Origin of the sequence: Bifidobacterium callimiconis, from assembly GCF_003952005.1 — a bacterium.
Lineage (GTDB): Bacteria > Actinomycetota > Actinomycetes > Actinomycetales > Bifidobacteriaceae > Galliscardovia > Galliscardovia callimiconis.
In genome coordinates this window covers 57,672-115,342 of record NZ_QXGJ01000004.1, presented here as the reverse complement: position 1 = coordinate 115,342, position 57,671 = coordinate 57,672, and the positions used below count along the sequence as shown (strand labels likewise).

The 57,671-nt window shown below is 59.3% G+C and carries 46 protein-coding genes and 1 pseudogene (1 of these 47 only partly in view); 39 read left to right on the top strand and 8 right to left on the bottom strand.

Translation table 11 applies throughout. The features are described 5' to 3' along the window. From D2E23_RS05155 to D2E23_RS05145, 3 genes are all read left to right on the top strand, one after another. Positions 1–241, top strand: partial view of a TM2 domain-containing protein gene (locus tag D2E23_RS05155; protein WP_126029918.1) — the 3' end only. It extends 407 nt beyond the left edge of the window; 241 of the gene's 648 nt are visible here — the last part of the coding sequence; the start codon falls outside the window, past its left edge; the stop codon is at positions 239–241. A 46-nt stretch (positions 242–287) separates the two neighbouring features. Beyond that, positions 288–1,778 (top strand): lipoate--protein ligase family protein, encoded by a 1,491-nt coding sequence (locus D2E23_RS05150; protein ID WP_164520691.1) that lies wholly within the window; start codon positions 288–290, stop codon positions 1,776–1,778. 134 nt (positions 1,779–1,912) lie between these two features. Further along, entirely contained in the window at positions 1,913–3,064 is a 1,152-nt protein-coding gene (locus tag D2E23_RS05145; RefSeq protein ID WP_126029916.1) for a quinone-dependent dihydroorotate dehydrogenase, read from the top strand. A gap of 189 nt (positions 3,065–3,253) precedes the next feature. Here D2E23_RS05145 and D2E23_RS05140 read toward each other — a convergent pair whose 3' ends face one another. The 3 genes from D2E23_RS05140 to D2E23_RS05130 all read right to left on the bottom strand — a co-directional run bounded on the left by D2E23_RS05140 (position 3,254) and on the right by D2E23_RS05130 (position 7,678). Continuing rightward, positions 3,254–4,381, bottom strand: coding sequence for an NADH:flavin oxidoreductase/NADH oxidase (locus D2E23_RS05140; RefSeq protein ID WP_164520690.1), 1,128 nt, complete (start codon positions 4,379–4,381; stop codon positions 3,254–3,256). A gap of 174 nt (positions 4,382–4,555) precedes the next feature. Beyond that, positions 4,556–6,781 carry a transglycosylase domain-containing protein gene (locus D2E23_RS05135; RefSeq protein ID WP_126029914.1) on the bottom strand — a complete coding sequence of 742 codons (2,226 nt, stop codon included), beginning with the start codon at positions 6,779–6,781 and terminating at the stop codon, positions 4,556–4,558. A gap of 177 nt (positions 6,782–6,958) precedes the next feature. Then, positions 6,959–7,678, bottom strand: a complete 720-nt coding sequence (locus tag D2E23_RS05130; RefSeq protein ID WP_126029913.1) for a Crp/Fnr family transcriptional regulator — start codon at positions 7,676–7,678, stop codon at positions 6,959–6,961. 306 nt (positions 7,679–7,984) lie between these two features. On the opposite strand from D2E23_RS05130, the gene D2E23_RS05125 reads away from it, so the two are divergent. The 5 genes from D2E23_RS05125 to D2E23_RS05105 all read left to right on the top strand — a co-directional run bounded on the left by D2E23_RS05125 (position 7,985) and on the right by D2E23_RS05105 (position 14,213). Continuing rightward, positions 7,985–8,920 (top strand): polyprenol monophosphomannose synthase, encoded by a 936-nt coding sequence (locus D2E23_RS05125; protein WP_241227222.1) that lies wholly within the window; start codon positions 7,985–7,987, stop codon positions 8,918–8,920. 37 nt (positions 8,921–8,957) lie between these two features. Beyond that, positions 8,958–9,761 carry a DeoR/GlpR family DNA-binding transcription regulator gene (locus D2E23_RS05120; RefSeq protein ID WP_093960716.1) on the top strand — a complete coding sequence of 268 codons (804 nt, stop codon included), beginning with the start codon at positions 8,958–8,960 and terminating at the stop codon, positions 9,759–9,761. A gap of 2 nt (positions 9,762–9,763) precedes the next feature. Continuing rightward, a complete protein-coding gene (gene galT, locus D2E23_RS05115) occupies positions 9,764–11,014 on the top strand; it encodes a galactose-1-phosphate uridylyltransferase (protein WP_126030015.1) in 1,251 nt (416 codons plus the stop codon). 227 nt (positions 11,015–11,241) lie between these two features. Continuing rightward, a complete protein-coding gene (gene galK / locus D2E23_RS05110) occupies positions 11,242–12,489 on the top strand; it encodes a galactokinase (protein ID WP_126029912.1) in 1,248 nt (415 codons plus the stop codon). Between the two features lie 383 nt (positions 12,490–12,872). After that, positions 12,873–14,213, top strand: coding sequence for an MATE family efflux transporter (locus D2E23_RS05105; protein WP_126029911.1), 1,341 nt, complete (start codon positions 12,873–12,875; stop codon positions 14,211–14,213). Between the two features lie 171 nt (positions 14,214–14,384). Here D2E23_RS05105 and D2E23_RS05100 read toward each other — a convergent pair whose 3' ends face one another. Continuing rightward, positions 14,385–15,749 (bottom strand): PFL family protein, encoded by a 1,365-nt coding sequence (locus tag D2E23_RS05100; RefSeq protein WP_126029910.1) that lies wholly within the window; start codon positions 15,747–15,749, stop codon positions 14,385–14,387. 55 nt (positions 15,750–15,804) lie between these two features. Continuing rightward, the gene (locus D2E23_RS05095; RefSeq protein ID WP_093960720.1) at positions 15,805–16,077 is read right to left on the bottom strand and encodes an ACT domain-containing protein; all 273 of its coding nucleotides are present in this window, start codon (positions 16,075–16,077) and stop codon (positions 15,805–15,807) included. A 381-nt stretch (positions 16,078–16,458) separates the two neighbouring features. Between D2E23_RS05095 and D2E23_RS05090 the strand changes: the two genes are divergently transcribed. From D2E23_RS05090 to D2E23_RS05020, 15 genes are all read left to right on the top strand, one after another. Beyond that, positions 16,459–17,871: a polysaccharide biosynthesis tyrosine autokinase gene (locus D2E23_RS05090; RefSeq protein WP_126029909.1), complete on the top strand. Its 1,413-nt coding sequence runs from the start codon at positions 16,459–16,461 to the stop codon at positions 17,869–17,871. Between the two features lie 93 nt (positions 17,872–17,964). Continuing rightward, positions 17,965–19,119, top strand: coding sequence for a glycosyltransferase (locus D2E23_RS05085; protein ID WP_241227221.1), 1,155 nt, complete (start codon positions 17,965–17,967; stop codon positions 19,117–19,119). Between the two features lie 52 nt (positions 19,120–19,171). Further along, positions 19,172–19,660: an acyltransferase gene (locus D2E23_RS05080; RefSeq protein WP_126029908.1), complete on the top strand. Its 489-nt coding sequence runs from the start codon at positions 19,172–19,174 to the stop codon at positions 19,658–19,660. Beyond that, positions 19,657–20,874, top strand: a complete 1,218-nt coding sequence (locus D2E23_RS05075; RefSeq protein WP_126029907.1) for a glycosyltransferase family 1 protein — start codon at positions 19,657–19,659, stop codon at positions 20,872–20,874. Before D2E23_RS05080 ends, D2E23_RS05075 begins: the two co-directional genes overlap by 4 nt. Before the next feature lie 153 nt (positions 20,875–21,027). Next, positions 21,028–22,107, top strand: a complete 1,080-nt coding sequence (locus tag D2E23_RS05070; protein WP_241227231.1) for a hypothetical protein — start codon at positions 21,028–21,030, stop codon at positions 22,105–22,107. Positions 22,108–22,121: 14 nt separating this feature from the next. Beyond that, positions 22,122–23,219, top strand: coding sequence for a glycosyltransferase family 4 protein (locus D2E23_RS05065; RefSeq protein WP_126029906.1), 1,098 nt, complete (start codon positions 22,122–22,124; stop codon positions 23,217–23,219). 70 nt (positions 23,220–23,289) lie between these two features. After that, positions 23,290–24,330, top strand: coding sequence for a glycosyltransferase family 2 protein (locus tag D2E23_RS05060; protein WP_126029905.1), 1,041 nt, complete (start codon positions 23,290–23,292; stop codon positions 24,328–24,330). A 7-nt stretch (positions 24,331–24,337) separates the two neighbouring features. After that, complete coding sequence (locus tag D2E23_RS05055; RefSeq protein WP_126029904.1) at positions 24,338–25,342, top strand: glycosyltransferase family 2 protein; 1,005 nt, start codon at positions 24,338–24,340, stop codon at positions 25,340–25,342. 11 nt (positions 25,343–25,353) lie between these two features. Further along, on the top strand, positions 25,354–26,472 hold the full coding sequence (locus D2E23_RS05050; protein WP_126029903.1) for an acyltransferase family protein: 1,119 nt from the start codon (positions 25,354–25,356) through the stop codon (positions 26,470–26,472). Positions 26,473–26,493: 21 nt separating this feature from the next. Beyond that, complete coding sequence (locus D2E23_RS05045) at positions 26,494–27,486, top strand: DUF6625 family protein (protein ID WP_126029902.1); 993 nt, start codon at positions 26,494–26,496, stop codon at positions 27,484–27,486. A gap of 84 nt (positions 27,487–27,570) precedes the next feature. Continuing rightward, on the top strand, positions 27,571–28,755 hold the full coding sequence (locus D2E23_RS05040) for a glycosyltransferase (RefSeq protein ID WP_126029901.1): 1,185 nt from the start codon (positions 27,571–27,573) through the stop codon (positions 28,753–28,755). Continuing rightward, the gene (locus D2E23_RS05035; RefSeq protein WP_126029900.1) at positions 28,752–29,756 is read left to right on the top strand and encodes a glycosyltransferase family 2 protein; all 1,005 of its coding nucleotides are present in this window, start codon (positions 28,752–28,754) and stop codon (positions 29,754–29,756) included. Before D2E23_RS05040 ends, D2E23_RS05035 begins: the two co-directional genes overlap by 4 nt. 26 nt (positions 29,757–29,782) lie before the next feature. Further along, positions 29,783–30,808: a glycosyltransferase family 2 protein gene (locus tag D2E23_RS05030; RefSeq protein ID WP_164520689.1), complete on the top strand. Its 1,026-nt coding sequence runs from the start codon at positions 29,783–29,785 to the stop codon at positions 30,806–30,808. After that, on the top strand, positions 30,801–31,799 hold the full coding sequence (locus D2E23_RS05025; protein WP_126029898.1) for a glycosyltransferase family 2 protein: 999 nt from the start codon (positions 30,801–30,803) through the stop codon (positions 31,797–31,799). Before D2E23_RS05030 ends, D2E23_RS05025 begins: the two co-directional genes overlap by 8 nt. Positions 31,800–32,066: 267 nt before the next feature. Then, the gene (locus D2E23_RS05020) at positions 32,067–33,080 is read left to right on the top strand and encodes an Abi family protein (RefSeq protein WP_126029897.1); all 1,014 of its coding nucleotides are present in this window, start codon (positions 32,067–32,069) and stop codon (positions 33,078–33,080) included. Positions 33,081–33,155: 75 nt separating this feature from the next. On the opposite strand, the gene D2E23_RS05015 is transcribed toward D2E23_RS05020, so the two are convergent. Beyond that, positions 33,156–34,124, bottom strand: a complete 969-nt coding sequence (locus D2E23_RS05015) for a glycosyltransferase family 2 protein (protein WP_164520688.1) — start codon at positions 34,122–34,124, stop codon at positions 33,156–33,158. 449 nt (positions 34,125–34,573) lie between these two features. Here D2E23_RS05015 and D2E23_RS05010 point away from each other — a divergent pair, with 449 nt between their 5' ends. The 12 genes and pseudogenes from D2E23_RS05010 (at position 34,574) to D2E23_RS04955 (ending at position 51,268) form a co-directional block, all read left to right on the top strand. Further along, on the top strand, positions 34,574–36,139 hold the full coding sequence (locus D2E23_RS05010; protein ID WP_126029895.1) for an MATE family efflux transporter: 1,566 nt from the start codon (positions 34,574–34,576) through the stop codon (positions 36,137–36,139). 79 nt (positions 36,140–36,218) lie between these two features. Next, a complete protein-coding gene (locus D2E23_RS05005; protein WP_126029894.1) occupies positions 36,219–37,400 on the top strand; it encodes a glycosyltransferase family 4 protein in 1,182 nt (393 codons plus the stop codon). An 80-nt stretch (positions 37,401–37,480) separates the two neighbouring features. Continuing rightward, positions 37,481–38,512 carry a polysaccharide pyruvyl transferase family protein gene (locus tag D2E23_RS05000; protein ID WP_126029893.1) on the top strand — a complete coding sequence of 344 codons (1,032 nt, stop codon included), beginning with the start codon at positions 37,481–37,483 and terminating at the stop codon, positions 38,510–38,512. Between the two features lie 225 nt (positions 38,513–38,737). Continuing rightward, positions 38,738–39,304 carry a hypothetical protein gene (locus D2E23_RS04995; RefSeq protein WP_126029892.1) on the top strand — a complete coding sequence of 189 codons (567 nt, stop codon included), beginning with the start codon at positions 38,738–38,740 and terminating at the stop codon, positions 39,302–39,304. 353 nt (positions 39,305–39,657) lie between these two features. Continuing rightward, positions 39,658–40,638: a glycosyltransferase family 2 protein gene (locus D2E23_RS04990; protein ID WP_126029891.1), complete on the top strand. Its 981-nt coding sequence runs from the start codon at positions 39,658–39,660 to the stop codon at positions 40,636–40,638. 90 nt (positions 40,639–40,728) lie between these two features. Continuing rightward, complete coding sequence (locus D2E23_RS04985; protein ID WP_126029890.1) at positions 40,729–42,258, top strand: hypothetical protein; 1,530 nt, start codon at positions 40,729–40,731, stop codon at positions 42,256–42,258. Between the two features lie 76 nt (positions 42,259–42,334). Beyond that, entirely contained in the window at positions 42,335–43,363 is a 1,029-nt protein-coding gene (locus D2E23_RS04980) for an acyltransferase family protein (protein ID WP_126029889.1), read from the top strand. Between the two features lie 107 nt (positions 43,364–43,470). Then, the gene (locus tag D2E23_RS04975) at positions 43,471–45,402 is read left to right on the top strand and encodes a DUF4012 domain-containing protein (RefSeq protein ID WP_126030013.1); all 1,932 of its coding nucleotides are present in this window, start codon (positions 43,471–43,473) and stop codon (positions 45,400–45,402) included. Positions 45,403–45,504: 102 nt separating this feature from the next. Next, on the top strand, positions 45,505–46,887 hold the full coding sequence (locus D2E23_RS04970) for a hypothetical protein (protein ID WP_241227229.1): 1,383 nt from the start codon (positions 45,505–45,507) through the stop codon (positions 46,885–46,887). 261 nt (positions 46,888–47,148) lie between these two features. Then, a complete protein-coding gene (locus tag D2E23_RS04965; RefSeq protein ID WP_126029888.1) occupies positions 47,149–47,982 on the top strand; it encodes a hypothetical protein in 834 nt (277 codons plus the stop codon). A 110-nt stretch (positions 47,983–48,092) separates the two neighbouring features. Next, positions 48,093–48,638, top strand: a pseudogene (locus D2E23_RS04960) (arsenate reductase/protein-tyrosine-phosphatase family protein); the annotation flags it as partial. A 938-nt stretch (positions 48,639–49,576) separates the two neighbouring features. Then, on the top strand, positions 49,577–51,268 hold the full coding sequence (locus tag D2E23_RS04955; protein ID WP_164520687.1) for an FIVAR domain-containing protein: 1,692 nt from the start codon (positions 49,577–49,579) through the stop codon (positions 51,266–51,268). A gap of 330 nt (positions 51,269–51,598) precedes the next feature. Here the strand turns inward: D2E23_RS04955 and D2E23_RS04950 are convergent, their stop codons facing one another. Continuing rightward, on the bottom strand, positions 51,599–52,198 hold the full coding sequence (locus tag D2E23_RS04950) for a tRNA (cytidine(34)-2'-O)-methyltransferase (RefSeq protein WP_094664371.1): 600 nt from the start codon (positions 52,196–52,198) through the stop codon (positions 51,599–51,601). Between the two features lie 510 nt (positions 52,199–52,708). Between D2E23_RS04950 and D2E23_RS04945 the strand changes: the two genes are divergently transcribed. Continuing rightward, positions 52,709–53,626 (top strand): HhH-GPD family protein, encoded by a 918-nt coding sequence (locus D2E23_RS04945; protein WP_241227220.1) that lies wholly within the window; start codon positions 52,709–52,711, stop codon positions 53,624–53,626. Positions 53,627–53,929: 303 nt separating this feature from the next. Continuing rightward, positions 53,930–54,721 carry a hypothetical protein gene (locus D2E23_RS04940; RefSeq protein WP_126029885.1) on the top strand — a complete coding sequence of 264 codons (792 nt, stop codon included), beginning with the start codon at positions 53,930–53,932 and terminating at the stop codon, positions 54,719–54,721. Positions 54,722–54,939: 218 nt separating this feature from the next. On the opposite strand, the gene D2E23_RS04935 is transcribed toward D2E23_RS04940, so the two are convergent. Beyond that, the gene (locus D2E23_RS04935) at positions 54,940–56,565 is read right to left on the bottom strand and encodes a DNA repair protein RadA (protein WP_126030011.1); all 1,626 of its coding nucleotides are present in this window, start codon (positions 56,563–56,565) and stop codon (positions 54,940–54,942) included. Between the two features lie 169 nt (positions 56,566–56,734). On the opposite strand from D2E23_RS04935, the gene D2E23_RS04930 reads away from it, so the two are divergent. Beyond that, the gene (locus D2E23_RS04930) at positions 56,735–57,343 is read left to right on the top strand and encodes a hypothetical protein (RefSeq protein ID WP_126029884.1); all 609 of its coding nucleotides are present in this window, start codon (positions 56,735–56,737) and stop codon (positions 57,341–57,343) included. A gap of 140 nt (positions 57,344–57,483) precedes the next feature. Beyond that, positions 57,484–57,573: a 30S ribosomal protein bS22 gene (locus tag D2E23_RS04925; RefSeq protein ID WP_004268639.1), complete on the top strand. Its 90-nt coding sequence runs from the start codon at positions 57,484–57,486 to the stop codon at positions 57,571–57,573. Positions 57,574–57,671 lie beyond the last annotated feature (98 nt).

Here is a 57,671-nt window from a genome sequence, read left to right as displayed (position 1 = left end):
ATCCAAGATCGCCGCCGGGCTCCTCGGACTGTTCCTCGGCTCGTTCGGCGTCCACAACTTCTACCTCGGCAACACCGGCAAGGCCGTGGCTCAGCTGCTGCTGACGCTCGTCGGCTGGATCATCGTCATCGGCCCGTTCGTCGCCTGCGTGTGGGGACTCATCGAGGGCATCATGATCCTGTGCTCGCAGTACGGTTCCCCGTGGCATCGCGACGCCAACGGCTACGAGCTGCGCGATTAGCGTAGGGACGATCATGCCACATGAATGATTTGCAAGGATGACACGAATGCGCGATACCGATCCGATCTCCGCCACGACCGGCACCGACAATATCCGAGCCGGTCGTACGTTCGCCGGTCGCGGTGAATGCAAGACGCCGAACGGCAAGCTTGTGGCGGTGTCCGTCCGTCTTGCCGGCAATGCCATCGGCAATACTGACGGCAATGCCATCGCCGACGTCCGTTCTGGCGACGGCATCATTGCCTTGGCCCGTCTTGACGGCGATTTCCTGATCGACGATATCGCCGGGATCGACGACGCCGCCGGGGGCGACGACATGACGTTGATCGCCGATGTGGAACGAGTGATCATGCGGCAGCGCGCGCCGATCGATGTCACCCGGTTCAACAACGACGTCAGTCATGCCATCAAGGCGCATCCGCGCTCCGAACTGATCGGCACCACTGCGGACGCCATCGTTACCGCCGCCGCTCGCGCGATCGCCGACGCGCTGATCGCCATGCACAGCGAAAACGGCAACGGTGACGGTGGCGTCAATGGTGACGGTGGCGATACCGGCGAAGGGTGGTCCTCCGATCGGGGCGCAACGCCTTGGAATGCAAGAAAATCCAAGGTGTCCGAGGATGCTGAGGCATCGGAGGAATCCTCGCGCTCGGTTTCCCCTGATATCGTCTCCTCTTCCGACGAAAAGGCCGCAAACGTACCCGTGTCCGGCACCAACGTCCCGCTCTCCGGCCGTTGGCGCGATCTCTCCGATCTTGCCCCGAGCGTCATCCTCGACCCTGAACCCTACACGCCGGCCATGCAGATGGCGCTCGACCAGACCATCGCCCAAGCCGTGGCGGCTGGCGAACAGCCCCCGATTCTGCGCTTCTGGAACTGGGGAGGCCCTGCCGTGGTCATCGGTGCCTACCAGTCCGTTGAAGGCGAGGTGGACGAAGCCGAAGCTGAGCGTGAAGGATTCACCGTGGTCCGGCGCATCACCGGCGGCGGCGCCATGTTCGTTCGCCCCGACGACACCATCACCTACTCGCTTTACGTGCCCGAATCGTTCACCCACGGGCTCGACCCGGTGGAATCCTACCGGCTCTGTGACGAATGGGCGTTCGCCGCACTGCACGCCATGGGCATTCCCGCCGTGCACCAGCCGATCAACGACATCGCCACGCCGTCCGGCGGCAAGATCGGCGGCGCGGCGCAACGCCGATTCCCCGGCAGCCATGCACGTCCCGGCTGCATCCTGCACCACGTGACCATGGCCTACCGCATCGATACTGCGGCCATGAGCCGCATCCTGCGTATATCCAAGGAAAAGCTCAAATTCAAGGCCGTCGCCTCGGCAAGCAAACGCGTGCAGCCACTCGCCACGCAGACCGACATGACCCGCGAGCAGATCGTCGACGGCATGCTCAGGTACGCGCTCGCCGCCATCCCCGGCGCACATCCTGACACCCTTCCCAAATCACTACTGACACAGGCCCACTCCCTAGCCGAAACCAAATTCACCACCCCCACCTGGACCCACCGCATCCCCTGACCCCCTCGTGCTCCCTCCGGGGGAGGGAGCTGTCACGCACAGCGTGACTGAGGGAGGGATCAAACCCCACCCAACACGACAATCCCCAACACAGGGAATGGCATCGCCGCCCGCAAGCGTGTAAAAAGGACGGTATGAGTTACGTGTCGCAGTCGCCAATCCACAACATCGTCAACAAGGCCAGCACCAATCTGTTCGCCTTCGCCTACAAAAACGTCGCCAAAAAGGCGTTCTTCGCCATGCCGCCGGATCAGGCGCACGACGCCATGATCTCCGGCTGCTCGCTGGCCGGCAAGGTGCCGCCGCTCATGTGGATGCTGCGCGGAATGCTCGACTACACGGATCCCGCGCTCGAAACCGAAGTGATGGGCGTGAGGTTCCACAATCCGTTCGGCCTGTCCGCCGGACTCGACAAGGACTGCAAGCTGCCCGCCGTGCTCGACGCCGCCGGTTTCGGCTTTGAGACGTTCGGCTCCACCACGGCCCGCCCGTGCGCCGGCAACCCCCGCCCGTGGTTCCACCGTCTGCCCGAATACGGGTCGATGATGGTGCACGCGGGACTCGCCAACGAGGGTTCCGCCAAGGTGATCGCCCGCGCCGAGAAGGCGTTCACGAACGTGAGCACGCTGCGCATGTCCGCATCAATCGCCCGTACGAACGACAAACTGGTGGGTGACCTCGACGAGGGCATCGCCGACTACCGCACGTCGCTGGAGCGTGCCGTCGGCCGTACCGACATGATCGAGGTCAACGTCTCCTGCCCGAACACCATGGCCGGCGAGCCGTTCACCAGCGACCCGAAGAACCTCGACCGACTGTTCACGTCCCTCGACGAGGTGAGCCGCCCGCAGCCCACGCTGGTCAAGCTGCCGCTCAACAAGTCCTGGGATGAGATGAAGGCGCTGCTCGACGTGCTTGCCGAGCATAACGTGCAGGGCGTGTCGCTGGCGAACCTGCAGAATGACCGCACCGGCATGGACGACATCCCCAAGGACTGGAAGGGCGGCCTGTCCGGCATGCCGTGCGGCAAGGCCAGTACCGAGCTGATGGCCCGTGTATACCGCGACTACGGTGATCGTTTCGCCATTGCCGGCGTTGGCGGCGTGTTCACGCCCCAGCAGGCGTACGCGAAGATCCGTGCCGGCGCAAGCCTGATCATGTTCATCTCGTCGCTGATGTATGTGGGACCGCAGAACATCAGCACGCTCAAGCGAGGTCTGGTGGAGCTGCTGCACGCTGACGGCTTCGACAACGTGCAGCAGGCCGTCGGCATCGACGTCCGCTGACGCAGCGTATTCGCGATCAGCGCATTCAACCCTCCCTCAGTCCGACTTCGTCGGCCAGCTCCCTCCCCTGGAGGGAGCACGAAAAGGGTTTCAGCCTAAGCGGATAGCACACACAACCTCGTGCTCCCTCCAGGGGAGGGAGCTGTCACGCACAGCGTGACTGAGGGAGGGCTCCAACCCTGCGAACGTTCAGTACGCGCCGCGCACGTACTGATCCGGGTATCCCGCCGCCTCGGTGCTCAGTCCAAGCTTGTACGCGGCGCGCAGCGGCCAGTACGGATTACGCAGCGCGGCGCGTCCGATCTCCACGGCATCCGCGTCCCCACGGTTCACGATCTTGTCGGCCTGCTTGGCCTTGGTGATCAGGCCCACCGCGGTGGTGCGAATGTCCGCGTGTTTGCGCACCTCCGACGCGAACGGCACCTGATACCCCGGTTCCGCCGGAATCGTCACGCCGGCGATGATGCCGCCCGTCGACACGTCGATCAGATCAACGCCATGACTGCGCAGCGCACGCGCGACGGCGATGGTCTGATCCAGATCCCATCCGCCCGCCGCCCAGTCGGTCGCGGAAACACGCACGAGCAGCGGCGCATTATCGGGCATCACGCTGCGTACGGCGTCGGCCACTTCGATCAGCAGGCGCATACGGCCGTTGAGATCGCCGCCATACTCGTCGGTGCGCTCATTGGTGAGCGGATCCAGAAACTCGCTGAGCAGATATCCGTGCGCGGCATGAATCTCAATAGCCTGGAACCCGGCACGAACGGCACGAGACGCGGCGGCGTGGAACTGCTCCACAATGCCGTGAATCTCCTCCACGCTCAGCTCACGCGGCATCGCATAATCGCCGAATGCAATGGGGGAGGGGGCCACGGTCTGCCATCCGCCGGCGTCCATCGGCACGCTCTGCCCCTCATATCCCACGGTGAAACTACCCGTGGAACCTTTACGACCGGAATGGTTGAGCTGCACGGCGGGCACCGCGCCGGCGTCACGAATGCCATCGACGATCCAACGCCAGGCCTCCACCTGATCGTCGTTCCACAGGCCCACGTCATTGGGAGAGATACGTCCTTCGGGACTCACCGCCGTCGCTTCGGCGATCACCATGCCGAATCCGCCGAGTGCGCGCGACACATAGTGCTGGTAGTGGAACGGCGTGGGCTTGCCGTCCTGTGCGAACGCCGAATAGGTGTCCATCGGCGGCAGCCATACGCGGTTGCGGATTTCCAACCCACGTAGGGTGAGCGGATCGAACAGATGCGGTCGTGTGTTCTTCTTGGAGCGTTTGTCGGTTCGTTTATCAGCTGCCATGATAATGCCTTCGTTCGTTGTGGCCATTGCCAGTGTTGTGTGACTACGGCCGGTGTCCGCCCGTCCCCTTCCCATGCCGACGTCAGCATAACAAAACAGGCGCAGGGGTTGATGCCCCTACGCCTGTTTTACCACATGAGCTCTAGACGAAGTCCGTGGAACTCGCTGTGGAACTCACTGCCCTTCGGTGGTGGTTCCGGAAGTGGTGCCCGAGGTGGTGCCGGAGTTCGTGCTGGTGCTGCCGCTCGTACTGCGCGACTTCGTTGAAGAACTCGACTTCTTCTTGGTGGTGGACGACGACGTGGAACCGGTCGTGCGGATCATGTTCTGATCCGGATTACCGTAGTCGTTGTCCTGCGGAATGTTCGCGGAGCTCAGATAGTTCTCCATGAACTCCTTCCACGTCGGCAGTGCGATATCGGCACCATACCAGGACGAGCGGTACACGCCGTTGATCGTGCCCTTGAGCGAGACGCCCGAGTTCTCGGCGTTGGTGATCAGCGCGAACGCGGCTACCTGCGGCACGAAGCCGGACGTGGCGAGCTGCGTCTGCTCGCTCGTACCGGTCTTGGCGAAGGTCTTGCGTCCGTTGGACAGCTGCGCGTCCTTCGCCACGCCCTGCGTCACGTTGAGGTTCATGGCGTAGGCGGTGGTCTGCGCCACTTCGGAGGAGATGGCCTGATGGCAGTTGGCGCTGGGCACCTTGTAGCTCTTGCCGGAGCTGTCGACCACCTTGTTCAGGGCGATCGGCGTGCATTCCACGCCGTTGCCGGCGATGGTCGCGTACACGTTGGCCATGGTCAGCGGCGACGACGGTTCGGTACCGATCACCATCGACGGGTTGTACTTGGTGATGTCGGTGCCGTCGGCACGGTGATAGCCCATGGTCTTGGCCATGTCGGCGATGGACTTCAGGCCGATGCGCTGCGCCATGGACACCTGGGTGGTGTTGTGCGACTGGTTGAGCGCCTGCAGCGGGGTCTCCGGATTCACCGTGCCGCCACCGGAGTTCTGCACGTCGAACACGCCGGCGCCGTCGGCATCGGGGATGGTCTTGTACGAGTAGTGCATGCTGGTGGCCAGCGGCTCGTTGGCGGAGTTGCCGGCGTTGATCCATGCGGCGAAGTTGATGGGCTTCCACGTGGAACCGACCTGGAAGCCGGAGCCGCCGCCGTCCGCGTAATCCACGGCGTAGTTCACGGAGGTACGCGTGGTGCCCGCTCCACCGTTCACGTCGTACGTACGGTTCTGCGCCAGGGCGAGCACTTCGCCGGTGCCCGGTCGGATCGCGGCGAGGATGTTCTCGTAGCCGCTCGGATCGTCTTCGGGCAGGTTGTCGCGCACGGCGGTCCATGCGGAGTTCTGCGCGTTCACGTCGAGCGTGGTGTAGATGTTGAGGCCGCCCTGCTTGATGAGCTGTCGGCGCTCCTTGAGCGTCTTGCCGAACGCCTCGGACTTCTCGATCTGGCGGATCGCGTAGTCGCAGAAGTATGCGGCGTTGCCCGCGGCCTGGCATCCCACGGCCACGTTCTGCACGTGCAGGGTGTCGGCGAGCGGGATCTTCTTGGCGGCGTCGGTCTCGGACTTGTCGACGAAGCCCCATTCGCTCATCAGATCAAGGGTGATGTTGCGCTGCTTTTCGGCCTCCTCCGGGTTCACGGTGGGGTCGAAGTTGGCGGGGTTCTTGGTGATGGCCGCGATCGTGGCGGATTCCACCAGATTCAGGTCGGACGCGCTCTTGGAGAAGTAGTGCTGCGCGGCGGTCTCCACGCCGTACACGTTCTTGCCGAACTGCGCGATGTTGAGGTAGCCCTGCAGAATCTCCTGCTTGGAGTACTTCTTCTCCAGCTCCACGGAGATGAGCATCTCGCGCAGTTTACGCGCGATGGTCTCCTCCTGTGCGTGGTATGCCTCGATCGGATCATCGTCTTCGAGCGCCTGATCGATCAGAATGTTCTTCACGTACTGCTGGGTGAGGGTCGAACCGCCCTGGGTGTCGCCCTTCTTCACGTATGTCTGCACGAATGCTCGTGCGATGCCCTGCGGGTCGATGCCGCTGTGATCCCAGAAGCGGTGGTCCTCACGCGCCACCACGGCCTTCTGCATGTAGTCCGAAATGCTCTTCAGCGGTACGATGATGCGGTTCTGCTCATAGAACGTGGCCAGTACGGTGGTGCCGTCGGATGCATACATGCGCGACTGCTGCGGCAGATCGGCCAGATCGAAGTTGATGTCGTCGGCCTTCAGCGAGGAGGTCAGGCTCTTGGTCATGGCGTTCGCGCCCATGACGGCCGGCAGCAGGAAGCCGGAGGCCACCACGCCGCCTGCGACGCAGAACATGATATAGGCAAGAATCAGCGTGAACACACGACGAGTTGTCTTAGGTTTCTTTTCGGGCATGGTGCCCATTGTAAAGTGGTGACCCTACCTTTCGATCATCCGTTTCCAATCTTCACCGCACTGTCATTCCCGTAAAATCCGCTGGGAATTTACTGATGTGCCCTTTTCCGTGTGCTCCCTCCGAGGGAGGGAGCTGGCCGACGTAGTCGGTCTGAGGGAGGGGTACGTGGCGGAAGCCTACTGATGTGCTCTGCGGATCAGCTTGCCCGGCTGGTAGATGATGATCGTGCGACCCCTGCGTGAGATCCACCCGCGCTGCGTGAACTCCATCAGCGCCTTGTTCACCGTCTCGCGGGAGGCTCCCACAAGCTGTGCCATCTCCTCCTGCGTCAGATCGTGCGGCACCACCAGACCGTCCTCGCTCGGCTCGCCGAATCGCTGGGCGAGATCGATGAGCGTCTTCGCGAGCCTGCCTGGCACGTCCATGAACACCAGATCGGCGATGCGCTCGTTGTTGAGTCGTGCGCGATTGCCCATCACCTGCAGCATATCGATGGCCACGCGCGGATGCTCGTCGAGCCATGCGAACAGTGCGGCGCGTTCCAGCGAGGCGACGATCGTGCCGTTGGTCATCACGATGGCGGAGGCGGTACGCGGGCCGCCGGTCGGGTCGAACACGGGGATCTCGCCGAGCAGTTCGCCGCGTCCGGTGATCGACAACAGGTGGATGCGATGATCCGTCGATTCTCGGGTGAGTTTGATGCGTCCGGTTTCCACCAGATACATGCGGTGGTCCGTATCCCCCTCGTGGAATACCGCATCGCCTTTGGAGTAGTAGCGTCGCTGGAGGTGCGGCAGCAGCTGGTCGGCCTCCTCGGGGCGCACCTGCTTGAACAGTGCGGTGTGCAGAAGGGCGTCGCGTTGGCTTTCCAAGTCGTCGGTAGCGCGAATCACCAAGCGTCAACCTCCATCGTTGAGTCCCTTATGATTTTTCTCAGTCTATTAGTCTAGCGCGCACGGTGGTGGCCGAATATCCTGTTGAATGGATTTGTCGACAATTGGCAGTCAGTGGCCATCCGGGTAACGGTGGCCGATAGAGACGAACATATATATAAGGAATCGGATATGGCGGTTTTGGCGAGCGGGGGAGCGGAGTCACGACGTTCGGCGGAGCGTTCGGGGAATCATGTGAGCGTTTCGCATGGTGGAAGTCCAACGATTGGCAAACGGGCTGATGATTCGTCGCGTGCGCCGGGGCAGGGTATGTCTGCACGGGCCGTATCCGGGCAGGAGGTCTCTGCACAGTCGGTCGTGGTGGTGATGCCCACGTATAACGAAAAGGACAATCTTCCCGTCACGGTTCCCGCGATCCTGCGGTACTGTCCGAACGTGCACATCCTGATCGTGGACGACAATTCCCCTGATGGCACCGGTGATCTCGCCGATGCGATGGCCGATCGTGACCCGCGCATCCATGTGCTGCATCGGGCGGGCAAGGGCGGTCTCGGTCCCGCGTATCTGGCCGGATTCCGTTGGGCGTTGGACCGCGACTACGACGTGATCTGCGAGATGGACATGGACGGATCGCATCGGCCGCAGGATCTGCCGCGTCTGCTCGCGCCGCTGATGGGGGAGTCCAAGTCGGGTGTGCGAGGTGCCGGGTCGGAGAGTGCGATGGGATCGGCGTCCGGGAGATCGTCGTTGTGTGCGACGGGGACGGCCGATGCCGGGGCCGAGGACGGTCACCGTAACGGACGTGGTGTCGAACGTCATGCCGAGCGGGTCGATCTGGTGATCGGTTCGCGTCGTGTGCGTGGTGGGCGTTCGGAGGGCTGGCCGTGGTACCGCAATCTGATCTCGTCGTGCGGATCGTGGTATGCGCGCATGATGCTCGGCTCCCATGTGCACGACATGACCGCCGGGTTCCGTGCGTATCGTGCATCGATGTTGCGTTCTGTTCGTTTGGACTCTGTGGAGGCCGGCGGCTACGTGTTCCAGATCGACATGACCCGTCGTGTGCTGGCCGCCGGTGGCGTGATTCGCGAGGTGCCGATCGTGTTCCCGCAGCGCGCGCTCGGCGTCTCCAAGATGAGCTCCGCCATCGTGATCGAAGCCATGTGGCGCGTCACCATCTGGGGCCTGCAGCGGCTGCTGCACGATATTCGGCGTACAACACGTCACAAAAAAATGTTCGGTTGATTTTACTTTTTGATAGGTTGTGTGCGATAATGTTCATATGATTTCCTCCCATAGACAACATGTGATTCTGAGCAGGCTCCGCACTCGCGGTGCCGTTCGCATCACCGCGCTCAGCAAGGAACTCGGCGTCTCATCAATGACGATCCGCCGAGACATCGCCGAGCTTGCGGACAAGGGACTGCTCAAGCGCGTGCACGGCGGCGCCGTGACCACCAGCACGCTGCTCGCCGAACCGCTGTTCTCCGTCAAGTCGCAGATGGACATCGGTCTCAAGGACGCCATCGCGCGCGCCGCCATCGAATACGTGTCGCCCGGCGATGTGATCGCCATCGGCGGCGGCACCACCGCATACGTGTTCGCCCAGCATCTGCTGGAAAGCGAGAACTCGTCGGGCATCACCATCCTGACGAACTCGATCCCGGTGGCCGAGCTCGTGCAGGCCATGGAGAACAAGGACGCCGAGGTGATCGTCACCGGCGGCGTGCTCACCCGCTCCAACTCGCTCGTCGGTCCGATCGCCGACAAGGTGATCTCCTCGCTGCGCGTCAACACGCTGTTCCTCGGCACGCATTCGGTGTCCATGCCCCGCGGCTTCCTCACCCCGAACTCGCTGGAATCCGCCACCGACGCCGCGCTGATCAACATCGCCGACCGCAGGGTGGTGCTGGCCGACCATACCAAGTGGGACAACACGTCGTTGTCCATGTTCGCAAGCTTTGAGTCCATCGACGTGCTAATCACCGACGATGGACTGGATCCCAAGTACGCCGAGCAGGCCAAGGATCTGGTAAAAGACCTCGTTCTGGCTTCCCAGGACGAAACCGACAAGGAAAGAGAGTAATGATGACCGAATTCGCGCAGTATGTTCCTGGCGAATATGCAAAGAAGCACATCCGCATCACTCCGACCACGCTGGCCGACGGACGTGACTTCTTCTATCTCGACGACGATCCGGAGTACGTCTCCGGCGCCAAGACGCGTGAGCTGAAGGATCCGCGTGATCTGCCGTACCGCTTCAGCAACCAGCTCAACGCCGCCGGCGAAGAAGTGCCGTACGCCGCGCCCGAGATGCGTCGCGATCCGCTGACCGGCGACTGGATCCCGATGGCCACCGCCCGCATGAACCGACCGATCACCGCCGGCCCCGGCGCCACCGCCAAGGGCAACCCGCTGGCCGCCCGCAAGCCCGGCGATCCGTACCAGGACGGCGAGGTGCCGGACACCGACTACAACGTGGTCGTGTTCGAGAACCGCTTCCCGTCGATGGTGCGCGTGCCCGGCCGCAGCGAGGACGTCACGTTCGTTGACGGCAACCCGCTGTGGGAGAAGAAGATGGCCGCCGGCCGCTGCGAGGTCATCTGCTTCGATCCGAACGAGCATGGTCTGCCCGCCGACCTGCCGGTGTCCCGTCTGCGCACGGTCGTCGAGGCGTGGGCGTTCCGCACTGCCGAGATCTCCGCCATGGACGGCATCGAGCAGATCTTCCCGTTCGAGAACCACGGCGCCGAGATCGGCGTCTCGCTGGCCCACCCGCACGGTCAGGTGTACTGCTACCCGTTCATCGCTCCGAAGATGGAGAAGGAGCTCAAGCAGACCGAGGCCTACCACGAGAAGACCGGCGGCAACCTGCTGCGCGATCTCATGAACGCCGAGCTCGAGGCCGAGGAGCGCGTGATTATGCGCAACCACAGCTGGGTCGCCTACGTGCCGGCCGCCGCCCGTTGGCCTCTCGAGGTGCATGTGGCCCCCGTACGCGACGTGCTCACCATCGACGAGCTCAACGATCAGGAGCGCTGGGATCTGGCGCAGATGTACTCCACGCTGCTCAAGCGCGGCAACGCGTTCTTCGACAAGGGCGACGGCAAGGGCATGGACCTGCCGTACATCGCCGCCTGGCACCAGGCCCCAATCCACGACCCGCGCCGTGCGAATTACCGCCTGAACCTGCAGTTCTTCAGCTTCCGTCGCGCTGCCAACAAGATCAAGTACCTTGCCGGCTCCGAGTCGGGCATGGCCGCATGGATCTCCGACACCACGCCAGAGCTCATCGCTAAGCGCTTCCACGAACTCGGCCCCATCGACATCGAAGACTGATGCCTATTTCCGGCTCCCCTCTCCGAGGGGAGCTGTCTGCGAAGCAGACTGAGGGGAGCGCGCGCCCGAACCCCCACCCGCAACACACATTGTCGAATGTTCGACCCTGCCCCTATAATCTCCCATAACCGAACAAAACTTAACAATAATCAACATCGCATGCGACGACAAAGCCGTTCGAATTCGCATGCGATCACATACCCATCCAAGGAAGGAACACCACAACCATGGCGAAAGTCGAATTCATCGCCCCGCTCGAATCCGAGGACGGCGTCGCCCGCGCGACCGAACTGTTCAAGGCCGCCTACGGCGAAGCGCCCGAAGGCGTCTGGAGCTCGCCTGGCCGCGTCAACCTGATCGGCGAACACACCGACTACAACGCCGGCCTGTGCCTGCCCATCGCCCTGCCGCACCGCACGTACATCGCCCTCAAGCCGCGCACCGACACCACCGTGCGCGTCGTCTCCGACATCAAGCCCGACGACATCGCCACCGCCGACCTCGACGGACTCGAAGCCCGCGGCGTCGACGGCTGGGCCGCCTATCCGGTCGGCGTGGCCTGGGCTCTGCGCGAAAAGGGCTTCAACGTGCGCGGATTCGACGCCGCATTCGTCTCCTGCGTGCCGCTCGGCAGCGGCCTGAGCTCGTCGGCCGCCATGACCTGCTCCACCGCGCTCGCCCTCGACGACGTGTACGGCCTCGGTTACGGACAGTCCGACTCCGGCCGCGTCACCCTGATCAACGCCGCCATCAAGTCCGAGAACGAAATGGCCGGCGCCTCCACCGGCGGCCTCGACCAGAACGCATCCATGCGTTGCACCGAAGGCCACGCCCTGCTGCTCGACTGCCGCCCCGAGCTCACCCCGCTCGAGAACGTCTCCCAGCAGCCGTTCGACCTCAAGGCCAACAAGCTTGAACTGCTCGCCCTCGACACTCAGGCCCCGCACCAGCTCAACGACGGCCAGTACGCCGAACGCCGCTCCACCTGCGAGAAGGCCGCCGAAATCCTCGGCGTGGCCAACCTTCGCGTGACCGCCGACGCCATCCGCGAGGCCGACGATCCGGCCAAGGCGCTGCAGGACACGCTCGACGCCCTGCCCGACGAGAACATGAAGAAGCGCGTGCGCCACGTCGTCACCGAGATCGAACGCGTGCGTGAATTCGTCAAGGCCTTCGCCGAGAACGACATCGAAGAGGCCGGCCGCCTGTTCAACGCCTCCCACGACTCCCTCGCCGTCGACTACGAGGTCACCGTGCCCGAGCTCGACGTGGCCGTGGACGTGGCCCGCCGCAACGGCGCCTACGGTGCCCGCATGACCGGCGGCGGCTTCGGAGGCTCCATCATCGCGCTCGTCGACGCCGGCCGCTCCGAAGAGGTCGCGCAGAAGATCGCCGACGAGTTCGAGGCCCGCGGCTTCCACGCCCCGCGCGCGCTCGCCGCCTACGCCGCCCCCAGCTCCTCCCGCGACGCCTGATCCGCTGATTCTCCGTCGTGCCTAGGGACGTAAGCCTCTCACGAAACCGAACTTTCGCCGGCCTGGACTGCACGCAAAGCCCCAGGCCGGCGAAACTGTTTTCGCAGCACCAATCACCCGAAATTAGCAATTCACAGCGCGAAACACCCCTGGTGACCATGCCGGGACGGGTGTTTGACGCTGCGAATCGCCGATTTCGGGTATTTCGCGCTGTGAATTGCCGGTGGTGACCGTTTCTCGCGCATGTGTACGCGCGCCACCAGCGGCAATCCCGGGCAACGAAGACACCACCGGCACCCGCCGGGCCTACACTGTCGCACGGCAAAACAACAGCGCGAGTCAGAAACGACGCGAGCCATCGAGAGCGAATCGAGGCAGAGGCAATGGCGACGGTTGACATGACAACGGGCAGACCAACCCCGCATCTGGTGAACTATGCGGTACCACTCGTGCTCACCAACGTGTTCCAACTGTCATACAACGCGCTCGACGCCATCATCGTCGGCCGATTCATCGGCAAGGAGGCGCTCGCCGCCACCGGCATGGCCAGCCCGATCATGAACCTGCTCATCCTCGGCATCTCCGGACTCACCATGGGCGCCGGAGTGCTCATGAGCGAATTCTTCGGCGCACGGGACCTCGCACGATTTCGTCGGGAGATGTCCACCACGATCATCGCAGGACTGATCTTCTCGATCGCGGTCGCCGCACTCGGATTCGCACTCACCACACCGTTGCTGCACGTGCTCAACGTTCCCACGGCCGCATTCGCCCAGACCCGCACCTACCTGCGTATCACCTTCCTCGGCGTGCCGTTCACCTACTGCTACAACGCGCTCGCGGCCGCGCTCAAAAGCGCCGGCGACTCCCGCACGCCGCTCGTGTTCCTCAGCATCGCACTGGTAGTCAACGGTCTGCTTGATTTCATCTGCATCGGATTCCTCGGATTCGGCATCGACTGGGCCGCATTCACCGACGTATTGGCCCAGGGTCTCGCCATGATTATGACCGCGGCGTTCATGATCGTGCGCATGCCCGACTTTCGTATTCGCCGCAGCGAATTCGGCATCGATGCCTCGCTGCTGCGCACAACGTGGAAGTACGGTTCGGTCACCGCGCTGCAGCAGTCGGTGCAGCCGATCGCCAAGCTGATCATCCAGGGCGCGGTGAATTCGCTGGGCGTGGACGTGATCGCCGCGTTCAACGCCGTTACACGCATCGACGACTTCGCCTTCACGCCGCAGCAGAGCATCTCGCATGGCATCACCACGTATGTTGCACAGAATCGCGGAGCCGGCAAGCCGGAGCATATTCGGCCCGGATTCCGCGCCGGACTGCGTCTGGAATTCGTGTATTGGATGATCATCGGCCTGATCGTGCTGCTGTTCAACCGCCCGATCATGCACATGTTCGTCACGTCGGATCAGACGCGCGTGATCGATCTGGGCAGCCAGTATCTGACCACGATGGCGCTGTTCTATCTGTTCCCGTCGTTCACGAACGGCATCCAGGGATTCTTCCGCGGCATGGGCAACATGTCGGTCACGCTGATCTCCACGTTCATTCAGGCGTCGTTGCGTGCGGTGTGTACGTGGCTGATGATCGGATCGCTGGGCATGTACGGCATCAGTTTCGCATGTGCGATCGGTTGGAGCGCCATGCTGCTGTTCGAGGTGTCGTATTATTTCGTGTATATGCGCCGGCGGGGGATGCTTGGCAAGTGATGGCGTGATGGGGGGTGCGGGTCAACTCCCCTCAGTCCGCTGTTCAGCGGACAGCTCCCCTCAATCTTGAGGGGAGCCACCGGATGTACACCCTGGCTCCCCTCTCCGAGGGGAGCTGGCTGCCGAAGGCAGACTGAGAGGAGCACACCCCAGCCAGCTTCACCCCCGAAACTAGTTCTTGAAGCTGTGGATCGGGGCGGGGATACGGCCGCCGCGGGTCACGAACGCCTCGCAGCTGGTCTGGTTCACCGGCATGATCGGCGCGTAGCCCATCAGACCGCCGAAGTTTGCCATCTCGCCCACGCCCTTGCCGACCACGGGGATCACGCGCACGGCGGTGGTCTTCTGATTCACCATGCCGATGGCCGCCTCGTCGGCGATCATGCCGGAGATGGTGGCCGCGGACGTGTCGCCGGGGATGGCGATCATGTCGAGACCGACCGAGCACACGCAGGTCATGGCTTCGAGCTTCTCGATCGTCAGGCATCCGCTGCCGGCCGCGTCGATCATGTTCTTGTCCTCGGAGACCGGAATGAACGCGCCCGAGAGGCCGCCGACGTAGGAGGACGCCATAATGCCGCCCTTCTTCACCTGATCGTTGAGCATGGCCAGCGCGGCGGTGGTGCCGGGCGCACCCACCTGCTCCAAGCCGATCTTCTCAAGCACCTCGCCCACCGAATCGCCCACGGCCGGGGTCGGTGCCAGCGACAGGTCGATGATGCCGAACGGAATGCCGAGTCGGCGCGACGCCTCCTGCGCCACCAGCTGGCCCACACGCGTGATTTTGAACGCGGTGCGCTTGATCGTCTCGCACAGGAACTCGAAGTCGCGTCCCACCGCGGCATCCAGAGCGCGGGAGACCACGCCCGGTCCGGACACACCCACGTTGATCACCGCGTCGCCCTCGGTCACGCCATGGAAGCCGCCGGCCATGAACGGGTTGTCGTCCGGCACGTTGCAGAACGCCACGAACTTCACACAGCCATAGGAGTCGTTGTCCTTCGTCAGCTCGGCGGTGTCCTTGATGATGTGACCGAGCAGTTCCACGGCGTTCATGTCGATGCCGGTCTTGGTGGAGCCCACGTTCACGGACGAGCACACCAGATCGGTTTCGGACAGCGCCTTGGGCAGCGACTTGATAAGCAGTTCCTCGGCCGGGGTCATGGCTTTGGACACGAGCGCGGAGTAGCCGCCGATCAGATCGACGCCGACCTCCTTGGCCGCGCGGTCGAGCGCGTGCGCGATCTTCACGAAGTCGTCGCTGGTCTTGCAGGAGCTGGCGCCCACGAGCGAGATCGGCGTGACGGTGATGCGCTTGTTGACGATCGGGATGCCGTAGTCGCGGCTGATCTCCTCGCCGGTCTTCACCAGATCCTTGGCGTAGGAGGTGATCTTGTTGTAGATGTTGTCGCAGACGGTGTCCACGTCGGCGGCCGCGCAGTCGAGCAGGCTGATGCCCATCGTGATCGTGCGCACGTCGAGCTTCTCCTGCTCGATCATCTGATTGGTCTCGTGGACCTCCATGATGTTCAGCATGGTGTGTGCAAATCCTTTCGGTTCGTGCGGATGCTGTGTCGCTGTGATCGCGCGATCAGACGCGGTGCATCTTGGTGAAGATCTCCTCGCGCTGGCAGCGGATGCGCACGCCGATGTCGTCGCCGAGGTCCTCGAGGTTGCCGACCATGGCGCTGAAGTCCTTGTCGGACTGGGAGTAGTCGACGATCATCATCATGTTGAAGAAGCCGTCGATGATGGTCTGGGAGATGTCGAGCACGTTCACGTGGTGCTTCGACAGGTAGGTGCAGACGCGGGCGATGATGCCGACCGTATCCTGTCCGACGACGGTGATGATTGCCTTGTTCATGAAGTTCCCCTTAAGGCCCTAGGACATAGAAAATACAGACTTCTCCAGTCTACCGTCCCCGTTCGTAACGCAGCGTCCTCGTCTCATTTGAATCGGGCTGCAGCGCCTCCCTTGGAGATCCGTGCTCTTAGGCTCCCCTCTATGAGGGGAGCTGTCCGCAAAGCGGACTGAGGGGAGCCATGCTTCCCCTCGAGGGGAAGCTGTCAGTCGAAGACCGACTGATGAGGTGGTCATGGAAATACCCTCGTATGTAAAGAGTTCACGTACACCCCCATATTTGGTAACTGCTAAGAGTATCCTGTGGAAAGGTGCAATCGACGGATGCGGTTGCGGACTAATGAACTGAACTGTTTGCTTTCCTTAAGTAGGTGAAGAGAGAACATGACTGTATCGGACCTGCTCCGTGCGTTGAAGCGGCATTGGCTGCTGGAGATCATCCTTTTCGTCGTCGTGGTTGGGGGTATGGCCGGCTATACGTTCACGGTCACGCCGATGTACACCACCCAAGCGCAGCTGATGGCCAAGAATTCCGATGGTGCGATGACCACGGGTGCTGCGAGTGGTACCGCGTCCCCGCTGACCGGCTATGCTCAGCTGGTGCAGTCGGATGCCGTGCTCGAACCGGTGGTCGACAATCTTGGTCTTCACACTACGGTCACGAACCTGCGTAACAACGTTTCGGCATATGTCTCCGATGGTTCGGCATTCGTCAATATGACCGTGACCTACACCGATCCGAACGATTCCGTGGCGATCCTGAACGAGCTGGTCAAGCAGCTCAATAAGCAGATCACCAGTGATGGTTCGAGTGGCATCCAGCTGTCCATCATTCAGAAGCCGGTGGTGCCGTCGGCTCCATCGTCTCCGAATGTCAAGGGCAATATGGTTATCGGAGTGGTCGCTGCATTGATCGTGGCGGCTGCCGGTGCGGTTATCCGCGAAATGTCCGATAACAGTGTGCGGACAAAGGCCGACATTCAAGCCATCATCACCGCTCCGATCCTGTCTTCCGTTCCGAAGAGCCCGACTCTTGCCGGTCGTACCCCGGCGGTGATCGTCAAGCCGCGTGGTCATGCCGCCGAGGAATTCCGCCGACTGGCCACCAACTTGTCGTTTGTGCGTGACAATAGGGGAACACGTAGCAACGTTCTCGTCGTGACGTCTGCCATGCCGGGAGAGGGCAAGACCACGATTTCCGTGAATCTTGCCGCTGCCTTTGCGGAGAAGGGCGAAAGCGTACTGCTGATTGATGCCGATGTTCGTCACCCGTCCGTGGCCAAGGGACTCGGCGTCAGCAATGGTGTAGGTCTGATCCAGATGCTCACCAATCAGGTGGATGCCCAGACCGCCGTACAGAAGTACTGGAAGCCGGAACTTCAGGTGCTGCCGGTCGAGGATAACGAGGCCGCCGCCAGCGTGATCCTGAGTTCCTCCGTTATGGAGAACATGATTGATCAGGCCGCAAAGCATTATGATCACGTGATTATCGATACCGCCCCTATTCAGGTGTCGAACGACGCATCGTTGTTCGCCCGCAATGGCGCAACGCTGTTGCTGGTGGTGTCCCAGACCGTGGGAAGCAAGAAGGTGCTTCGCGACGTTGCCCGTGAGCTCAAGGTGTCCCGTGCCAAGATCTCCGGTGTCGCATTCAACCGTGTGGCCCATGAGCACAGCCGCAAGGGCAATTACTACTACTACGAGGAATCCGAAAAGCAAGCAAAGTCCGGAACGAAGGATGTCAAGGCCAAGTCCGATGGCAAACGTTCGGCCCGAACCACGTCTAGCAACAAGTAAATCAGGTCTTCAATTAGACCACTGATAGCGAAAGCATGGGGAGGAAGGTGTCTAGGTGGTGATGAAGGACGCCTTCCTCCCATGCAGGGTGGAATGATGAAGCAAAAGCTGATGTTTATCGTCGAGACGGTTGGTGGCGGCGTACGTACCCATGTGCTGCAGCTGATCAACGGTCTCGATCCGGAACAGTATGACATCACGCTGGTGTATGGAGAGCGTTACGATCACGTATTTGAACAGCAGAAGGATGAGCTGGCCAGGAAAGCTCGACTGATTCTGGTTCCGAGTATGCAGCGGTCCATCGGGTTGAAGACCACCACCGCGGCAATCAGGGAGCTTCGCGCGATCATCCACAATGTTCAGCCCGATATTGTGCATTGTCATAGCTCGATCGCTGGATTCGTTGGTCGTATCGCAGCGCATCAGGAGCGCGTCCCAAAGGTCTTCTATACGCCGCACGCCTACGCGTTCGATGCCCCGGAGTTCTCCACGCTCAAGCGTGACGCGTTCATTCTGATGGAACGTTGGGCCAGCCGTCACGCCACTACGCGCACATTCAACGTGAGTCGCGGCGAGTATCGCAACGCGTTGAAACATCACATCGATCGTCCCGACAAGTTCCGTGTGATCTACAACGGTCTGCCGGACATCGACATGCCGTCACGTCTTGAGGCGCGTGAACGACTGGGACTGCGTGGCGTGGTTCCGGACGACGCCCCCGTCGTGGGCTGCTGCGCGTGGCTGAACGAGCGTAAGGATCCGATGACGTTCATGCGGATCGCCAAGCGAACGATCGCCGCCAATCCGAACGTGCATTTCGCGTACATCGGAGAAGGCGAGCCGGACTTCGTGGACAAGGTGAAGCGGTACATCGCCGAGAACGGTTTGGAGAAGAACATCCATCTGTTCGGCTACCGCAGCGACGCCGACATACTGGTGCCGGCGTTCGACGTGTATCTGCTGTCGTCGCTGTACGAGGGCATGCCGTATTCACTGGTCGAGGCTCTGCGGGCTGGCGTGCCGATCGTCGCCACGCGTACGACCGGCAACGACGAGGTGGTGATTCCCCACGTGAACGGCGAACTGTTCGGTGTTCGGAAGCCGGACGAGGGCGCCAAGATGCTGAAGAAGGTGCTGGATCTGCGTCCTGAAACCGGCGCACTCACCCAGCATGTGAAACAGACCTATTACGACCGATTTACCGAACAGCAGATGCTGGACAGCATCACCAAGGAATACCGCGCCTGACGGAGATGGCGGCGTGAGATAACCAGATGAGAACGAGACGAGAGGAACGGCAGTGATCCTGATCAAAGCCTGGTACCGGTTCACCGGACTGATACTGAAGTGGTTCTACCGCGTGGTGTTCGGCGGCGGATTCCGCTACGGCAAGCGGTTCCACATGCGTCGCGCGTTCCAGCTGACTGTCGAGAACGGCGCCAAGGTGACGCTCGGAGACGACGTGTTCTTCAACGATTTCTGCGCGCTGCACGCCCGCAAGGCGATCAGCATCGGCGATGGCACGATCTTTGGCGAGAACGTGCGCATCTACGACCACAACCATCGTTTCGCCGACCCGACCCTGCCGATTAAGGATCAGGGATACACGGAGGCTCCGGTGACGATCGGCGAACACTGCTGGATCGGCTCCAACGTGACGATCCTCAAGGGCGTAACCATCGGCGACAACGTGGTGATCGGCGCCGGCTGCGTGGTGGCACAGGACGTGCCGAGCAACGTGATCGTGCGACAGGACGCGAAGCTGAGCATGGAGGAGATCAGGCGATGAGCGCTACGGAAACCAACAAGCCCGTGAAGGTGCTGGTCCTCGACACCGTGATGGATCGAGGTGGCGCCGAGACCATGACCATGAACTATCTGCGTCACATGGACCGCAGCAAGGTGCAGTACGACTTCCTTGTCAACCGCGACTACCATGCCGCCTACGAGGACGAGATCGCCAGGCTCGGCGGCAAGGTGTACCGCATGTGTCCGCTGTATCCGCAGGACTTCGCCAAGTACAAGCGTCAGTTCCGTGCGTTTCTCAAGAAGCATCCGGAATACCGGATCATCCACTCGAACCTTGAGGAGCGCAGCTACTTCGCGCTGCGCATCGCCAAGGAGATGGGCATTCCGGTGCGCATCGCCCACGCGCACAACCGCCCGGTCGGCTTCGACCTCAAGTCCATCGTGCGCGAATACTTCCGCTTCCGTCTGCCCCCGTACGTGACGCACATGTTCGCGTGCGGCCAGGAGGCCGGCGACTGGCTGTTCGGTGTGAAGAACCGCAAGCGCGTGATCCAGCAGCGCAACGCCGTGGACACCGCCCAGTACCGTTACGATCCAAAGACTGCCGCCGAAGTGCGTGCCGAGTTCAACGTGCCCGAGGACTGTTTCGTGCTCGGCCACGTGGGTCGTTTCTTCCCGCAGAAGAACCACATGCAGCTTGTTGACATCTTTGCCGCTGTGCACCGCCAGCGCCCGAACAGTCAGCTGTGGCTGGTCGGTGGCGGCGAGCTCGACGACAGCCTCAAGAACCAGGTGAAGGCCAAGGTCCATGAGCTCGGTCTCGACGACAGCGTGGTGTTCACCGGTGTGCGTACCGACGTGAACCGCCTGATGCAGGGCATGGACTCGTTCATCCTGCCGTCCCTGTACGAGGGTTTCCCGATGACCATGATCGAGGCCCAGTCCGCCGGACTGCCGTGCACTATTTCCGACAAGGTGCCCAGCCAGTGCGACGTGACCGGCAACGTGCAGATCGTGGCGCTCGACGCCAGCCCCGATGACTGGGCGAATAGCGTGCTCGCACAGTACGACAAGGCCGTGGAGTCCGGAACGACCGGCGAGGCCCGTACCAAGGGTGCCGATGCGGTTACCGAGGCCGGCTACGACATCGTGGCCAATGCGCAGTGGTTGCAGGAGTTCTACCTCAACGCGCTCGCCAAGGGCGAGGCGATCGAACGCGCCCGCGCGGCGAAGAAGTCCAAGGGAGGTCGCTGAATGGCGAGGAGGGGCGCACACAGTCATTCCGCCCAGACGGATGAGACTCAGGGAATCCAACTGAGCGACAAAGAGCGTGCGGACGCTGAAGATCAGCTTGCCCAGATGGACTTCCATAACAAGAACGTACTGCTGGGCATGATCTTCCCCGTGATGATCGTGGCCAAGCTCATGGTCGTGTTCTTGCTGCCGGATAAGTACTTCTTCGATAACAATCGAATTCTGAACATGATGAACGGCACGGCTGGCGATACGGCCTGGGCGGGTTCGTATCAGGTCGCCGCCGATCTGTTTGCCAAAATCAACGTTCTGGAATTCCGCACCATGATCCAATGGACGATCTTCATGGGATTGATCTTCTCCATTCTGGTCTTTGCCATGGTGATTCGGGCCGGTGCCCCGGACCTCTTGCAGACGTTGTTCATTCTGGCAACAGTCGGCCTTTTGAACATTTACGTGTTCAACATCGGCAAGGACATCATTCAGTTCGCGTTCTTTTTCGCGGTATATGTGATCCTTACATTGCCGGTCAAGAATTCGGTGGTGAAGGTTCTCGGCAGTGCGGCCGTGCTGTATTACGAGAGCACGTTCTTCCGCGAATACTATATTCTGATCGCCGCACTTATCCTAGTCGTGTATGCGATTCTTCTGTTCTTCCGCTCTCGGGAACAGCTGGGCATTGGATCGGTCGGCTGGATCATTCTGCTGTTGTTCGCTTCGATCTATGCGATGATGATCGTATCTCGTGCGATCATGCCTGACGAATACACACAGATCATTCAGCTTCGTGCCGGTTATGATGACGCCTTCGGCGAGAACAACGGCGGCAATATGAACACCGCCATCCATAATTGGATCCCGGGCGAAAGCCTGCCAATCTTCATGATCAACTACGTGCTCAATCTGCTGCGTATGCTGCTGCCATTTGAGCTAGTGATCCGAGGAGCCTCCTACCTGCCGTTCTTCGTATTCCAGATCATGGTGACTGCGTACATGCTGAATCTGATCCGCAAGATCAATCAGGTGCACGATGCCTCACTGTTCATCGCCATCTGCGTGTTTATCGGATATGTTCTGGCATCGGCATTGTTCGAGCCGGATTTCGGTTCCTGGACCCGTCATGAATCGGCTACATTCCCGGTGCTGCTGCTGCTTATTCTGAATCCTTTGCAACGTATCCCCCTGACCAAGGAGGAACGCATGATCAAGGGCATGTTGGAAGGCCAAGCGTGAACGAAACAACGACAATGCACAACATCGCATTCTTCTCCGGTGATATCACCCGCTCCGGCGGTACGGAGAACGTGTCCGTGATGATCGCAAACGAGCTGGTGAAGGACCCCGATTACAGGGTCTCGTTCATCAGTCTGTTCGAGGCGGCCGACAAGCCGTTCTTCGACATCGACGAGCGCATCGACCGCCACACCGTGTACCCGACCGTCACGCACGGCATCCAGCACTACTTCGATACGTGCAGGCGACTGCGCAGCATCGTCACCGAACAGCATGTCGGCATCCTTATCGACATCGACGGCATACTCGACATGTATTCGCTGCCGCTCAAAAAGCGCACCGGTGTGAAGGTCATCTCCTGGGAACACTTCAACTATCTGCAGAACCCGGGTGTGCCATACCGCAAGCTCACCCGTCGCTGGGCCGCGCGCAAGGCAGACGCCATCGTCACGCTCACCGAAGCCGACAAGCACCTCTATGAGGAGAACGTCGACCCGGACTGCCCGGTCATCGCCATCGCCAACCCGATGCGGAACCCCGAGCCCGAGCCGGTCTATGATCAGACCTCCACGACCATCATCAGCTCCGGCCGACTGACCTACCAGAAAGGCTTCGACCTGCTCGTGCAGGCCGCCGCCGATGTGCTGCCCAAGCACCCCGAATGGACGTGGCTGATCCTCGGCGAAGGTGAGGACCGGCCCAAGCTCGAGGAACAAATCAAAGCCGCCGAACTACAGGACCAGCTGATCCTCAAAGGCCGCGTGGAGAACATGGACGAGTACTACCGCAAGGCCGCCATGTTCGTGCTGAGCTCTCGATTCGAGGGGCTGCCCATGGTGCTGCTGGAGGCCAAGGCCTACCATCTTCCCATCGTCAGCTTCGATTGCCTGACCGGTCCCGCCGAGATCGTCAACGATTCCATGAACGGCTATCTGGTGCCCGACGGGGACATCCCCGCGCTCGCCGAACGCGTGAACGAGCTCGTCGACAACGCCGACCTGCGCCGCGATATGAGCGAGAACACCGTGCTGTACACCGGCAAGTTCAATCTTGCGAACATCGTGGACATGTGGAAGCAGCTGCTGACATCGCTCTACCGGGAAGCGGAGTGAACCCCACCGAGTCCCATCCGCAAGCCCAATCGTCGTGACGTGCACACCGGAGAAGGAGAATGATTCATCCATGTCGTTGAACAGTGAACCCAAGGTGTCCATAATCGTTCCCGTATATAACGTGAGCGATTATCTGAACCCGTGCGTGGGGAGCATCGTCGGGCAGACGTACGACAATCTGCAGATTCTCCTCGTCGACGACGGCTCCACGGATGGGTCCGCCTCCATCTGCGACGAATGGGCAGCGAAAGACTCCCGCATCGAGGTCATCCATCAGAGCAACGCCGGGGTATCCGCCGCACGAAATGCAGGGCTCAAGAAAGTGGCCGGCGAGTACGTGCTGTTCGTCGACGGCGACGACACGCTGGACGCCAACGCAGTGAGCACCGTCGTCTCCTGCGCTCGCACGGGAGATTACCAGATCGTGTTCTTTTCCAATACGGTCGATCAGTTGGAGCACGGAAAACTCACATCGCAGCGACGCAATCACATGACGCCGTTCGGCGTGACGTCCAACGAGGAGTTCCGACGGAAGTACGCGGAACTCAGCCGGAACGAATACGTGTGTCCGCCATGGAACAAACTGTTCTCGGCTGACCTGATTCGTCAGATCGGTGCCACATTCCCTGAAGATGTGCGGTATGGCGAGGATCTGGTGTTCAACATGCCGCTGTATGCGGCCTCCGACCGTGTGGCGTTGGTGGATGTGCCGCTCTACCACTACATCGCCCGTGACGGCAGCGCACAGTCCACGTTCAATCCGAAGTGGTTCGCCAGCCGCAGGCGCGCCTACGAACTGCTGCGTCCCGTGGCCCAGCGGTGGGACGAATCCGTGCGCAACGAGTGCGACAACCAGACTGTTCTGGAGGTGGATCGTGTGATCAACGCGCTGTACGGACCGCAGCGAGTGGTTCGTAGCAGGCGGCGCCGGGAATACGTACGGATGGTTGCCAATGATTCGGTGATGCGTGATTGCGTCAGCGAGATCAAACCAGTCGATAAGCGGCGTACGATCGTCAGTCAATTGATTCGATGGCGCAGTGCATGGCTGTTGCGTCTCTACGGATGGGCCGTGGCCACGGTCAAGTCGATGCGACCGGCAAAGGGGTGATTTGATTATGGTTCAGGAACAGACGAATCCGCTGATCAGCGTCGTCGTACCGGTATATAAGGTCGAGGATTATCTGGACGACTGCCTGCGCAGCATTGTGGCGCAGACCTATCGCAATCTGGAGATCATCGTCGTGGACGATGGCTCGCCCGACGGCTGCCCGGCAATCTGCGACGCGTGGGCGAAGAAGGATTCCCGTATCCGGGTCATCCATAAGCCGAACGGCGGTCTGTCGTCGGCTCGTAACGCCGGACTGGATGTCATTCAGGGCGATGTCGTCGGCTTTGTGGACAGTGATGACGAGATCGAACCGGACATGTACGAGCGCATGCTGAAGACCATGCGCGAGACCGATGCCGATGTGGTGATGTGCGGCACCCGCACCATGAGCGAGGACGGCGCACTTGCCGAGTACGATATGGCGAATGCCATGCCCGCCCGGGACTTCACCGCACAGGAGGCCGTGGAAGGCTTCCTCTACCATCGTGACGGTATGACCGGCGGTATCTGGTGCCGCATCTACGATGCCCGCTTCTTCCGCAAGGAAGGCGACGGAGGTATGGGGCTGCGCTTTCCCGACGGTCTGAACTCCGAGGACTACTACATGGTGTCGCGCATCTATCCGGCTATGCGCGGACTGGCGTTCCGTCCGGATCCGCTGTACCTGTACCGTCAGCGTGAGAACTCCATCAGCCACGCGAAGATCAACAAGCACAGCTTCGACAAGATCACCATCGCCGAACTGTGCACCAAGTACCTGTACCAACAGGGCTACACGGATCGTCATGCGCTGGGCTACTTCGTCATGCAGGGATACTACGACGTTCTCTATTCGATCATCGGATTGGATCCGGACCCTGCACAGGTGAAGCGCTGCATCGACGGGCTGCGAAACAGCGCCCGCTCGGTGTATCTGGATCCCACGGTCTCGCGCTCGCGCAAGATCAGGCTGTGGGCGTTCGCACACTTCCCGAAGCTGTACTGGCGGCTGAGCAGCGCGCGGGGTAAGTAGGAGAAGTCATCATGGCAGCGAAACGAATCGCATGGGTCGACTATGCCAAGGGAATCGCCATCATCGGCGTATTTCTGATGCATAGCGCCCTACCGGTGACGATGTCGTCGTATATCGGGTCCTTCGACATGATGCTGTTCTTCGCGCTGTCGGGGTATGTGTTCTCCACGCGGCGATTCCCCACGTTCCGACAGTTCGTGTGGAACCGTGTACGTACGTTGGTCATCCCCGGCGTGCTGCTGGCCGTCATTCCGTTCATCATCACCGAACTGGCGGGATTGGGAACGGGAGAATTCCAGAGCTATCCCAAATACGCGCTGGGGTTCCTGGTGAATCTGCGCTCGCATTATGGTTTCGGCGAGCTGCCATGGTTTCTGTCCTGCCTGTTTCTTATGGAGATAGGCGCCTATGTGCTGGTGACCGTGGCGAGACGGATCGACCACATCGAGGCGGTGTATGCCGTAATGGCTGGTGTGACGCTCATCGTGGGGTATGCATACAGCGCGCTGATCCACAAGGCGCTGCCGTGGAGCGGAGACATCGCGCTCGCGTTGTTCCCCTTCTTCATTCTGGGCATGATCTTCCGTCGGTTTGATACCGAACTGCAGGATAAGCTGCTGCAGCCTGTAACAATGCTGCCGGCTCTGGCGGTACTGGGCGTATGTGGGTGGTTGAACGGTGCCTCGGAAGGCGTTATCAACCCCTATCTGAACCGATACGGCAACTTCTTCTACTATGTTCTGGCCGCGGTGGCGGGCATCTGGTTGGTGCTGGCGCTGTGCCATTGGATAGAAAGCCGGCAACATCGGGGCGGTGCCGTCGCAGGAGTCGCCGATGTGATTCTCCGGTATTGGGGACGCAACACTCTGGTGTTCTACTGCATCAACGACGCCATCTATCCGCGGCTGATTCCCTGGCTGCTGGGACTGTTGGGATTCGATGTTGGCTCGGCCGGCACCGGAACACAGATCGTGTGCGGCCTGCTCGCCCTGGTGATCAATCTGCTGGTGTGCACTCCTGTGGCGGAACTGATCAACCGATGCTGCCCGCAGCTTCTCGGACACGGGAAATCCACGGCGCATTCCGTTCAGGGGAAGCACAGCCGCCGTAATCGTCATAGGCAATCGTAAATCGTAGGAGAGAGGACCATCATGGAACAGCAACGACTCTGCGCATTCATCCTGCCGTACTACGGCAAGCTGCCGAACTATTTTCAGGTGTTTTTGAACTCCTGCGGCGCCAATCCTGAGTATGACTGGCTGGTGTTCACCGACGACCATACGGAGTTCGACTACCCAAGCAACGTGCACGTGCACTATGAGACCTTCGCCGACATGCAGAAGCGGGTGTCGAACCGATTCGACTTCCCCGTGGCGCTCAAGGCTCCGTACAAGATGTGCGATCTGCGACCCATGTACGGCTACATCCTCGAGGAGTATCTCAAGGACTACCGGTTCTGGGGATACTGCGACTGCGATCTGATCTTCGGCAAGCTCAGCCATTTCATCGCCGAGCAGATGCTGAACGACTACGACAAGATCTTCGTCGTCGGCCATCTCTCCATGATGCGCAACACCGAAGAGAACAACAAGCGGTTCATGCTCGACCTCGACGGCAAGCCGTTGTACCGGACCGTGTTGCAGTCCGAGCGGGCATTCACCTTCGACGAAAGCTATCTGCCTACGAACATCAACCGTATCTTCACTAGTCATGGATTCCCGATCTTTACGCAGGACCTTTCCGGCAACACGTATGCGAAGTCCTCGATCTTCCAGCTCACGCACTTCGATTCCACGCTGGGCGTGTTCATGACCGAGCAGCCGCTGCGCGCCGTGTACACGTGGGATGACGGCGTACTGAAGCGCAGCTATCTGCGACTGGGGGAGTTCGCCACCAGGGAGCTCATGTATATGCACTTCCAGCGTCGCCACATGGACGTTCGCATCGATCCCGCGAACATGACAACGTTCAAGATCCTGCCCGGATCGTTCGAGCCGCTGGAGGTCGATGAGATCACCCGCCAGAACTTCCGCTCGATCCGTTGGAAGCGTCCCGAGGAGCAGGCCAAGCACAGGATGTCCATCATCAAGGGCGATGCCAAGTTCTGGCGTAAGAAGATCATCGCCAAGCTGCTGCATCGCTAATCCCTCACGCCGACCCGTCAAACCGTGGAATCCGCAGCGAAACCACGGGAACACCAACAGACACAGACAAAGGACTGAGATTCGATGAATACGTACGACGGTGGTTCGCCGGACGAGCCTATCCGGATTGCGCACTGGGGGCTGCTCGCTGGTCGTGGCGGCGTCGAGGTGCTGGTCATGGGCTTGTATTCCCACATGGACAGGAGCAAGATCCAGTTCGATTTTCTGGCCGAGCACGACGCGCCGCGCATGGCGTTCGAGGATGATATCGAACGTATGGGCGGTCGCGTGTTCCGCATCATGTACTCCCGTCACGATTCACCGACCAAGGCTAGCACATGCGTGAAGGATTTCCTGAACGATCATCCGGAGATCCGAGGTATCCATGTTCACACGAACTTCCCGTACATCGAGCCGATCAAGCAGGCAGCGCAGGTCGGGCTTCCGCTGCGCATCCTGCACTCGCATAACGCCGGTGTGCAGAACGACGATCAGGGCAATGCGCTGCACAAGCTGATCCGCAAGGTGCGCGACACGCAGATCCGCCACGACATCGGCCGGTATCCCACGCACTACTTCGCCTGTTCGTCGCTGGCTGCCGAATACATGTTCCCGGGCAAGCCCTATACGTGGATCCGCAACGGCATCGAGACCGACCGGTTCGCGTACTCGCAGCAGGTTCGTGATCGTGTGCGTGCCGAACTGGGACTGGACGACGACGTCACCGCGATCGGATTCTGCGGTCGTCTCCGCCCGCAGAAGAACCCGGTGTTTCTCATCGACGTGTTTCAGCGGTATCTGGCATTGAACCCGAAGTCGGTGCTGCTGATCATCGGAGACGGTGAACTCCGTGACGACGTGGAAGCGCGTGTGGCGCAGTATGGCATCGCCGATCATGTGCGGTTCCTCGGCGGCGAGCGCAGCGACGTTAACGAGTTGTATCAGGCCATGGACGCGTTCGTGCTGCCGTCCATCTTCGAGGGATTCGGCATCGTGTATCTTGAGGCGCAGTGCGCCGGACTGCCATGTCTTGCATCCGCCGACGTAGTGCCCAGAGAGGTGAAGGTCACCGATCTGCTCGACTTCGTGTCGTTGCGGCAGGATCCCAACCACTGGGCGCATGCGCTTGACGAACGCATCCGGTCGGCGGGGGAGCGCCGTGATCGTTCCGCCGAACTGCGCGACGCCGGTTTTGATCTGGCTGGTGTGGCCCATGACCTTCAGGAGTTCTATCTCGATCATGTCGGGGGAGAGGATGGTGCGCGATGACGTCCAACGGTGTATCGCAGCTTAAGGTGAGCATCATCGTTCCCGTGTACAAGGCGGAACGGTTTCTTGACGACTGTCTAGACAGTCTTACCGGGCAGAGTCACCGCAATCTCCAGATCATTCTGGTCGATGACGCTTCGCCGGATTCCTGTCCGCAGCTGTGCGACGAATGGGCGCGCCGGGACGACCGTGTGCTCGCCGTGCATCTGACCGATGGTGCCGGCGCCTCGGGTGCACGTAACGCCGGTCTCAAGCGCGCCGACGGTGATTACGTGATGTTCGTGGATAGCGATGATCTGCTGGACGCTGACGCCGTGGAGTTTTCCGTGGATATGGCCGTTCACCGTCATTGCGATCTGGTGATCTTCGGCAAGCGATACATCGATGAGAACGGCCGACAGCTTCGAGACAGCGTCATCGGGAACGACATCGAGATCGCCGCAGGCTCGGCGGACTACTATTCGCAGCTGTCCGTTCTGCTGCGTGAGGACTATCTCAATCCGCCGTGGGGCAAGCTGTTCAGTCGCGAGTTCGTCGAAGGTCTCCGGTTCGAGACCGACATGGTCTATGAAGAGGATCTGCTCTTCGTGCTGGCGGCGTTGGAACGGCAGCCGAACGTATATGCCTCCAAGCGACCGCTGTACGGCTACCGTCACATGGATTCCGGCATGGCGACGGTGTTCAAGAGGGAGAAATCGCTGAATGTGGTGAAGGCGAACCACGCCAAGCTCGACTTCTTCGAGCAGCATCTCGACGATCCCCACGTGCGCGAGAACCTATCGTTCAACATGGCGAACGACATCGGATGGGTGATCCCGATGATCCAGCGGGCGACCGGTATCTCCGCCGAGCTCAAGGCGCAGTATGTGATGGAGATGACCGGCGACGCCCGCCTACGTCCGATGGTGATATCGGCGCTCGGCCATGCGTGGATGACCAGAGTCCAGAAGCTGCTGATCGCCCTGAACCAGGCCTGGCTGTGGGGGGCGTATCTGAAATGACGAACACGACGAGGGAGAGGGAAGACATGACCGATCAGCCGCTTGTCACGGTGGTCGTGCCGGTATACAACGCGGAAGCTCATCTGGAGCAGTGCGTGAACAGCATAACGGGGCAGACCTACCGGAACATCGAGCTGGTTCTGGTCGATGACGGTTCCTCCGACGGCAGTCCGGCGCTCTGTGATCATCTGGTTCTGGCGCAGAGGAATGCCCAGGTGATCCATCAAAGCAATCAGGGTGTGGCCGTGGCCCGCAATGCAGGATTGCGGTCGGCGCACGGCGGCTACGTGATGTTCGTGGACAGCGACGACTGGTTGGAGCATGACGCCATCGCTACTGCCGTGGAACAGAGCGAACGTAACCGGCTGGATCTGTACGTCATGGGATATCGGCGCGTGCTGGAGCATGGTGAGGGCACTGACCCCGAGCTGATCGAAGTGATCGGAGACGATGTTCTCCACACGATCGATGACGCTCGCTCCGAACGGTGTCAGAACGAGCTGTGCTCGCTGGACGCTGCAGGATTCCTCTACTCCTGCTGGGGCAAGCTGTTTCGCCGTGAATGGGTCGGTGACGTCCGCTTCCGTGAGGGGGACTCCTACGGCGAGGATTCCATCTTCGTGATGGACTGCCTGAAGCATGGCGGCCGCGTGCAGGTCGGCTCGTTGCCGTTCTATGACTACCGTGAGCAGGCCACGGGTCTGGTTCGCGGATTCCGGGCGAGCAAGCCGGACGATATCGCCGTGCTGCACGAACGGCTGCTCTCGTTCTATGATCGTTCGGTGCTGAACGCCGGCAATCTGGCGTTCCAGCAGCGGCGTTGCGCGGAGGACGTGCTGTGGGCCATGGATACGGCGTTCGGCGCGAAATCCAATGTCACGCTGGCGCAGCGGCTGGAGTTCCTGACTCGCCTATCGAACGTGCCGTCCCGAGGGTTCTGTCTGAAAGGCGCGAAGAAGGCCGCATCATCCCGGGAGCTCAAGGTGCTGTTCCTGTTGAACAGCAAGGTGTTGTGGAAGGCATATCTGAAACGGAGGCTGCGTAATGCATAACAAAGATCACCTTGCCGTACGAGATGCCCAGCCGCTGGTCAGCGTCATCGTGCCGGTGTACAAGGTCGAACGGCAGCTTGACCGTTGCGTGACCAGCCTCATCGGCCAGAGCTACCGGAATCTGGAGATCATCCTCGTCGACGATGGTTCTCCGGACGGGTGCCCCCAGAAATGCGATGAGTGGGCGTCGAAGGACCCCCGCGTTTCGGTGATCCATCAGTCCAACGGCGGTTTGTCGGCTGCCCGAAACACCGGGATCGACGCCATGACCGGTGAGTATGTGGCGTTCGTGGACAGCGACGACTACGTGGAACCGGACTACATTCGATTGATGCTCGAGGCCGCCCAAGCCAATAATGCCGAGGTCGTCATCTGCTCGATTCATCAGGAGGATGACCAGACTGTTGCATCTCCGGATAATCACACCATCACCGATCACGTGACCACGCTGAGTGGTCGAGCGTGTCTCGCCCGTTTGGGCGGCGACACCGTCGCCGACTATGTGACGGCATGGAACAAACTGTATGCCGCACGACTGTGGAAGACCATCCGGTTCCCAGTCGGCAAACTGCACGAGGACGAATTCACCACGTATCGGATTCTCGCCGAATGCGCGACCGTCGTGCTGGTTCCTGATTCGCTGTACCACTATGTGCAGAATGCGGGAAGCATCATGCACACGGAATATTCGATTCGCAACCTGGATCGCATCGAGGCGTGGGCGCAGAGACTGCGCTTCTACCGGAAGCGCGGGTATACGGAGCTGTACGCAGTGACCTTCAATCTGATCACTTGGGATATGCCGCATGCGGTCAAGTCCCTGGATTGGAACGATCCGGTCATCAAGCGCCGTCTTCGGGAGATCTTTTCCCAGATCAAACCGTTCTCACCGGAGGTGATGGCGCATATGAACGGTATCAAGCCGATGATTGCCTATCTGCTGATCTGTCTCTGCCCGTTCCGGTTCTGCCAGTTGCGATACGGGCGCTGACCATATAAACCAGCAGATAGCATCGACCGATGGCTAGTGTCGTTCGTACACGTTCCTATGACGTACCGAGAGACAACGGCCTTTTGCGGTACAAAGACACGGAGTCTCCTATATGTAGTGCATTTGTGTGTTGTTGGGCACTGAATATATGGAGTGTCCTATGTCATTTGTAATGGGCTGTATTATCACTATAATTAGTGATGTTAAAAGCCACCACTGCCTCTCGTCGAAGCACACTAGGGTGGCATTTTTCGTATCGGAGGAACGATGAACGGAAAAGACGCTCCGCAACTTCGCCCCTACCCGCAGCATCCGCCGAAATCTCTGGATGTTTTATCGGCCAAACTCATCGGCAACGGATTGGCTGGAGTGAATCAGGAGTTGCTCGAGTACCGAATCGGGCAGGTCGGCTACTTCCGGCTGAAGGGCTACTGGTATCCGTTCCTCACTCCAGTATCGGAAGAATCGGCAAAGCGCTCGTTACCCTTTCGCCAAGGTACACGGTTCCAGGATATCTGGGATAGGTACCTGTTTGATCAGGAGCTGCGAATGCTGGTGTTCGATGGCATTGTCACCATCGAGATATATCTCAAGAGCTTCCTTGCTCATGAACTATCGGTATTCGGTGGTGAATTCGGATATATGACGCGAGAAGGGCTTCCGGGCCTGAGCTATGACACCCATCTGGCCTGTCTCTCATCGTTGCGTTCGTCATTCACAAAATCGAATCTCCCATACCTCAGACATTTTCGGAATACTTATAGTGATCCACTGCCGCCATATTGGATGATCGTCGGATGTCTGAGCTATGGAACTCTCAAGGAGAACTTTTATCAGGGTGCCCCCGATCATATCAAGAGGAAGTTGGCTACCAAGCTGCACATCTTCAATCCCAATCCGAATCCGGCTGTGCGAGGCGATGCCAAGATCCTCTCCAATTGGTTGGAAACCATCAGGCAAGCCCGAAACATGACTGCGCATCACGATCGTTTCTGGAACGAATCCAGCATTCGCATAGCGCCAAAACTCCCGAAGCATCGCAGTGGATCCCACGCGAAGGGTTGGTGGGGTAATGATTGGGATATTTTCCGAAAATCCTCGGGCCCTGCCGCATTCCTTACCATGGAGAACTACCTGCTGTCCCAAATTGACGGGCCGGCATGGAGGAAGAAATTCATTTCCCTGATGAGCAAATACCCTCAGATTCCGAAGTCCGATATGGGATTCCCCGATGGTTGGGAGATGTCGCCGTTATGGTGCGTTGATGACCTGTCTCATTGATGGGGGAGGGAAAACGGTGTCTTTCCAAAGGATACGGGTAGATTCTATGAACTATCCACATCCATGTCGCACAGGCTATTTGCCGCGTTCGTGCAGACTCCAATAGGTGAACGGGCACAGTCGGGTGCCAATGTAGTTGATGCCGCTCTTCAGGGGAAGCTTGCTAAGAATGGAGAGCGGAATGGACCGGTAGGATGCGAAAAGCTCGCGGAATCGTGGCTTGTTCTCTGGAGCGTTCCACGGCAGTGCGCGTGACCAGATGATGTGCTTGTTGAGATCGATGAACTCCCGTTCGATCAGATCACGGTCCACGTCGTGCTTGGTGAAGAATGCCAGACGGTCGATCTTGGCATCCAGACGGTCGAGACGCTTCAGCGAATAGTCGGCGTGCATGATCGACGGACGGGCGTCGATGTAGTGGTAGGGCTTACGGTGCAGCACGGCAACGGATTCGCAGGCGAAGTACACGTGGTGAAGCACGAATTCGTCCTCGTGGATCTTGCCGTCCGGGAATCGCAGGGTGTCCCAGATGCGCTTCACGTACAGCTTGCCCCAGAGCACGGCGCCGATGGTGCGATACAGGAAGCGTAGCGTCTCGCGTCCGGTGAACAAACGATCCTCCGGCATGTCGTCGAACGTCCATTCTTCATCCGTGCGCTTCGGATGGCCCTCGTCGTCCTCGCACACCGCGGAGCACATGACCAGATCGGCTCCAGTGCGTTCCTGTGCCTTCAGTAGACATTCGAGATAATCGTTGTCGACGAAGTCGTCGCTGTCGACAAATACGAGAAAATCCCCCTTGGCCTCGGCAATGCCGCGATTGCGTGCCGTGGATACTCCGGCATGGTGTTGGTGGACGACTCGGATGCGTGAATCCCTCTGCGCCCACTGGTCGCATAGAGCCGGGCTGTCATCCGGCGATGCGTCGTCCACGAGAATGACCTCCCAATACTCATAGGTCTGATCGAGGATGCTCTGTACGCAGCGGTCCAGAACCTCCTCCACCTTGTATACGGGAACGACGATGCTAATCAGCGGATTCATAGGGCCCTTCTCTGTCATATTGCTGCTGTCATGTTAGCAGGGGACGCGAATATAGATGGCCTCTAATGTGGTACGGACATGTGCCCCCGTCATGTGTATTGATACAATGGGGCACCGTTGATCCGGTTATCTCGGAGAGGGGCAAGCCCCTTTGTTCGTTGGATATTCCTGACACATCCACATATCGATGGGTGGGTGACGGAAAGCGCGTGTTCGTTGCTGTGCTGGCAACGAAACCCCCGTATGAAGAGGGTATTGGTCTGAGGACAGGAGCATATACGACATGAAGAAGATCTGTCTTGTGGCGCCGGGATTGCTGCCGGTTCCAGCCACTCAGGGTGCCGCTGTTCGATACCGAGTCCATGTACCGCCGGTTCGTCGAAGTCTGCGAGCGACGATAGCCGACAGATCGTTGCACAAGAAGTACGAGAGTAAAGAAGAACGGAATCGTGAATAGTAAACGTCAGCTTGTCGTCAACATGACGGCGAGTCTTACCCAATTCATTATCAACATCGGCATCGGCTTTGGCCTGTCCCCGTTCGTGGTGGGCAAGCTCGGAGCGGAGGCCTACGGATATGTGGGCCTCGCGAACAATGTCATCAGCTATGCCTCGCTGCTGACGATCGCCCTTGATTCGGTGGCGGGCCGGTTCATCACGGTGGCCTATCATCAGGGCGACAAGGAAAAGGCGGATCGGTATTTCTCGTCGACATTTATGGCTGACTGCGTGATAGCTATCGTCGTGGCGATCATCGCCATCCCAGTCACGCTTGATCTTGAGCATCTCATCAATATCTCTCCGCATCTGGTCGCCGACGTCAAGATGTTGTTCACCTTCCTGTTCCTGCAGTTCATCATCACCAGCATGTGCACCGTGTTTACGGTGGCGACCTTCATCACTAACAAGTTGTATCTGTCCAGTTTGGCGAACATGGCCTTCTCCATTCTGCGTGTGGTCATCATGGTCGTATGTTTCAGCACTCTGCCCGCGCTGGTGATGTACGTTGGCCTGGCCGCTCTCGTCGGATCTCTTGCGGTCGTTGCCCTGAACATCCATTACACCAGAATGCTGACGCCCGAGCTTCGTTTCGTGCGATCCGCGGTCTCCTGGATCACGGTGAGAGAGATGCTGTCAGCCGGCATCTGGAACGTGGTCATCAAACTGCAGCAGGTCATCTCCTTCGGGTTGAAGCTGCTGGTGGCGAATCTGATGGTCAGCCCGTACAAAATGGGTATGATGTCCATCGCCCAGACCATACCGAGCATGATTTCCGGATTGATGGGCACCATCTCCGGTCTGTTCTACCCTGATCAGACCAAGTACTTTGCGCAGGGCAAGATCGACATGCTTGTTCGCGACATGAAATCCGGCATGAGGATGTGTGGATTCTTCACGGTGGTCATCACCGTCGTGTGCTGCGTGGTCGGCCGTGAGTTCTTCTTCCTCTGGCAGCCTGGGCAGGACTCGGATATGCTGTACCTGATCATGTTCATATCCATGTGTGGTTTCCTGGTCTCAGGTGCCGCCACCACGTTGCAGAACATCCCCCTGATCGTCAACAAGCTGAAACTGTATTCGATCGCGTGGCTGCTGTTCAGCCTGACATCATTGCCGCTAACCTGGGTGCTGCTCAAGACCACGCCGTTGGACATCTACGCCGTGGCCATCGTTCCCACAGCGCTTGAGATGCTGGCGAACGTGACCTTCGTTCCCATCTATGCGGCCATCATTCTTGGCATTGCCAAGCGGACGTTCTATTCCGTGTACGTCCAATATGTGGCTTCTGCGTTGCTGTCGTTTGCCGCTTGCGATGGTCTGAAGCTTGCGCTTCATATTCCGGCGGGAACGTGGGTTACGTTCTTCGCCTCTTGCGCCCTGTATTCCATCGTCGCCAGTGTGATCACCATCGTCGTCCTATTGGGGAAGCGGGAACGTAGTGCCCTGCTGAAAATCGTTCTACGTAAATTGCATCTCGAGGGGCGCATGGGAGGACGTCATTTAAGGAGGCATTAACATCGATGTCTTTTGAGAAAACCGTCTTTTGGTATTGATACTGTGTCAATCGCAGGGTTGCTTTTGAAGAGGGGAAAACGTGAAAAAAGTATGCCTGATCGCGCCAGGACTGTTGCCGGTACCGGCCTCCAAGGGAGGGGCGATCGAGACGCTGCTGACTTCTCTCATCAAGGAGAATGAACGTCAACGGTTATTGGATCTGAGCGTGGTGACCACCTTCGACGATAAGGCACGGGAGATGGCCGCTGATATTCGGCATACGCGATTCATCGAGGTTCCGGCGGATACGGCACTGCAAAAGATGATATTCAGGATCAGGCATGCCATCGCCCGCCGTATGCGCAGGGAGCACGACATTCTTCCCAGTCCTTACTATGTTAAGGCACTTCGGGCATTGAAGGGACGATCCTTTGATGAGGTGATACTGGAAGGTGGCCCGGCGAGCGCTCCGAGGCTGTTCGCTCGGCGCTTTCCTGACAGCCTGTGGTATCACATGCACTATGTGCCGGAATGGGATTTCGACAGCACCGGCTATGCGAAGATACTCGCGGTCAGTGATTTCGCCGCCGACTCATGGCGAAGGCATTGCCGAAATCACGAAGCGCAGGTCGAGACCGTGCATAACGGTATCGACGACAAACGGTTTTCCCAAGGTTTTTCGGATCAGGAGCGCAATGAGGCTCGCCGGGAATTGGGATTTTCCCCAGAGGACGTAGTGGTTCTTTACTGCGGCAGGATCATTCCAGTGAAAGGGGTCCTGCAGTTGCTCAAGGCAGTGGAACGAATCGATGATCCCCATGTGAAGCTGTTGATCATCGGCAGTCCGAATTTTGGTGCGAAAGAACGCACTGAGTATCTGAATGAGGTCGAGCGTAGCGTTCAGTCTCTTGCTGACAGGGTGAAATTCACTGGCTTTGTGCAGAACTCGGAGTTATGGCGATATGCCAAGCTCGCCGATATGCAGGCGGTGCCGTCGTTGTGGGAGGATGCGGCACCCACCGTGTGCATGGAGGCCATGGCTATGGGACTGCCCCTGATCGTCACCCGTTCCGGTGGCATTCAGGAATATACGTCGCCGGAATGCGCATTGACGGTGCCGAAGGATGATCATGTGGAAGACGGGCTGAGACAGGCCATCATCGCTTTGCGTGATGATCCCAGGCGTCGTCGCTGCATGTCCCAAGCGGGATTGAAGAGAGCACGGGATTTCACTGTCGCATCCATGTACGCGCATTTTGTTGAGGCTTGTGAACGGTCATAGTCTTGCCGACATCGAACCATCAGTGAGCAACGATCAACGAAAAAGGATATTGAGCGGAACCGATCAAGATATTCCGTAGAATGCGTCTCCTCGCCGGTGAGACCGAGAGCTTGGTTCGGCCTACCCGTTTGGTGAACGACCCGATCGCCCTTCTTGACACCTCGATGTACAGCGAGAACTGTGGCGACTACGTGATCATGCACTATGCGAACCTGCAGTTGTCGAAGATTCTGCCGAAATCGGCGAGTATCATGCATATCCCCACTCACGGTTGGGACGAGAGCGTGGAGTATGCCAGGCGAGACGTGCGTAAGATCGCATGCGGAACGAATCTGCTTCCATGGGACTATGAGAAGGACCACGCCTTGGCCACGCCCCGGACGCATCTAGGCAATTACGCCCACTCGGTATGTCTCCTGGCTGTGGGCATGCGGGAGGTGCAGGGGCAGATGCGAGACTTTACCCCATACACGGCTCGCTTTCTCCGCTTCCTGTTTGATCCCAATTGTCTACATTCGGTGAGGGATGAACATACCAAACAGCGGCTGCATACCATCGGTGTGGATAACGTACTGAACACCGCGTGCGTGACCATGTGGAACCTGACTGAGGAATTTTGCGACAGCATTTCCCGGAACAGACATGACGAGGTTATCACCACCATCACGGAGTACGCTCAGGATCCCAAGCAGGACAAGTACATGCTCGAGACGCTGCTTCGGCATTACGACCGCGTCCACCTGTGGATCCAGAGCGTGGATGACAAGCCATATCTCGAAAGTCTGCATATTGACGATACCCGACTGCATCTCATCGATCATTCATTCGAGGCATTCGATTCGTTCGTCAAGGAACACCATGAGTCGGTCGATTACTTCGGCACCCGTCTCCACGCTGGCATTCATTGCCTGAATCACGGTATCCGTGCCATGATCGTCAGTGTCGATAATCGCGCCGCGGATATCGCCCGTGATACCAACCTGCCGGTCATGCCTCGCAATGGTCTGCAGGAGCTTATGGAGGCCTGGATCGACCATTCGGATCCAGTCCGCATCACGTTGCCGACTGACGCCATTCGACAGTGGAAGGAACAGTTCCTCTCGCTGGCGTGATGATGCAACAGTCCGATTGGATTGTTTGTAGGTGTGACGCCGCTGATCTGAGCCAAAGGAGAATCAAGCATCAGCGGCGTCTCTGGGTAGGGGACAGTGAGAGCGTTTGTATCTGACATTTGATAAATCGTGTATGCTGATGCCAGTCGTATAAAGCGTTTGACGTTGAGACATTCGTCTCCGTTATCGTGAGTAGTAGGCAGTGCGAAGAGAAGACGCTTGTCTATGGCCTTTCACGTCACTGAATCTTCGGAGGATTCCAAGAACGGTCTTTGTAGCCGTGGACGGAGATCGTGGCCGGCGAAACGACATACGTTTGCGTTCGTCAATCTGATCGCACTGACGGTGTTCATGCTCTATATGGACGGTACATCGCCTGGACATGAGGATCATCTGGACTTCTGGGGTACCGGTATCTTCCGCTTGGCCGGATGCGCATGGGTCGAAGGGACATTCCCTACGTGGATTACTGGGGCCACGAGGGGCAGCTCATCTTCTTCGCCAAATCTCATCGGCGCGCTGATCGTCAACCGGCTGAAGTTCTACTCGATCGCATGGCTGCTGTTCAGCCTGACCTCACTGCCCTTGACATGGCTGTTGCTCGAAGTTACGCCTTTGGACATCTACGCTGTGGCGATTGTGCCGACGGCGTTGGAAATACTGACCAATGTGACTTTCGTGCCGATATATGCGTCGATCATTCTCGGCATTGCCAAGAGAACGTTCTATCCGGTGTACGTTCAGTACGTGGCGTCGGCGTTGCTGTCATTCGGCGTCTGCGGGGGATTGTGAAGGTCCTGTTCGGCATTCAGGAGGGAACGTGGGGCGCGTTCTTCGCGTCCTGCGTCCTGTGTATTCCGTCATCGCCAGCGTCATCACCATCGTTACGTTGCTGGGCAAGCGTGAACGCAGTACGCTGCTGGGCGTCGTCCTTCGCAAGCTTTATCTTGAACGTCGTGTGGGAGGGCGTCATTCGGGGAACTGATCCTAGTGCTGGTCCTTCCTCTCGTGGAGGGGTTATATCGGGGTTATTTATAAACGGGGGTAGCTGAACCGGCTGTTGACGGTAGGTGAATTCTTGTACCGGTCTTCTCATATGGTATGGGAAGACCGGTTTTGTTTTTACCGATGAAAGTAGTTTTTGCATGGAGAAGACCATTGATGAGGCTCGTGATGTGGCGTGCTTGTATCTGGTGGTTCCCTGCTATAACGAAGAGCAGGTGTTGCCTGTCACGGCCCCCCGTTTTTTGAATAAGATCAAGGAAATGGAGGGTAAAGGGCTGATAAGCGGAGAATCTCGTATTCTTTTCGTTGACGATGGCTCCTCCGACTCCACATGGTCGATCGTCACTGCTCTGAACAACCAGGATCACCGATTTCAGGGAATCCGTCAGTCCCGTAACCGAGGTCATCAGAATGCCGTCCTCGCCGGGCTGATGGAGGCCCGTTCTAAGGCGGACATCGTCATCTCCGTCGACTGCGATGGGCAGGATGACTTCGATGCCATGGACGCCATGGTTGACAAATACTATGACGGCTATGACGTCGTGTACGGAGTGCGTTCCAGCCGAGAGAGCGATACCTTCTTCAAACGGTTCACGGCCGAAAGTTTCTACCGGATCCTCAATGCATTAGGTGCCGAGACCATCTACAACCATGCCGACTACCGTCTTACGTCAAAGCGTGTGCTGAACGCGTTCGCGGATTTTCACGAGGTCAATCTGTATCTGCGCGGACTGTTCCCGCTGGTCGGTTTCCCCTCCACGACGGTCGAATACGAGCGTCATGAACGCATGGCTGGTTCCTCGCACTATCCGCTGGCCAAGATGCTCTCCCTGGCGTTCAATGGCATAACCAGTCTGAGCATCAAGCCCATACGACTCATTACGGGACTTGGGGCATTCGTATCGCTGATCAGTTTCATCGGAGTTATTTGGGTCATCTGCAAAGTGGCCAGTGGCGATACCGTATCCGGTTGGGCGTCCACCGCATGCATTCTGTGCTTTGTCTCCGGCGTTCAGCTGCTCAGTCTGGGCGTCATCGGTGAATACGTCGGCAAGATCTATATGGAATCCAAGCACCGTCCGAGGTACATCATCAGTGATAGAACCTTCGGCGATGAATGATTAGCGGGTGATTCCCAGCCCCGTTCGGCGACCTACTCCCCAGCAATGAAGTTCGAATATTCGCTATGACGCAAGGAAGAGAAATACCGCATGAATGCTGAGTCGAATGTTCCCGTGCCAACGGGCGTAAATCATCGTGAGAATGAGCAGACGCGTTTCAGTCGATCCGACAGAATCTGGCGGGGATGGTTTCCTCTCGCCAATTTAGCGGTGCTGACGGTGTTCATGCTCTATGTGGATGGTACATCGCCCGTCCACAAGGATCATCTGGACCTCTGGGATACCAGCATCTTCCGTCTTGCCGGATGGGTATGGGCCGAGGGAGGCGTCCCCTATGTGGATTACTGGGATCATAAGGGACCGCTTATTTTCTTTGCCAATCTTATTGGTGCACTGGTCGGAGGTCCGGATCATGGAGTGTTCTATGTCGATGTGGCATTGATGGGCATCTCCATGGTCTTCCTGTGGAAGATCCTCGAAGTGATGGGTGAACGGCTCTCCGTTGTCGTGAAGACGTTTGTCCTATGGATCACCGTGGCATGGATCGCGTATCTGCTGGTGCCGAATCTGAACGTGACGGAAACTGTCTGTATGCCGTTCCTGACCGCCGCGTTATGGCTGGCTCTTCGCGACATGCGTCGTATGCGGGAAAGCGATGATGCCTCGGTGGCGATCGTCACCGCGTATGTTCAGGGGCTCGCCGGTGCCGCGTCTCTGTTGACCAGAGTCACAAATGCGTTGCCGGTGTGCGTATGTGTGCTGGTGCTGGTCGTCATGCTGTGCATGAGGAAGCAGTGGCTCCCCCTTATCCAATGTGCTGCGGCTTGCATCGGAGGATTCCTGACGCTGACGGTACCGTTCGCCGTATATTTCGCCATGCACAATGCGTTCGGTGAGTTTCTGTACGGAACGGTGATCTTCAATCTGAGCTATGCGTCGGGGTCGTCTCCCGAAGTGGCTCCCGGCATTACGGTGATAGGCCGCATTCTGGCAGTGCCGGTGGCGATGGTTATCGTTGCTCTGGTGCATATGATCCGCATGCGGTCCGTTTCTTCGGAACAGGTGTTGCTGCTGATCGCTGGTCTTCTGCTGTCGGTGCTGTTCCTGAAAACGGAGATGTTCCTCCACTATGCCGTGATCGCGGCCGAGTTCATTCCGATCATTCTGGCTCTGATCCTCACATGCATGAGGACACGATGGATGCAGGTGACGTCTCTGGTCGTGATCCTCGCGGCATTGATGGGAATGACGGTATATCAGGAACGTATCTCCCACGGTACTCCTTATAACAACGAAATCGTTGCCTCCGTAATCGAGGAGGCCGGAGACGAAACGGTGGCGTTGTACAACCTTCCCGCCGAGGCCTATCTGCGGTATGGTCTCAAACCCATATACCCGTATGCGAATCTTCAGGATTGGCAGGGAAAGTTCAGCCTAGAATTCCGAAAGCGTCTTCTGGAGACGTATGGTTCCGCAAAGGCGGAATATCTGGTGGTGGCCAAGACCAACGATCTGAAGGAGCCTGCCATCCAGCCGATTCTGGATTCGCGCTACCGGCTCGTTCTATCCGTCGATCAGACTCCCGACGGCCCCATAAGTGTGTACCGTCGTGTCGGTTGACCCCGTCTCCCGATTCGCGTAAAGACCGGCCGTGCCGGAAGTTCCCGAAGACGTTTTTCCTGAGATGAGGTGATGAATGGGGAAACGCATCGAATACATGGATGCCGCCAAAGGCATTGGCATTCTGGCGGTCGTCATTGCTCATATCGACATTGACCTGTTGCGTGGCAAGAACCTATTCGATATTGCGCTGTACACGTTCCACCTGCCGCTGTTCTTTCTCATATCTGGATACTTCTTCAGTTGCAGGGGGGATTTCAAGTCGTTCGCGCTCAAAAAGAGCCGGGCATACCTGATCCCCTATGCATTTGCCGCAGTAGTGATAACGGTGTTTGAACTGTTCGCGCAATGCGTGATTTCTCACCGATCAATACTTGAAGTGGGATCGTATATGCTTGGTGGATTCCTTGTGCAGCGTCGATTCACCACGCTTTGGTTCCTTGCCGCGTTATTCGTGAGCGAGTTGGTGTTCTGGACGCTGATTCGTCTTCTTGAAGACAACGAAAGACGATTGCTTGCCGTTTGCACCGCACTGGGAACTCTCGGCATTCTCTACAATGAGTTCGTTCGTGTGTTCCTCCCCTGGAACCTTGATGTGGTGCTCGTGATTCTTCTGTATCTTGCGGTTGGATACACTTGTCGGAAGCGTGATGTCATGATCATGCTGATCGGGCACCGTGCACGCAGCTTGATCATGGCCGTCGCTGTCAGTGTGGCCTGTTCCCTGATCAATTACCGGTTGTGCGGTGAGCCCTACGAGATGTTTGCCGGTCAATACGGCATCTTTCCCCTGACGGTCATTGCCGCGTGCTGCGGTTCAGTTGCCGTCATTCTTCTCATGTCATTGGTGCGATGCCGTCCGCTGAACTGGCTGGGAAGAAACACCATGGTGTTTTTCATGTTTCACCAGTCGATCGCGATGCCGATCGCGGTGAAGGCTCTTGCCGTACTGCCGTTCTCGTCCAGTTCGACATTGGTGGGAAGGGCCGTCGCCTTCCTCGTCGTCATATCCATCTGCTGCATGATCCATGCCGTCATCATGATATTGCATTGCGGCGTACTGATCGGAAAGCCGAATGCCCGCACCCTGGGACGCCATCGATAAGTCTCCATTAAGGGGGTATATTTATCGGGGGAAAGATAGTAAGGGGTCATATGTCCAGGAGATCACGTCATTCTGCTCATGGCCGGGTCACTCGATCGGCTCATCGTATGCAGCCGGGCCATGCGAATCATAAGCATAAGGGCGCGCGTACGCTTCATGCAGGAAGAACGATCGGCGTCGTCATCGGCGTGCTGCTGGCTGTCCTGGTCGTGTATGCCGTGATGCTGCTGAATTCCGCTCGGATTTTGAAGACCGAACTCGAACAGGCCGTGCAGGTGGCTACGTCGTCGAATATCACCGCGGATGTTTCCAACGGACAAAACGGCGATCAGTTCTCCAAAATCAAGAACATCGTCCCTGCATTGCAGGAGCATACGGGTGCCGCTCGCAAACAGGCCGATGGCACTGTCTGGCGCATTGCCATGGCATTCCCCTATATCGGTGACGATCTTACGGCCGCTCGTACCGCCACGGATGCATTCGATACGCTTGCGCAACAGGCCCTTCCCGGTCTGATCGAAGCTGCGGAAACCATGCAGCAGTCGGGCCTGTCCAACGGTGACGGCAGTTTCAATGTGAAGTCTCTGGGTGCGGTCTCCTCGAAGATCGGTGGAGCGAATACCGTGCTGCAGCAGCAGGTGACGGCACTGCACCAGACTCCCGAACCGCATATCGGCCAGGTGCGTGATGCGTTGAAAACTGGTACTGGCATTCTCGATTCCCTCGCAGGAACGATCGGATCGTATTCCGATACCGTAACCAGTCTGAATGCCATGTTCGGGCATAGCGGCACTCGACATTACCTCATTCTTTCCCAGACGAACGCGGAAACTCAGTCTGCTGGAGGCGTCGTCGGTTCGGTCGGCACGGTAACGGTTTCCAATGGAAAGGTCACGCTGGGCGACTTCTACTCCGACTCCAAATTCGTCATGACCGAATCGGTCAAATCTACCGACGAAATCAACAAGATGTATGCCATCAGCCGTCTTGGCGTGCCATATGGTGGTGATATCCGACTCGCGTCAGCCACTCCGAACTTTCCCGAAGGTGCCGCATACGCCAAAGAGGTTTGGGCAGGACAATCGTTTGGATCCGACGACATCGATGGGGTTCTGTCCTTCGACACTGCGGCCCTACAGTCGCTTATTGCGGTGACCGGAAACATCACTTTGAGCACGGGACAGACTCTCACAGCCGACAACGCTGCGCAGTATCTGTCGAATCAGGTGTATATCGATATCCCCAGCCCCGAGGCCGAGGATCAGTTCTTTGAGGAGAGCGCGCAACGTATCATCGGCGACGCCCTTTCCGGGATCAATGCCGACAAAGCCATGAAACTGGTCGGCATTCTCCCGAAGATGGCTCAGGAACGTCATCTGTATCTGTGGTCCTTCGACAAGGATGACCAGCCGGCGCTGCGCGCAGCCGGTATGACCGGTGAACTTCGCCAGCAGAAGGCGTCGCCAGTGACTGGCGTATACGTCAACGAAATGGGCTGGACTAAGTCCGACTGGTACGTGCAGCGTGCCGCAACGATCAAACGCATATCCGTCAGTAAGAACGGTGCGGCCAGCTATCATGTGTCGTATTCGATCAGCAACGGTATGACCGAAGATCAGGCGAAGAGCCTGCCCCAATACATTACCGGTACGTTCCCTGTCGACATGATCAACCAGCTCGTCGGTCAGGCTCAGCTTCCCGATGATGAGAAAACGGTGGTCGATGCGGCCATCTCCGGTCTCACCCAGCCCGGTGTCGTGGGACATTCGCTGGCCATTGCGCAGCCGGCCGGCGGCAAGATCTCCAACATCAAACTGGCCAGCGATTCGCCCACGCAGGTCCAGCCCGCCCAGACGGCCTTCGACAAATTTACTTCCAACGGAGTCACCTATTGGGTAAACCTAGCTACGCTGATTTCTCCAGGGTCCAGTGCGACTCTGGAATATGATGTGACTACGGCTGAGGGCTCATCCCCTCTGCAGTTTGACCAGACTCCCACGGCCGGTGTTCCGAAGGTCACCTACGATTACCAACAGTGATCGGGCCGTTCTGCTTAGACGGGCGATGGTCGTGAACCGTTCGCAGCCGTATGCGGATGGGCTCCGCCATGAGCTGTTTTCAATGATGGAGGTGTGATCGTCATGAGCCATGTCGGAATCGTTGCCGGCGACCGTGCCGGTCGGCGGAACGCGATAGCCGATCCCACAGATGTGGTGCTGTATCTGGCATTGCTGTTGCTTCCCGCCGGCGGTACAGTGTTCGGATTCTCCATGATGTACTGGTCCCCGATCTCGCCCATACTGTTCGCCGTGTATGTGTTGCTGAACATCCGTTTGATCCCGAGGGTATTCTTCCGATATACGGCCATTATGGTGTTCCCCGTGGCCCTCGTCGCGTTATCGGTATTCGGATGGCTCTCCGTGGGATTCCACGCCCACACGGCGATCCAGACAATCGTCGCGTTGATGACGGGACTGTCATGTCTGGTCGCTCTGGACATCGCCTTTCGGATCAAACGGCTTGACTGGAACTTTGCGGTTACCGCGATAGTTGTAGCCTACGGTGTGTCGTTCGGCATCGGAGTGCTGGAGTTCTTCGCAGTGCACGGGCATGCCTCGTTCGTCGTTACTTTTGCGGAACGTATATTGGAACGCAACTATGTGCACGTGTCCGGACGTGTGCAGTTCCTATTCGCCGAACCGTCGTATATCGGCATGCATCTTTTCGGCGTGCTCATGCCGTTGTATTGGCTTACCCGGCGTAGGGATCTGCCGATTCTGATACTGATCTACGCTTTCGGTTCCGCCGCTATGGGTGCCGGCGTGCGAATTCTCATTGATACCGTGATTGCGCTGGTGCTGTGGGTTATCGTGATCGTGAACTTCCATAAAGTGCGCAATATCGTGATTGCGGTTATCGGAGTTGTCACTGTCGGTATCGGTGGCGGATTCGTGATGATGCACAATGCTCGTGTCCAGTCGCTGCTCGCCAACGGTCCGGTTGCCGGCGACTTCTCGGCAACGGCACGTATCTTCCGTACCTTGGCCCCGGTTGAAGCGTGGCTCTCCGACCCGTTGCACATGCTATTCGGCTTCGGCATCGGCAACCTCAAGGACGCCATCGCCCGTGGCTACGATGCCGCATGGCGGCAACTCATCGCCATGGGGGGAGTCCCTCAGGACAATGGCGAAATCCGTCTGCTCGGCACTCCGCCAGGAGATCACTACATCTTTACCATGAACGCGTATGTCGATTTCATCACCGAATTCGGCCTGGTCATGTTCATCGCGGCATTGGCGTTGGTTTTTATACATGTCACGCGTAATCATGCATGGAACAAGATGTCCGTCTGCTGGCTGCTGCTGCTTGCCTATCTCTATATTCAGTTTGAGGGTTATGCCTTTTATGCCTTCTGGCTGTTCATCTGGGCTGTGGGCGCAAGCGTCCTGCCAAAGGCCGCCGTCCGTGAGCGGAAAGAGCGGGAAGGATACGATAGGCGTCATGCAGAAGAGGAGCGCGGTTGACGTTATCCGGACGTGAGATCGTGTCCTTACCGTGTTTTGACGCTGACTCTTGGGAAGAATCGTGAAGTTCCGAGGGTGCTCGAGAGCCTATACGTCCCCCGAAGAGTAATGTATCTCTGGGCCGTAATGCCCCCGAACTGTAGCGGGGGTTTGATAAAACGGTTACCGAAATATGTCAGATACAGTGGGACTCTGTGACGGGAACCGCAGGAGTCGCAGGCGGTCGTTGTAAGACGGCGCGAGACTGCAGAGAGGGTTGTCATGGCTGAGGAATACAACTGGCCGATCGACGAATTACGTGCCGGAAATGGGGGAAGCGTATCACGCGGTCCTTCGGTGTTCTCGTTCCCCTCCACCACGTCCACTGGTGATACTCCGTTGCTGGATCCCAGCGCGCTTGCTGCGCGTGCCGGCAATTCCGCATTTGACGATAATCCCGGCAGGAAGGCCACTGTTGTTCTTGCTTCGGTCGCCGTCGTGGTCGCATTGGCCGCAGGTGGTGGATTTGCGTTTCTCCAGCATCGCGATTCGACCCAGTCGGCATTCGACTCCTGCCAGCAGTCGGTGTCCATCTACCAGCAGAATACTGAACGTCTGAAGAAGACCGTGAAGTCCGTGGAGCCTGCCACTCAGGTTGCCGCCGATGCGGTCGCCGATCCCGCAACCCTTGATACTCTGCAGAAGGCCCTTTCCGACACCCAGAACGTGCCGCAGATTACTAATGATTGCAATCCCAGTGCCGCAGCCAGTCAGAACAAGGCCGTCGACGAGAAGATCACCAAGCAGACACGCGATCTGGGAACGAAGAACGAGAACGTTCTTGACGCTAGTGATGCCGTGATGGCATCCAAGTCCGCCAAGGAGGCGGGTGAGGCTCGTCAGGCTCTGAAGGACCAGCTGACGGATGTGCAGACGTTCTTCAGCACTGCCGGAGCCAAGGCCGATCCTTCTGTTCGTGCGCAGCTTTCCGATGCCCTCAATCAGGCCCAGCAGCTGCTGACCACCGATCAGATCATGAGTCCGACCGTATATCAGAACGCATCTTCTGCTTTGCAGGCAGCCGTGGATAAGGTGAACCAGTCCGTACTCGGCTGAAACCGGATCAAAGAGTCTCCCGTCACGCTGACCGGAATTCAGGTTGGTAGATTAATAACGATATAGAGTTGGAAATCTAGGAACATACGAAGAGAAGTAGAGGTCGGGCCATGCACATCATGTTTGTCTGCACGGGCAACGTCTGTCGGTCGCCCATGGGCGAACTGATGATGAAGCGGTATCTCGCCGGCTCGTCGATCACCGTGTCCAGCGCCGGCGTGAAGGGACTCAAGGACCGCCCGATCCACCAGTCCAGCGGCAAGCTCATGACCAGCGTGGGCATCGACTCGAGCGCATTCCGCTCCCGCATGCTCACCGCTGAAATGGCACAGAACGCCGATCTCATCCTCTGCTTCGAAAAGGAACAGCGACGCGACATCGTCTCGCTCGCCCCTATGGCGGTGAACTACACGTTCCTGGTCACCGACTTCGCCAACATGTGTCTCTACTCCGCGCAGCAGAAGCTCGTCAAGGGCCGGACGCTCGAGGAACGGCTGCAGTCCGTGATCAATGCGGCCTCGTTCATCCGTCCGATGATCCCCGCGCCGCGCGACGTGGACGATCCCATGGGCAAGAGCTTTGACGTGTTCTGCCGTGCCGCCGAGCAGACCAACAAGGCGATCTGGATCATCCTCGACAGCATGCGCAAGCATTACACGGATAGCGTGTCCGTTGCGACGGCTTCTGCTCGCGTGGGCGCTTCTACGGGGACGCCTGATCGTTCTGTGTCTGATCGTTCTGTGTCTGACCGTTCTATGTCCGATCGATCTATGTCCGATCGATCAGGCGAGGACACCGTCGTTCTTCCGCCCATAACAGGCGCGTCCACAGGCACAGACAGCTCCGGCAACGTCGTTCAAGTGAACCAGACGGCCGGTGGCAACCGTGGAAAGGCGATCTCGACGAAATGACTGATGAACCGAAGTTCACACTCAATAACGCCGAGAAGACCAGAGCCGTGCCGTCTGCGCAGGACAAGCCCGGGCGTCGGCCGGGGACTAGTTCCGGTGCGGTCGGCGCCGATGTGCCGATGATGGCGGATATCCCCGGCTCATCCGTACGGTCGGGCATGCCCATCATCTCCGATTCGCACTCCGTGTCGGGGCCGGTTCCGATCTCATCATCGAACGCGCCGGCGTCGGTGGCGATCCCATCCGAGATTTCATCCCTGGACGTTCCGTCTGTTCCTTCCGCCGAGGAATCCTCAGCGGAAGCCATGCCGATCGAAGAGCCCGCCGAAGATTCCACAAGACCATTTGCCATGGAATCTATCGAAAAGCCGACCGACTCAAATACGTCTACGTCAGGGATTGTTCAGACGGAACCGAATCCCCATGATCCCGACATTTCCAACAATCCCGACATTACGGAAACCCAAACGATGCCGGTGGTTCCCGCAGTGCTCCCGGAATCGTTGGCGCCGGAAGACGTGGAAGCCGCGTCGGTCGTGTCCGATCCGTCCGAAAAGGCCGCCGATTCGGGAATCCCCATGTTGGATATCTTCTCCGAGCCGGACTCGCCATCCACGAGTTCCGCACAATCAACTTTCAATAACGTAGTATCACCGTCGGTCGTAGCGCCGATCATGGAGGATATGGTGTCTGATCGCCCCGCAAACGAAGCCGCTGACAGTCCGACCACCGCCGACACGGCTGTGCCATCCGCGACGTCCGCGATTCACGAACCCACAGCCGTCAACGCGCCGTCGACCAGCCCGGCGAATAATGCCGTGACCGATGACGCCGTCGCCAACGTGCCCACGGTCGTCGCCGATTCGAATACGTCCGCCGTTGACGTGCCCGCCACCGTCACGGAAGCGCCGACCATGGTGTTTTCACCGTCCGCGCTCGCCGATGCCGCAGCAGAAGCCGCGGCGAAGAACGGTGCAAGGAACGGCGTGACAACCGGGGCCGGAGCCAAGAGCACCGCACCCAAATCGACTTCCGAATGGCTGTATCCGGACGATGCCAAGGCCGCATCCGCGCGTCATGGCGGCGATCTCGTCGACACGTCCTGGGGCATCGAGCCCATTCAGTTCCCCGCATCCGTGACCGGTGCCGATGACACCGACGTTGACGCGACCAAGCCGTTCGGCGATCTGCCGCAGTTCGCAGGACCCGCTTCCGGGCCCGACGACGATCTCGAACATCGGGACAAGCCCGCGCTGGCCGCGCTCGCCGGCACCGGGTTCGCCGACGACATGGTGGACGAGGAGAAGCCCGAGGAGAAGAAGAAGTCGCCGTGGCTCATCGTGGCGATCGTCGTCGCGATTCTCGTGGTGATCGGACTCGTCGTGGGCGTGTTCGTGTACTGGAATTCTCTCAAGAAGGATGGCGCGCACTCCGATGCGATGACCCAGTGCATTGCGGCGAACAATCGCGTCACCATTGCCAATGACAAGCTCAGCAAGGCGTTGAGCTCCACCAAGGATGCTCAGGGCATCGCCGGCGATCAGGTGGCCGACGCCAACACCGTCAGCACCCTCAAGACCGCGGTCGAAGAGGCTGGAAACATGGGGAAGGCCAAGAGCTGCACGTACTTGGCCTCCACTGAGCAGCTGACCGCTGCGGCCAAGGACAACAGCACGCTTGCCAGCAAACTGGAGAAGAGCGTGAAGAGCCTGACCGCCGCCGCCAAGGCCGTGACCGACAGCAAGCAGCAGAAGGAGATCGACACCGCCAAGCAGCAGCTGCAGGATCTGGTCGCCACCGCGCAGCAGACCATGACCGACAGTGAAGGCGAAGTGTCCGACGAATCGACGCGCACCGCACTGCAGTCGGCGATCGACTCGGCGAACGGTGTGCTTGCGAACACGGATGCCACGGTTGACGATCTCAACAAGGCGAAGACCGACCTGCAGAGTGCGGTCGATGCGGTGACCGCGTCCATGGATGAGTATCAGGCGGCGCTCAAGGCGCAGCAGCAGAAGGAATCCAGCTCTGACTCGGATTCCAACGGCTCCAGCAACTCGAACAGCAACAGCGGAACCACCAAGCGGAACAGCGGTTCCACGACTCGTCGAACCACGAGCCCGTCGACCACGCATAGGAACACCACCAGCCCGAGCCCGAGTACGTCGAGCTCGTCGCCCAGTACGACGACTACGACTTCACCTGGTAACAGTGGCACCGAGGGCAGCACGGACAACTCCGGCAGCGGTAATGGTTCCGGTAACGGATCCGGTGGCTCTAGCACCGACGGTGCTACCGGTGGTACGAGCGGCAACGGAACAACTGATAACGGTACGAATTCCAATAATTCAGGAAAGACGACCACTTCAAACTGACGCCGGTCGCTATTGGCACCCTCCCTCAGTCGCGCTTCGCGCGCCAGCTCCCTCCTTTGGAGGGAGCACGAGGATGGGAAGGGAGTTCTCCCTCCGAGGGAGGGAGATGTCACGTCGCATGTCGTGACAGAGGGAGGGCTCGAACTCCTACCAGTCCCCAAACCCGATTCGTGGCTAAACTCAGCTCACTCTTTGATCACGCCATCGAAGAGTGAACCGGAAGACTGACACGGATCGTTGAAATTCCAAGGGTGGTTGTCAAGAAAGTGTGACGGTTCCAGTTCACTCTTTAACCCCGTTGTTGAAGAGTGAACCGGAACCAGGGTTAAATCACTCGCCGCCGGCGAAATTCAGCTGTCGCCAGGCCTCGTAGATGGCGATCGACGCGCAATTCGTCAGGTTCAGACTGCGCAGGCTCGGGCGCATGGGCAGACGTACCTGCTCGGCCACATGCGGCCCCTCCATGATGTCCATCGGATCGGGAATGTTGCCCGGCTCGGGACCGAACAGCAGAATGTCGGTCGGACGATACTCGATGTCCGTGTACAGCTTGGTGGCGTGCGCGGTGAACGCGATGATGCGCGAGTTCGGCATCGACTCCACCAGATTCTCGAAGTTCGGGTGCAGCACCACATGCGCCATGTCGTGGTAGTCCAGGCCGGCGCGGCGCAGCTTGGTGTCGCGCAGATTGAAGCCCAGCGGTTCCACCAGATGCAGGATCGTGCCGGTCACCGCGCACAGGCGGATGGCCGAACCGGTGTTGCCGGGAATACGCGGCGAGTAGTAGCACAGGTGCGGGGTCACGGTCTCCGCCTGAGCGGCCGCGTGCGGCGACAGCATGGCGTCCACCACGCTGATCGGATTGCCGTGGGCGTCGGTCACCAGTTCGTCGGGGCCGTAGTTCGACTTTCGGTAGCCGTACTCAAACATCTTCTCGACCTTGGCTTCCGGGTTTTCGGTAGAATTCTGGGGATTCGCAGGGGTTCCCTGGGCTGCGTTCTCGGGGTTCTGTTCCATATTCACAATCGTCAAGAATAAGAACGGCAAGCGACAGTTGGGGCGGGGGATGTGCGGGTGATGGGTGGGGTGAGTATACGTATCGGGTGGTGAGGTATTGGCGGGTGAATGGCATTGTTTCTGGCGCGCTCCCCTCAGTCCGCGTTCGCGGACAGCTCCCCTCAGGGAGGGGAGCCTAGGTGTGCAAGGGGATGGGAGCCTGATGTTTTTCTCGAACATGCGGTTTCTTGTGCATGAGGATGCGAGTTTTGTGGTTTTCGTATTGAGCACAGGGAGAAAGTCGGTGGAAAATTTGCGGAATCTTGGGGATTTTGGCATGGTTGCTTGATTGAAAGCCACAAAACTCGCGAATTACGGCGAACATGGTCGTGCAAGAGATGCGTATAGGGACTGTTGGAGCGGAAAAGGAAAGATGGTGCAGGGATGACGGATGAGCGACAGAGCGATGAAATGACCCGGCAGCGCAACCGGGTTCGGTTGAAGCTGGCCGCATGGTGGGAGGCGAACGCGCGCGACCTGCCGTGGCGGTTCGGCAGAACGACGCCGTGGGGTGTGCTTGTATCCGAGGTGATGAGTCAACAGACGCAGATGAGCCGCGTGGTGCCGTACTGGACCGCGTGGATGGCGTCATGGCCGGATGCCGCCGCGCTGGCCAAAGCGTCCACGGCCGAGGTAATCACCGCATGGGGACGACTCGGCTATCCGCGCCGCGCGTTGCGGTTGCAGGAATGCGCCCGCGTGGTGGCGGAGCAGTATGGCGATCGGCTTCCCGATGATTATGACCGGTTGCTCGAGCTGCCCGGCGTGGGCGACTACACGGCGAGCGCGGTAAGCAGCTTCGCGTTCGGTCGGCGCGTACCGGTGATCGACACGAATATCCGCCGCGTGTTGTCGCGCGTGTTCCTCGGCGAGGAGTCGCGTGGCGGTGCGGCGAGTCGTGCCGAGCGTGATCTTGCCGCTGATGTGCTGCCGAACGACGTCACCGAATCGGTGACATGGAACCAGTCGGTGATGGAACTCGGCGCGGTGGTGTGCACGGCGAAGAAGCCGTCATGTGAATCGTGTCCGGTGGCGGAGGACTGTGCATTTCTCAAGGCCGGGCTGCAGGGACTGGGGGAGAAGCGGACCAGACCGCGTCAGCGGTTCCAAGGAACGGATCGTCAGGTGCGGGGTATTGTGCTTGGCGCATTGCGCGAGGCGACGGGCGATGGCGTGGTCTCGCGTGAGCGGATCGAGCGGTTGTGGGCAGATCATGTGCAGCTGGATGCGTGCATTGCCTCGCTGGATGAGGACGGGTTGATCGAGATGCTGCCGGGTGGGGCGTTGCGGTTGCCGCGGTGAGGTTACATGGCTGGGAGAAGATGCTTGGACAGTATGGGAACTCTGGCTGGCTGAATGAATGAGAAGCGCCTCCCCTCAGTCCGCGTTCGCGGACAGCTCCCCTCCGGTGGGGAGGGGAGCCGGAGGGGATTGAGCGTATTGCCGAATTGCACGGTATGTGGTCTGGGGAGGGGAGCCGCAAGTTCCGAGTCCTTTGCGGGAATTGTATGCGGGTAGCTGTTGAAGGTGACAAGGAGGGGAGCCGGAGGGGGTTGAGCTTCCTGGAAAAATAGGGTGGAATGGGTCCGATTACACTCGATAGCTATGGCACAGCGGAAGAACACGTCGAACGGATCCTCGCAGAAATTCACCAGAAAACCGGCTCGGAAACCGGTGCGCAAGATCAGCAAGAAACAGCAGCAAATCTACCGTCGCCGTCGTATCGTGGCGGTGATCGTCCTGCTGGCGGTGATCGCGGCGCTGTGCGGGCTGGTGTATGGCGTGGTCCGTGGCGTGCAGGCCGTAAGTGGTGCGTCGGCATCGTCGTCGCAGAGTGCGAGCGCACCGGCTAATACGTCGTCAAACGCATCGGCCAAGGCATCCTCCAAGTCGTCAGGCACGTCGAGCAAATCTGCGTCATCCAAGTCGAGCGCGTCGGCGTCGAAATCCGCCAAGGCGAGCGCCTCCGCCAGTTCGACCAAGTCGAAGAATCCGAGTATTCCCAGCTGTACGGCGTCCGATGTGTCATTGGATCTGACGGCCGACACGACCACGGTGGCGCAGGGCGGCAAGGTCACCTTCAAGGTTGTGATCAAACATGACAGCAAGCGCGACTGTGTGATCGATGGATCGAATGCGTCGCGCATTCTCACGATCACGTCGGGGGATAACACCGTATGGCGTTCGGATTCCTGCCCGGCGGAATCGCGCCAGCTGCTCATGACCGGATCCGACAAGGATTCGCAGACGATCGCGTGGAACACGACCAGCACGGGCAGCGAATGCCAGGCCGAGAGCGCGCGGTCGAAGGTGGACGCCGGCACGTATGTGGCGATGCTGTCGGTGAAGGATCATCCGAAGATCAAGTCCTCGCCGGTGACGATCACGGTGCAGTAAAACGCGCAGGGGGTGCGTGACGGTGGGGTGGAAGGTGCAGGACGTTGGCGGTCGAGCACCTCATCCGTCACGCTGGCGCGTGCCACCTTCCCCTCGAGGGGAAGGATATGCAGAGCCAAACGAATACGTTGCACTAGACCGTCACCTTCCCTTCGAGGAGAAGGAAGGGGATATGGGGATGCTGCCGGGTGCCCCCAAGGGAAGGATTGAGACAAGCGTTATTTGCGTTCGACGCCTAGGGCACGTAGGGCGCGGGGGAGAGAATCGACCTCGATCACGGTGATGCCGGGCACGGAGATTGGCTTGGCGCCGCGGCGACGCTTCGGCACCACCACATGCGTGAATCCGAGTCGTGCCGCCTCACGCAGTCGATACTCCAATCGAGGCACCGGGCGCACCTGACCGGTCAACGAAATCTCGCCGATCGCCGCCCAATCACGCGGAATCGGCGCATGGAACGCGGCGCTCGCCAACGCAGCCGCCACCGCCAGATCGCACGACGGCTCCTTCGCCAGACCGCCGGCGATCGTGGAAATATACAGATCGTTCGTCAGCAGCGGCACCTTGCCATGCCGGTACAGTACGGCCACAAGCATGGCCAGACGGTTGGAATCGATGCCGTTCGTGGCTCGACGCGGCGTCGGCAGCACGGAATTCGTGACCAGCGCCTGCACCTCGATCGGCAGACTGCGGTGCCCGTCCACGGTGAACGTGACGCACGTGCCCTCGGTGCCGCCGGGAGCATCCGAATCACCAGCGTCAGACAGGAACAGCGCGCCCGGATTGGTCACCTCGTCGATGCCTTCGCCGCTCATATCGAAGCAGCCGACCTCGTCGGTCGGGCCGAAACGGTTCTTCACAGCACGCAGCATGCGCAGCGCCGTCTGCGGATCGCCCTCGAACTGGCAGACCACATCCACCAGATGCTCGAGCGTACGCGGACCGGCGATCGAACCGTCCTTGGTCACATGACCCACGAGCAGCACGGGAATGCCGCGGCTTTTCGCCACGTCGATGAGCGCGCTCGCCACCTCGCGCACCTGCGTGGAACCGCCGGCGATGCCGTCGACATCCTGCGAGGTGATGGTCTGCGCCGAATCCACGATGGCGAGCCGCGGATTGACTTGTTCGAGCAGACCGAGCACGGTGGCCAGATCGGTGGTGGACGACAGCAGCAGATTCTCGTTCACCGCGCCGATGCGTCCGGCACGCATGCGCACCTGGGCGGTGGATTCCTCGCCGGAGACGTAGAGGACCTTGCCGGTGAGATCGATGAGATCGGCGGTGCCTGAGTTGTCGGTGTTGCTGGTGTTGCTGGCGCTTCCGCTGGTGGTCCGTTCTGAGTTGTTCCCATTTCCACTCTCGCCGCCGATGCCCGCCGCCACGCGTCCCGCGGTCTCCAGCAGCAGCGTGGACTTGCCGATGCCCGGCTCGCCGGCCACCAGCACCACCGATCCAGGCACAATGCCGCCGCCGAGTACGCGGTCGAACTCTTCGAATCCGGTGCCGATGCGGTCCACGTCGTGATCGTCCACATCGGTGATCGGCGTGATCAGGCTGTCCGGCACGTGCACGGCGGCCGTGCGCGACGTGCGGACCGTACCGATGCCGCCGCCAGTGCCGCCGCTCGGGCCATCGTTCGTCATACTGCCGCGTGCGCCGCCTCTAACGGCCGTGCCGGTTTCCGTCACCGTGATCTTCGCCGCGCGCGTGCGCGAACTCGGTCGTGCCTCGTGGAACTCCTCGACGGTGCCCCACTGACCGCATTCCGGGCATCGGCCGAACCACTTGCCGCCGCTCCAACCGCATTCCGAGCACAGGTACTGAGTTGAGGATTTCGCCATGTCATCCACGCTATTGGCGTTGTCTGACATTACGCATGTCTTTTGGCACGATCACGCTACGGTGTGGCTGCGTCCGCGTGGTTCGTCCGTTTCCCTGGTGTGATCGCACCAAGAAAAACGGGCGGAACCCGCGGCGATGAGCGTCCTAACGCCGTGAGAGAATCGCCGTATGCCTAATCCGAATAACAATTCCACTTCCTCCCGTCGTCGTCTTGTTGTCGTTGTCATTGCGGCGGTGGTCGTGCTGCTGGCGCTGGCCAGCGCCTTCATCTGGCCGGGATGGGCGATGAAGAATCAGGATGGTTCCAATCAGGCCTCGCAGACCCAGTCCGCGGCCGCTACGCCCACGATCAAGGCGAGCGCGCTGCCGACCGACGCCACCGACCTGCTCAAGGCCGCTCCCGACTCCGTGACCAACTACGCCCGCACCGGTGCCGAAGCCGCGCAGGATTGGGCATCCGCCAATCCGGTGGAGGAATACAAGGTCACGTATTCCACCGGTGACACGGCAAAGGATCTGACCGTGCTGGTCGGACAGTGGTCCGACGCGAACGCTGCCAAAACGCAGTACGATGCGGTGGCCGGCGCGCTGACCGGTGACACTCTGGCGCAGGGCAACGTGAAGGTGTCGGGCGCGAACACCGGCACGTACGTGGTGAAGACCGACGCATCGGACAAGAAGCAGGCCGTGGCCGTGTGGCAGAACGATACGGCGGTGTTCCAGGTGACCGGCCCGAAGGACGCGGTGCTGTCGTTCTACCAGCAGTTCCCGCTGTAATGCCGCTTGGAACCGCGGTTTTCCAACGTTTTGCCGTTGTTTTGCGGTGAAGTGTGGGAGTTCCGTGGTGTTCGTCCGAAAGCCGTAGTACTATTGGGCAAGTTGCAATCTTTTCGATACCTATAGAATGGAGGCTTCAGATGGGTTCCGTCATCAAGAAGCGCCGCAAGCGGATGAGCAAGAAGAAGCACCGCAAGCTGCTGCGTAAGACTCGTCACCAGCGCAAGTAGTGTTGCGCTCCGTTGCGAGCAGCTGAACAGCATGGGAAAGCCCCGGACCACCTGGTTGTGGTCTGGGGCTTTCGTGTATGTGATTCGCTGTGATTCGC

Bases quoted from the DNA above. Each gene is read 5' to 3' on its own strand.
- D2E23_RS05020 (WP_126029897.1), top strand. From the start codon at position 32,067: ATGAACGGAAAAGACGCTCCGCAACTTCGCCCCTACCCGCAGCATCCG.
- D2E23_RS05100 (WP_126029910.1), bottom strand. From the start codon at position 15,749: ATGCTGAACATCATGGAGGTCCACGAGACCAATCAGATGATCGAGCAG.
- D2E23_RS04990 (WP_126029891.1), top strand. From the start codon at position 39,658: ATGGAGAAGACCATTGATGAGGCTCGTGATGTGGCGTGCTTGTATCTG.
- D2E23_RS05025 (WP_126029898.1), top strand. From the start codon at position 30,801: ATGCATAACAAAGATCACCTTGCCGTACGAGATGCCCAGCCGCTGGTC.
- D2E23_RS04970 (WP_241227229.1), top strand. From the start codon at position 45,505: ATGAGCCATGTCGGAATCGTTGCCGGCGACCGTGCCGGTCGGCGGAAC.
- D2E23_RS05050 (WP_126029903.1), top strand. From the start codon at position 25,354: ATGGCAGCGAAACGAATCGCATGGGTCGACTATGCCAAGGGAATCGCC.
- D2E23_RS04955 (WP_164520687.1), top strand. From the start codon at position 49,577: ATGGTGTCTGATCGCCCCGCAAACGAAGCCGCTGACAGTCCGACCACC.
- D2E23_RS05060 (WP_126029905.1), top strand. From the start codon at position 23,290: ATGTCGTTGAACAGTGAACCCAAGGTGTCCATAATCGTTCCCGTATAT.
- D2E23_RS04985 (WP_126029890.1), top strand. From the start codon at position 40,729: ATGAATGCTGAGTCGAATGTTCCCGTGCCAACGGGCGTAAATCATCGT.
- D2E23_RS05065 (WP_126029906.1), top strand. From the start codon at position 22,122: ATGCACAACATCGCATTCTTCTCCGGTGATATCACCCGCTCCGGCGGT.
- D2E23_RS04925 (WP_004268639.1), top strand. From the start codon at position 57,484: ATGGGTTCCGTCATCAAGAAGCGCCGCAAGCGGATGAGCAAGAAGAAG.
- D2E23_RS04945 (WP_241227220.1), top strand. From the start codon at position 52,709: ATGACGGATGAGCGACAGAGCGATGAAATGACCCGGCAGCGCAACCGG.
- D2E23_RS05085 (WP_241227221.1), top strand. From the start codon at position 17,965: ATGATGAAGCAAAAGCTGATGTTTATCGTCGAGACGGTTGGTGGCGGC.
- D2E23_RS05105 (WP_126029911.1), top strand. From the start codon at position 12,873: ATGGCGACGGTTGACATGACAACGGGCAGACCAACCCCGCATCTGGTG.
- D2E23_RS05090 (WP_126029909.1), top strand. From the start codon at position 16,459: ATGACTGTATCGGACCTGCTCCGTGCGTTGAAGCGGCATTGGCTGCTG.
- D2E23_RS05145 (WP_126029916.1), top strand. From the start codon at position 1,913: ATGAGTTACGTGTCGCAGTCGCCAATCCACAACATCGTCAACAAGGCC.
- D2E23_RS05120 (WP_093960716.1), top strand. From the start codon at position 8,958: ATGATTTCCTCCCATAGACAACATGTGATTCTGAGCAGGCTCCGCACT.
- D2E23_RS04930 (WP_126029884.1), top strand. From the start codon at position 56,735: ATGCCTAATCCGAATAACAATTCCACTTCCTCCCGTCGTCGTCTTGTT.
- D2E23_RS05030 (WP_164520689.1), top strand. From the start codon at position 29,783: ATGACCGATCAGCCGCTTGTCACGGTGGTCGTGCCGGTATACAACGCG.
- D2E23_RS04975 (WP_126030013.1), top strand. From the start codon at position 43,471: ATGCAGCCGGGCCATGCGAATCATAAGCATAAGGGCGCGCGTACGCTT.
- D2E23_RS04950 (WP_094664371.1), bottom strand. From the start codon at position 52,198: ATGTTTGAGTACGGCTACCGAAAGTCGAACTACGGCCCCGACGAACTG.
- galK (WP_126029912.1), top strand. From the start codon at position 11,242: ATGGCGAAAGTCGAATTCATCGCCCCGCTCGAATCCGAGGACGGCGTC.
- D2E23_RS05095 (WP_093960720.1), bottom strand. From the start codon at position 16,077: ATGAACAAGGCAATCATCACCGTCGTCGGACAGGATACGGTCGGCATC.
- D2E23_RS05135 (WP_126029914.1), bottom strand. From the start codon at position 6,781: ATGCCCGAAAAGAAACCTAAGACAACTCGTCGTGTGTTCACGCTGATT.
- D2E23_RS04935 (WP_126030011.1), bottom strand. From the start codon at position 56,565: ATGGCGAAATCCTCAACTCAGTACCTGTGCTCGGAATGCGGTTGGAGC.
- D2E23_RS05000 (WP_126029893.1), top strand. From the start codon at position 37,481: ATGCGTCTCCTCGCCGGTGAGACCGAGAGCTTGGTTCGGCCTACCCGT.
- D2E23_RS04940 (WP_126029885.1), top strand. From the start codon at position 53,930: ATGGCACAGCGGAAGAACACGTCGAACGGATCCTCGCAGAAATTCACC.
- D2E23_RS05035 (WP_126029900.1), top strand. From the start codon at position 28,752: ATGACGTCCAACGGTGTATCGCAGCTTAAGGTGAGCATCATCGTTCCC.
- D2E23_RS05015 (WP_164520688.1), bottom strand. From the start codon at position 34,124: ATGAATCCGCTGATTAGCATCGTCGTTCCCGTATACAAGGTGGAGGAG.
- D2E23_RS04965 (WP_126029888.1), top strand. From the start codon at position 47,149: ATGGCTGAGGAATACAACTGGCCGATCGACGAATTACGTGCCGGAAAT.
- D2E23_RS05055 (WP_126029904.1), top strand. From the start codon at position 24,338: ATGGTTCAGGAACAGACGAATCCGCTGATCAGCGTCGTCGTACCGGTA.
- D2E23_RS05070 (WP_241227231.1), top strand. From the start codon at position 21,028: ATGATCGTGGCCAAGCTCATGGTCGTGTTCTTGCTGCCGGATAAGTAC.
- D2E23_RS05075 (WP_126029907.1), top strand. From the start codon at position 19,657: ATGAGCGCTACGGAAACCAACAAGCCCGTGAAGGTGCTGGTCCTCGAC.
- D2E23_RS04980 (WP_126029889.1), top strand. From the start codon at position 42,335: ATGGGGAAACGCATCGAATACATGGATGCCGCCAAAGGCATTGGCATT.
- D2E23_RS05125 (WP_241227222.1), top strand. From the start codon at position 7,985: ATGTCTGCACGGGCCGTATCCGGGCAGGAGGTCTCTGCACAGTCGGTC.
- D2E23_RS04995 (WP_126029892.1), top strand. From the start codon at position 38,738: ATGGCCTTTCACGTCACTGAATCTTCGGAGGATTCCAAGAACGGTCTT.
- D2E23_RS05040 (WP_126029901.1), top strand. From the start codon at position 27,571: ATGAATACGTACGACGGTGGTTCGCCGGACGAGCCTATCCGGATTGCG.
- D2E23_RS05045 (WP_126029902.1), top strand. From the start codon at position 26,494: ATGGAACAGCAACGACTCTGCGCATTCATCCTGCCGTACTACGGCAAG.
- D2E23_RS05140 (WP_164520690.1), bottom strand. From the start codon at position 4,381: ATGGCAGCTGATAAACGAACCGACAAACGCTCCAAGAAGAACACACGA.
- galT (WP_126030015.1), top strand. From the start codon at position 9,764: ATGACCGAATTCGCGCAGTATGTTCCTGGCGAATATGCAAAGAAGCAC.
- D2E23_RS05150 (WP_164520691.1), top strand. From the start codon at position 288: ATGCGCGATACCGATCCGATCTCCGCCACGACCGGCACCGACAATATC.